At 71.9% G+C, this 57,193-nt stretch carries 51 protein-coding genes and 1 riboswitch (2 of these 52 cut by a window edge); of the genes, 34 read left to right on the top strand and 17 right to left on the bottom strand.

All coding sequences use genetic code 11. The features are described from left to right. The 3 genes from ACH4DX_RS31465 to glgX all read right to left on the bottom strand — a co-directional run. Positions 1-260 carry the start of a carbohydrate-binding protein gene (locus tag ACH4DX_RS31465; RefSeq protein ID WP_398123133.1) on the bottom strand. Its footprint begins 1,171 nt before the window's first position, so 260 of the gene's 1,431 nt are visible here — the first part of the coding sequence; the start codon lies at positions 258-260; its stop codon lies beyond the left edge, outside the window. Positions 261-534: 274 nt separating this feature from the next. Continuing rightward, the gene (locus ACH4DX_RS31460) at positions 535-1,512 is read right to left on the bottom strand and encodes a LysR family transcriptional regulator (protein WP_398123134.1); all 978 of its coding nucleotides are present in this window, start codon (positions 1,510-1,512) and stop codon (positions 535-537) included. A gap of 94 nt (positions 1,513-1,606) precedes the next feature. Next, positions 1,607-3,994: a glycogen debranching protein GlgX gene (glgX, locus tag ACH4DX_RS31455; RefSeq protein WP_398157596.1), complete on the bottom strand. Its 2,388-nt coding sequence runs from the start codon at positions 3,992-3,994 to the stop codon at positions 1,607-1,609. Positions 3,995-4,203: 209 nt separating this feature from the next. On the opposite strand from glgX, the gene ACH4DX_RS31450 reads away from it, so the two are divergent. The 7 genes from ACH4DX_RS31450 to ACH4DX_RS31420 all read left to right on the top strand — a co-directional run bounded on the left by ACH4DX_RS31450 (position 4,204) and on the right by ACH4DX_RS31420 (position 11,333). Next, on the top strand, positions 4,204-5,448 hold the full coding sequence (locus ACH4DX_RS31450) for an Ig-like domain-containing protein (RefSeq protein WP_398157595.1): 1,245 nt from the start codon (positions 4,204-4,206) through the stop codon (positions 5,446-5,448). A gap of 216 nt (positions 5,449-5,664) precedes the next feature. Beyond that, positions 5,665-6,906 (top strand): Ig-like domain-containing protein, encoded by a 1,242-nt coding sequence (locus ACH4DX_RS31445; protein ID WP_398157594.1) that lies wholly within the window; start codon positions 5,665-5,667, stop codon positions 6,904-6,906. Positions 6,907-7,053: 147 nt separating this feature from the next. Beyond that, positions 7,054-7,824, top strand: a complete 771-nt coding sequence (locus ACH4DX_RS31440) for an enoyl-CoA hydratase/isomerase family protein (RefSeq protein ID WP_398157593.1) — start codon at positions 7,054-7,056, stop codon at positions 7,822-7,824. A gap of 264 nt (positions 7,825-8,088) precedes the next feature. After that, on the top strand, positions 8,089-8,592 hold the full coding sequence (locus tag ACH4DX_RS31435; RefSeq protein ID WP_398123139.1) for an ATP-binding protein: 504 nt from the start codon (positions 8,089-8,091) through the stop codon (positions 8,590-8,592). Between the two features lie 408 nt (positions 8,593-9,000). Next, on the top strand, positions 9,001-9,807 hold the full coding sequence (locus tag ACH4DX_RS31430; RefSeq protein ID WP_398157592.1) for a polysaccharide deacetylase family protein: 807 nt from the start codon (positions 9,001-9,003) through the stop codon (positions 9,805-9,807). Then, on the top strand, positions 9,807-11,018 hold the full coding sequence (locus ACH4DX_RS31425; RefSeq protein ID WP_398123141.1) for a YncE family protein: 1,212 nt from the start codon (positions 9,807-9,809) through the stop codon (positions 11,016-11,018). Before ACH4DX_RS31430 ends, ACH4DX_RS31425 begins: the two co-directional genes overlap by 1 nt. A 102-nt stretch (positions 11,019-11,120) precedes the next feature. Beyond that, positions 11,121-11,333 (top strand): EF-hand domain-containing protein, encoded by a 213-nt coding sequence (locus ACH4DX_RS31420; RefSeq protein ID WP_398123142.1) that lies wholly within the window; start codon positions 11,121-11,123, stop codon positions 11,331-11,333. Between the two features lie 124 nt (positions 11,334-11,457). Here the strand turns inward: ACH4DX_RS31420 and ACH4DX_RS31415 are convergent, their stop codons facing one another. After that, positions 11,458-12,012 carry a glycoside hydrolase family 25 protein gene (locus ACH4DX_RS31415; RefSeq protein WP_398123143.1) on the bottom strand — a complete coding sequence of 185 codons (555 nt, stop codon included), beginning with the start codon at positions 12,010-12,012 and terminating at the stop codon, positions 11,458-11,460. 359 nt (positions 12,013-12,371) lie between these two features. Between ACH4DX_RS31415 and ACH4DX_RS31410 the strand changes: the two genes are divergently transcribed. Beyond that, positions 12,372-13,319 (top strand): phosphatidylinositol-specific phospholipase C, encoded by a 948-nt coding sequence (locus tag ACH4DX_RS31410; RefSeq protein ID WP_398157591.1) that lies wholly within the window; start codon positions 12,372-12,374, stop codon positions 13,317-13,319. A 142-nt stretch (positions 13,320-13,461) separates the two neighbouring features. Here the strand turns inward: ACH4DX_RS31410 and ACH4DX_RS31405 are convergent, their stop codons facing one another. The 5 genes from ACH4DX_RS31405 to gcvT all read right to left on the bottom strand — a co-directional run bounded on the left by ACH4DX_RS31405 (position 13,462) and on the right by gcvT (position 18,731). Beyond that, complete coding sequence (locus ACH4DX_RS31405; protein WP_398157590.1) at positions 13,462-14,013, bottom strand: Uma2 family endonuclease; 552 nt, start codon at positions 14,011-14,013, stop codon at positions 13,462-13,464. A 288-nt stretch (positions 14,014-14,301) separates the two neighbouring features. Further along, a complete protein-coding gene (locus tag ACH4DX_RS31400; RefSeq protein ID WP_398157589.1) occupies positions 14,302-15,672 on the bottom strand; it encodes an L-serine ammonia-lyase in 1,371 nt (456 codons plus the stop codon). A gap of 158 nt (positions 15,673-15,830) precedes the next feature. Beyond that, complete coding sequence (gene glyA, locus ACH4DX_RS31395) at positions 15,831-17,093, bottom strand: serine hydroxymethyltransferase (protein ID WP_398123147.1); 1,263 nt, start codon at positions 17,091-17,093, stop codon at positions 15,831-15,833. Positions 17,094-17,114: 21 nt separating this feature from the next. Next, positions 17,115-17,492, bottom strand: a complete 378-nt coding sequence (gene gcvH, locus ACH4DX_RS31390; RefSeq protein WP_398123148.1) for a glycine cleavage system protein GcvH — start codon at positions 17,490-17,492, stop codon at positions 17,115-17,117. A gap of 111 nt (positions 17,493-17,603) precedes the next feature. Next, the gene (gcvT, locus tag ACH4DX_RS31385; protein ID WP_398123149.1) at positions 17,604-18,731 is read right to left on the bottom strand and encodes a glycine cleavage system aminomethyltransferase GcvT; all 1,128 of its coding nucleotides are present in this window, start codon (positions 18,729-18,731) and stop codon (positions 17,604-17,606) included. Positions 18,732-18,887: 156 nt separating this feature from the next. Then, a riboswitch (glycine riboswitch) is annotated at positions 18,888-18,992 on the bottom strand. A gap of 153 nt (positions 18,993-19,145) precedes the next feature. Between gcvT and ACH4DX_RS31380 the strand changes: the two genes are divergently transcribed. The 10 genes from ACH4DX_RS31380 to ACH4DX_RS31335 all read left to right on the top strand — a co-directional run bounded on the left by ACH4DX_RS31380 (position 19,146) and on the right by ACH4DX_RS31335 (position 31,156). Beyond that, complete coding sequence (locus ACH4DX_RS31380) at positions 19,146-19,874, top strand: AAA family ATPase (protein WP_398157588.1); 729 nt, start codon at positions 19,146-19,148, stop codon at positions 19,872-19,874. Positions 19,875-20,430: 556 nt separating this feature from the next. After that, positions 20,431-21,138, top strand: coding sequence for an enhanced serine sensitivity protein SseB (locus tag ACH4DX_RS31375; RefSeq protein ID WP_398157587.1), 708 nt, complete (start codon positions 20,431-20,433; stop codon positions 21,136-21,138). Positions 21,139-21,383: 245 nt separating this feature from the next. After that, positions 21,384-22,199, top strand: a complete 816-nt coding sequence (locus ACH4DX_RS31370) for an enhanced serine sensitivity protein SseB C-terminal domain-containing protein (RefSeq protein ID WP_398123151.1) — start codon at positions 21,384-21,386, stop codon at positions 22,197-22,199. Positions 22,200-22,569: 370 nt separating this feature from the next. Next, entirely contained in the window at positions 22,570-23,574 is a 1,005-nt protein-coding gene (locus ACH4DX_RS31365; protein WP_398123152.1) for an ABC transporter permease, read from the top strand. 101 nt (positions 23,575-23,675) lie between these two features. Then, positions 23,676-25,451, top strand: coding sequence for an ABC transporter substrate-binding protein (locus ACH4DX_RS31360; RefSeq protein WP_398123153.1), 1,776 nt, complete (start codon positions 23,676-23,678; stop codon positions 25,449-25,451). Between the two features lie 169 nt (positions 25,452-25,620). Further along, entirely contained in the window at positions 25,621-26,622 is a 1,002-nt protein-coding gene (locus ACH4DX_RS31355; RefSeq protein ID WP_398123154.1) for an ABC transporter permease, read from the top strand. Beyond that, entirely contained in the window at positions 26,619-27,764 is a 1,146-nt protein-coding gene (locus tag ACH4DX_RS31350) for an ABC transporter ATP-binding protein (RefSeq protein WP_398123155.1), read from the top strand. Before ACH4DX_RS31355 ends, ACH4DX_RS31350 begins: the two co-directional genes overlap by 4 nt. 11 nt (positions 27,765-27,775) lie before the next feature. Further along, positions 27,776-29,071, top strand: coding sequence for an ABC transporter ATP-binding protein (locus tag ACH4DX_RS31345; RefSeq protein WP_398157586.1), 1,296 nt, complete (start codon positions 27,776-27,778; stop codon positions 29,069-29,071). 506 nt (positions 29,072-29,577) lie between these two features. Next, positions 29,578-30,255, top strand: coding sequence for a trimeric intracellular cation channel family protein (locus tag ACH4DX_RS31340; protein ID WP_398123157.1), 678 nt, complete (start codon positions 29,578-29,580; stop codon positions 30,253-30,255). Between the two features lie 25 nt (positions 30,256-30,280). Beyond that, positions 30,281-31,156, top strand: coding sequence for a thioesterase family protein (locus tag ACH4DX_RS31335; RefSeq protein WP_398157585.1), 876 nt, complete (start codon positions 30,281-30,283; stop codon positions 31,154-31,156). Between the two features lie 31 nt (positions 31,157-31,187). Here the strand turns inward: ACH4DX_RS31335 and ACH4DX_RS31330 are convergent, their stop codons facing one another. The 3 genes from ACH4DX_RS31330 to ACH4DX_RS31320 form a co-directional block, all read right to left on the bottom strand. After that, positions 31,188-32,264, bottom strand: coding sequence for a YeiH family protein (locus tag ACH4DX_RS31330; protein ID WP_398157584.1), 1,077 nt, complete (start codon positions 32,262-32,264; stop codon positions 31,188-31,190). Further along, entirely contained in the window at positions 32,264-32,833 is a 570-nt protein-coding gene (locus ACH4DX_RS31325; protein WP_398157583.1) for a cysteine dioxygenase, read from the bottom strand. Before ACH4DX_RS31325 ends, ACH4DX_RS31330 begins: the two co-directional genes overlap by 1 nt. A 119-nt stretch (positions 32,834-32,952) precedes the next feature. Further along, on the bottom strand, positions 32,953-33,858 hold the full coding sequence (locus ACH4DX_RS31320) for a LysR substrate-binding domain-containing protein (RefSeq protein WP_398123161.1): 906 nt from the start codon (positions 33,856-33,858) through the stop codon (positions 32,953-32,955). A gap of 84 nt (positions 33,859-33,942) precedes the next feature. On the opposite strand from ACH4DX_RS31320, the gene ACH4DX_RS31315 reads away from it, so the two are divergent. Further along, positions 33,943-35,034: a helix-turn-helix transcriptional regulator gene (locus tag ACH4DX_RS31315; protein WP_398157603.1), complete on the top strand. Its 1,092-nt coding sequence runs from the start codon at positions 33,943-33,945 to the stop codon at positions 35,032-35,034. On the opposite strand, the gene ACH4DX_RS31310 is transcribed toward ACH4DX_RS31315, so the two are convergent. Next, positions 35,006-35,875 carry an alpha/beta fold hydrolase gene (locus ACH4DX_RS31310; RefSeq protein WP_398157582.1) on the bottom strand — a complete coding sequence of 290 codons (870 nt, stop codon included), beginning with the start codon at positions 35,873-35,875 and terminating at the stop codon, positions 35,006-35,008. The two genes, ACH4DX_RS31315 and ACH4DX_RS31310, sit on opposite strands and share 29 nt — an antisense overlap. 22 nt (positions 35,876-35,897) lie before the next feature. Beyond that, positions 35,898-36,551 (bottom strand): TetR family transcriptional regulator, encoded by a 654-nt coding sequence (locus ACH4DX_RS31305; protein ID WP_398157581.1) that lies wholly within the window; start codon positions 36,549-36,551, stop codon positions 35,898-35,900. Positions 36,552-36,755: 204 nt separating this feature from the next. Between ACH4DX_RS31305 and ACH4DX_RS31300 the strand changes: the two genes are divergently transcribed. The 3 genes from ACH4DX_RS31300 (at position 36,756) to ACH4DX_RS31290 (ending at position 38,520) form a co-directional block, all read left to right on the top strand. Next, positions 36,756-36,908, top strand: coding sequence for a hypothetical protein (locus ACH4DX_RS31300; RefSeq protein ID WP_398123165.1), 153 nt, complete (start codon positions 36,756-36,758; stop codon positions 36,906-36,908). A 65-nt stretch (positions 36,909-36,973) separates the two neighbouring features. Continuing rightward, the gene (locus tag ACH4DX_RS31295) at positions 36,974-37,294 is read left to right on the top strand and encodes a hypothetical protein (protein ID WP_398157580.1); all 321 of its coding nucleotides are present in this window, start codon (positions 36,974-36,976) and stop codon (positions 37,292-37,294) included. Positions 37,295-37,341: 47 nt separating this feature from the next. Beyond that, positions 37,342-38,520, top strand: coding sequence for a cysteine desulfurase family protein (locus tag ACH4DX_RS31290; protein WP_398157579.1), 1,179 nt, complete (start codon positions 37,342-37,344; stop codon positions 38,518-38,520). A gap of 170 nt (positions 38,521-38,690) precedes the next feature. Here the strand turns inward: ACH4DX_RS31290 and ACH4DX_RS31285 are convergent, their stop codons facing one another. Next, positions 38,691-39,413 (bottom strand): N-acetylmuramoyl-L-alanine amidase, encoded by a 723-nt coding sequence (locus ACH4DX_RS31285; RefSeq protein WP_398157578.1) that lies wholly within the window; start codon positions 39,411-39,413, stop codon positions 38,691-38,693. Positions 39,414-39,474: 61 nt separating this feature from the next. On the opposite strand from ACH4DX_RS31285, the gene mnmA reads away from it, so the two are divergent. Then, entirely contained in the window at positions 39,475-40,620 is a 1,146-nt protein-coding gene (gene mnmA / locus ACH4DX_RS31280; RefSeq protein WP_398157577.1) for a tRNA 2-thiouridine(34) synthase MnmA, read from the top strand. 79 nt (positions 40,621-40,699) lie between these two features. Here mnmA and ACH4DX_RS31275 read toward each other — a convergent pair whose 3' ends face one another. Continuing rightward, positions 40,700-41,662, bottom strand: coding sequence for an NADP-dependent oxidoreductase (locus ACH4DX_RS31275; RefSeq protein ID WP_398157576.1), 963 nt, complete (start codon positions 41,660-41,662; stop codon positions 40,700-40,702). 94 nt (positions 41,663-41,756) lie between these two features. Here ACH4DX_RS31275 and ACH4DX_RS31270 point away from each other — a divergent pair, with 94 nt between their 5' ends. Beyond that, entirely contained in the window at positions 41,757-42,797 is a 1,041-nt protein-coding gene (locus ACH4DX_RS31270) for a GlxA family transcriptional regulator (protein ID WP_398123171.1), read from the top strand. Here ACH4DX_RS31270 and ACH4DX_RS31265 read toward each other — a convergent pair. Further along, entirely contained in the window at positions 42,767-43,099 is a 333-nt protein-coding gene (locus ACH4DX_RS31265) for a DUF427 domain-containing protein (RefSeq protein ID WP_398157575.1), read from the bottom strand. The two genes, ACH4DX_RS31270 and ACH4DX_RS31265, sit on opposite strands and share 31 nt — an antisense overlap. A gap of 84 nt (positions 43,100-43,183) precedes the next feature. On the opposite strand from ACH4DX_RS31265, the gene ACH4DX_RS31260 reads away from it, so the two are divergent. From ACH4DX_RS31260 to ACH4DX_RS31215, 10 genes are all read left to right on the top strand, one after another. Beyond that, positions 43,184-43,723, top strand: coding sequence for a TIGR00730 family Rossman fold protein (locus ACH4DX_RS31260; RefSeq protein WP_398123173.1), 540 nt, complete (start codon positions 43,184-43,186; stop codon positions 43,721-43,723). 91 nt (positions 43,724-43,814) lie between these two features. Next, positions 43,815-44,504 (top strand): SDR family oxidoreductase, encoded by a 690-nt coding sequence (locus tag ACH4DX_RS31255; protein ID WP_398157574.1) that lies wholly within the window; start codon positions 43,815-43,817, stop codon positions 44,502-44,504. Between the two features lie 8 nt (positions 44,505-44,512). Next, positions 44,513-45,538, top strand: a complete 1,026-nt coding sequence (locus ACH4DX_RS31250) for a methionine synthase (RefSeq protein WP_398157573.1) — start codon at positions 44,513-44,515, stop codon at positions 45,536-45,538. Positions 45,539-45,568: 30 nt separating this feature from the next. Beyond that, positions 45,569-47,752, top strand: coding sequence for an NAD-dependent DNA ligase LigA (gene ligA / locus ACH4DX_RS31245; RefSeq protein ID WP_398157572.1), 2,184 nt, complete (start codon positions 45,569-45,571; stop codon positions 47,750-47,752). Between the two features lie 1,980 nt (positions 47,753-49,732). Then, the gene (locus tag ACH4DX_RS31240; protein WP_398123219.1) at positions 49,733-51,853 is read left to right on the top strand and encodes a putative bifunctional diguanylate cyclase/phosphodiesterase; all 2,121 of its coding nucleotides are present in this window, start codon (positions 49,733-49,735) and stop codon (positions 51,851-51,853) included. A gap of 131 nt (positions 51,854-51,984) precedes the next feature. Further along, the gene (gene gatC, locus ACH4DX_RS31235; RefSeq protein WP_030568011.1) at positions 51,985-52,281 is read left to right on the top strand and encodes an Asp-tRNA(Asn)/Glu-tRNA(Gln) amidotransferase subunit GatC; all 297 of its coding nucleotides are present in this window, start codon (positions 51,985-51,987) and stop codon (positions 52,279-52,281) included. Positions 52,282-52,287: 6 nt separating this feature from the next. Next, positions 52,288-53,787, top strand: a complete 1,500-nt coding sequence (gatA, locus tag ACH4DX_RS31230; RefSeq protein ID WP_398123177.1) for an Asp-tRNA(Asn)/Glu-tRNA(Gln) amidotransferase subunit GatA — start codon at positions 52,288-52,290, stop codon at positions 53,785-53,787. Next, positions 53,784-54,029 carry a hypothetical protein gene (locus ACH4DX_RS31225; RefSeq protein WP_398123178.1) on the top strand — a complete coding sequence of 82 codons (246 nt, stop codon included), beginning with the start codon at positions 53,784-53,786 and terminating at the stop codon, positions 54,027-54,029. The genes gatA and ACH4DX_RS31225 overlap by 4 nt, the downstream gene beginning before the upstream one ends. Before the next feature lie 18 nt (positions 54,030-54,047). Next, complete coding sequence (gene gatB, locus ACH4DX_RS31220) at positions 54,048-55,565, top strand: Asp-tRNA(Asn)/Glu-tRNA(Gln) amidotransferase subunit GatB (RefSeq protein ID WP_398123179.1); 1,518 nt, start codon at positions 54,048-54,050, stop codon at positions 55,563-55,565. Between the two features lie 238 nt (positions 55,566-55,803). Continuing rightward, on the top strand, positions 55,804-57,193 hold the 5' portion of the coding sequence (locus ACH4DX_RS31215) for a phosphocholine-specific phospholipase C (protein WP_398157602.1). 668 nt of this gene lie beyond the right edge of the window; the window shows 1,390 of its 2,058 coding nt (coding positions 1-1,390); it begins with the start codon at positions 55,804-55,806; the stop codon falls past the right edge of the window.

Here is a 57,193-nt window from a genome sequence, read left to right as displayed (position 1 = left end):
TGCGCCGCGGTCAGGCCGAGGTCGCGCTGCATGGCCTTCAGGACCTCGGGCGACGTCTTGGCCACGGCTGCGGTGGCGGCGGCGTCGCGCGGGGAGGATGTGGGGGAGGTGAGCGACGGAGCGTCGGACTGCGCGGACGCGGAGCCCGGCAGTCCGGCCAGTACGAGCGCGCCGGCGGCCGCGAGGGCGGCACCGGCCGCCTGTACGCGATGGCGAGCGGTACAGCTACGTCGAGTCGGGGAGGGGTGTCTGTGCTGCATGGGGGTCTCTCCTCGGTGTGGACGGGGAGCGGCGGATCCAGGAATGCGGGGAAGCGGGATCCGCTCGTTCTCCGGTCGACCACACCGTAGAAGGGTCAACATGCCCTCAGTAGATGCCAGTTGACCCCCTGCCGTGGTGTTATGGAACCGCGCGCGGACCACCGCACGGCCCCCGGCGCCGGGCCGCCCGGCAACCGGCTCCGGCCAGGGCGGCCGGATCCTAGGGGTGCTGCTCCGCGGCGGATCCCCGGGGGTGCTGCTCCGCGGCGGACCCCTAAGGGTGCTGCTCCGCGGCGGACCCGGGCGCGGCGGTCCCCGGCGTGGCGAGCCAGGCCGAGTAGCTCTCGCTCCGCGCCGCCGCCTCGGCGTGCGCGGCCCTGGCGTGGGCGAACACGGCCGCCGCGGTGTCATGGGCGTACGTCTCCGGATGCCAGCCGAGCAGATGCCGCCAGTACAGCGGCGCCCCGGCGAGCGGCAGCGTCACGACCCCCGCGGTGGGCGGGAACGTGGCCCGGCACAGCCCCACCGCCCGCCCCACCTGCACCAGGTGGACGCACGACGCGGTGTCGGTCTCGTACACCGATGCCGGGGTGAAGCCCGCCCGCGCGCACGCGGCCGTGAAGCAGTCACCGAAGCACCCGTCGCCCGGCACGTCCGTCCACGCCTCGTCGGCCAGCTCGGCCAGCTCGACCTGCGCGGCACCGGCGAGGCGGTGCCCGGTGGTCAGCATGACGAACACCGGGTCCCGCGCGACCTCGCGCCACACGAGCCGCTCGCTCTCCGGCGGCGTGCTCGCCCCGCACGTGCCGATGAGCGCGAAGTCGAGCCTGGCCTCCGCGACCTGCCCGGCGATGTCCCGCTCCGACCAGGTGGTGTACGTCGACACGGGACGGTCCGGGTAAGCGGCGGCGAGCCGGTCCACCAGGCCGCCGAGCAGCGGCCCGTGGGTGGCGCCGAGCCGGAAGCCGCGCTGGTCCTGCCAGACCCGGCTGAACCGCTCGGCCTCCTCCTGGAGCCCGCTGACCGCGGGCAGCACGATGCGGGCGCGCGCGAGCACGAACTCGCCGAGCGGGGTGGGCCGCACCCCGAACCTGCCGCGTTCGAACAGCTCGCCGCCCAGGGCCCGCTCGATCCGTTTCAGCTGCGCGCTGAGCGCGGGCTGTGCGAGCCCGAGCGCGGTGGCGGCCTTGGTGAGGCTGCCCGCGTCGGCGATCGCCCGGATCGTCCTCAGATGCCGCAACTCCAGGTCCATGCGGTGAGCTTCGTCCGCCCCCGCGCCACGGGCAATACTTGGTACGTACCTGAATGAACGTCAAAAGACGCGCGGGGTTTCCGCAGCAGACACCTCACGCTCCGCTCTCCCCCGGCACCACCCGCAGCAGCAGCACCGACCGCGCGGCCAGTGTCACCGGCGCCCCCGCGGCGAGCAGCGTCTGTGGCGCCCGGGCCTGCTCCTCCAGGGAGGTGTCGACGAGCACCGCGTAGGCCGCGGCCCACGGCGGTCCCGGCAGCACGAAGTCCAGCGGACGGTCCGCGGCGTGCAGCACGGCGAGGAAGCTGTCGTCCGTCACCGGCGCCCCGCGCGCGTCCCGCCCGGGAATGTCACGGCCGGACAGATACATGCCGAGCGTGGCCGCGGGCGCGTACCAGTCGGCCTGCGTCATCTCCGTACCCCGCGCCGTGAACCACGCCAGGTCCCGCAGCCCGTCCGCGGAGTGCGCCCGGCCCGAGAAGAAGGCGCGGCGCCGCAGCACCGGATGCCGGTGCCGCAGCGCGATGAGCCGGGACGTCAGATCCAGCAGCGCCCGCCACCCCGGTTCCTCGCGCAGCCCCCAGTCCACCCAGCCGACCTCGTTGTCCTGGCAGTAGGCGTTGTTGCTGCCGCGCTGCGTGCGCCCCATCTCGTCCCCCGCGACGAGCATCGGCACCCCGGTGGACAGCAGCAGCGTGGTCAGCAGGTTCCGCAGCTGCCGCCGCCGCAGCGCGAGCACGTCCGCGTCGTCCGTCTCGCCCTCGACGCCGCAGTTGGATGACCGGTTGTCGTCCGAGCCGTCCCTGTTGCCCTCGCCGTTGGCCTCGTTGTGCTTGCGCTCGTACGAGACCAGGTCGCGCAGGGTGAAGCCGTCGTGGGCCGTCACGAAGTTCACCGACGCGTACGGGCGGCGCCCGCCCCACGCGTACAGGTCGCTGGACCCGGACAGGCGGTAACCGAGGTCCCGCACATCGGGCAGCGCGCCCCGCCAGAAGTCCCGCACCGCGCCCCGGTACTGATCGTTCCACTCCGTCCACAGCGGCGGGAACGCCCCCACCTGGTAGCCTCCGGAGCCCACGTCCCACGGCTCGGCTATCAGCTTCACCCGTCTGAGGACCGGGTCCTGCGCGATGACCGCGAGGAACGGCGAGAGCATGTCGACGTCGTGGAAGGAGCGGGCGAGCGCCGCGGCCAGGTCGAAGCGGAAGCCGTCCACGCCCATCTCCGACACCCAGTACCGCAGCGAGTCGGTGATCAGGCGAAGCACCTGCGGCTGCACGACGTGCAGGGTGTTGCCGCAGCCCGTGTAGTCGGCGTAGCGGCGGGCGTCGTCCTGGAGGCGGTAGTAGCCGCGGTTGTCGATGCCCTTCAGGGACAGCATCGGCCCCAGCTCGCCCGCCTCCGCCGTGTGGTTGTAGACGACGTCGAGGATCACCTCGATGCCGGCCTCGTGCAGCGCCCGCACCATCCGCCGGAACTCGCCGACCTGCTGGCCGCGGGTGCCGGAGGCCGCGTACGCCGCGTGCGGGGCGAAGTAGCCGATCGAGTTGTAGCCCCAGTAGTTGCGAAGGCCCCGCCGCAGCAGATGATCCTCGTGCGCGAACTGGTGCACGGGAAGCAGTTCGACGGCCGTCACGCCGAGCCGCACCAGGTGCTCGACGGCAGCAGGGTGCGCGAGCCCGGCGTAGGTGCCGCGCAGCTCCTCGGGGACCCCGGGGTGCAGCTTGGTGAACCCGCGTACGTGCACTTCGTAGATGACCGAGTCCGCCCACGGGGTCTTCGGGCGCCGGTCGTCGCACCACTCGTCGTCCGGCGCGTCGTCGTGCACCACGACACCCTTGGGCACGTACGGGGCCGAGTCGCGGTCGTCGCGCACGGTGTCGGCGACGTGCTGCTGCGGCCAGTCACGCACATGGCCGTACACCTCAGGCGGCAGCGCGCCGTAGTCGTGGCCCGCGCCCGCGTCGACCGCGCGGGCGTACGGGTCCAGCAGCAGCTTCGCCGGGTTGAAGCGGGCGCCGGTCCACGGGTCCCAGCGGCCGTGCACCCGGAAGCCGTACCGCTGCCCCGGCAGCACACCCGGCACGAAGCCGTGCCAGATCTCGTGGGTGAGTTCGGTCAGCCGACAGCGGGTCTCGACCGTCGCGCCACCGGGGCGGCGGCCGTTCCCCGCGCCACCGTCACCCGCGCCGTCCGCGTGGTCCGCGTGGTCGTCGGGAGTGTCGAACAGGCACAGCTCGACGGCCTCCGCACCCCCCGCCCACAGCGCGAAGTTGGTGCCCGCCACCCCGTCGGGCCCCACCCGGAACCGGGCGCCGAGCGGCGTCGGCGCCCCCGGCCACACCGTCCGCGCGGGGGCCTCGCGACGGCGGGCGGCGCGCCCCCCGTTGCTCGCTCCCGCCGTGGCCGTACCGCCGTCCTGCCGGTCACGGCCAAGGGCACGCGCCCCTTGCACCGCCTTGTGCTCGGCTGCGCTCGACACCGTTCAGCCTCCCGCGGCTCGGGCCTGTGGACGCGCGGGAAGAGGGCGCGCGGCGTCCCGGCCGCGGCTGCCCGCACGGCGTCCTTCTGTCTGTTCTGCCCATCCGGTGCGTCGCACTCACGTTTCCCCGGGCGGGCGCGGTCGTTGGGACCCACGTGAGACAGGCAACGAGGCGCGCTCGGCGCGCAGGGGCCGTACTGGCCGCAGCGGTGGCATGGGCAGGACTGGCACTCGGCGCCGCGGGGTGCACGGGGACGGAGTTCGACGGGCTCCTCGGCAAGCCGCCGAGGCCCGCCGACGCGATCCGGGTCACGCCGGGCGACGGCGACAAGAACGTGCGCGCGCACGAGCGGCTGGAGGTACGGGTGCCGGCCGGGCGCCTGGAGTCGGTGAAGGTGGTGCGGTCCCAGGACGCGCGGGAGACGGAGGTGCCCGGGCGCATCGGCGAGGACGGCACGACCTGGCGCCCGGTGGCCCGCGGGCCGCTCGCGCTCGCCGCGAAGTACACCGTGGACGCGGTCGCGCTCGACGGCCACGGCCGGCGCACGGCACGGCACACGACGTTCACCACGTTCGTCCCCGACGAGCGCCTCATCGCCTACGTCGCGCCGGAGAACCGCGCCACGGTCGGCACCGGCATGATCGTCTCACTGGAGTTCAACCGCGAGGTCGCCGACAGGAAGGCCGTCCAGCGCGCCGTGCGCGTCACCGCGGAACCGGGCGTCGAGATCCGCCCGCACTGGTTCGGCTCCACCCGTCTCGACTTCCGCCCCGAGAAGTACTGGAGGCCGGGCACCGAGGTCACCGTCGACCTCGGCCTGCGGGACGTGCGGGCCGCACCCGGCGTCTACGGCCTCCAGGACAGGACGGTCTCCTTCACCATCGGCCGCAGCCAGGTCAGCGTGGTCGACGCCGCCGAGCACACCATGAAGGTGCGCCGCGACGGCAAGGTGATCTCGACCGTGCCGATCACCGCGGGCGCCCCGAAGACCCCCACGTACAACGGCAGGATGGTCGTCACCGAGATGCTGGAGATGACCCGCATGAACAGCCGCACGGTCGGCTTCGGCGGCGAGTACGACATCCCCGACGTCCCGCACGCGATGCGCCTCACCACCTCGGGCACCTTCCTGCACGGCAACTACTGGGCGCCCGACGCCCCCGGCAAGACCAATGTCAGCCACGGCTGCGTGGGCCTGCGCGACGTGAAGGGCGGCAGCCCGAGGACGCCGGCGGGCTGGTTCTTCGACCGCTCCCTGGTCGGCGACGTCGTCGAGGTCGTCCGCAGCAAGGACAAGAAGGTCGCTCCCGACAACGGCCTCAGCGGCTGGAACATGACCTGGCAGGAGTGGACGACGGGAAAGAAGCCCGAGAAGGCCGGGAAGGCCGGGAAGGCCGGGAAGAAGGAGGGCCGAGAGACAGGAAGGCCCGAAGCAAAGAGGCCAAAGCCGTAGAAGGGGAGAAGGGCGACAAGAACCCCCGTACGAACCGCCCCTGAAGGTCACGGGCCCGCACCATGAACACAGTTGGAACGGAACGGTGACATTGGCGGGGAGTCATCGCTCCGGGCCCTGTGGTTATCTGGCGCAGTGCGCGAGTCGGCTCATTCTCGACCACCGCGCCGGGCACTGGAGTGCGGGCCTCAGCGGGCCGTGCGAGGGGAGAAAATCTTGAACGGGCGACCGATATCGGGGGCGTCGGCCCACGCGCGAAAGCGCGGGCGGCGGCGGGGCGCCAGGACACTGTTCGCGACCGCGTCCGGGGCGACGCTGCTGTTCGTGACCGCGTGCGGCGGTGGCGGATCCAACGGTGACGGCGATGGCGGCAAGGGCGGGGCGGACGCCAACGAGCCCTCGCGGGCCGTCGTCACCATAGCCCCCAAGGACGGCACCAAGGCCGTGGCGACCAGTGGCGCGCTGAGGATATCCGCCGCCGACGGCAAGCTCACCGAAGTGACGGTGAAGGGCCCGAAGGGCAGGGCCGTACCCGGAAAGATCACTTCCGGTGGCGCGAAATGGACGCCCGCGAAGCACCTCGCCTCCGGTACGGAGTACAAGGTCCACGCGATCGCCAAGGACTCCGAGGGCCGCACCGCCGCCAAGGACTCGACGTTCACCACGCTGGTGCCCGAGAACACCTTCACCGGCCAGTTCACACCGGAGGACGGGACGAAGGTCGGCGTCGGCATGCCGTTCTCCGTGCGCTTCACCCGCGGCATCACCGCCCCGCGGGCCGTGGAGAAGGCGATCCGCATCACGACCGAGCCGTCCGTGCCCGTCGAGGGCCACTGGTTCGGCAACGACCGCCTCGACTTCCGCCCGGAGAAGTACTGGAAGCCCGGCACCAAGGTCACCGTGCGGCTCGACCTCGACGGCGTCGAGGGCCGTCCCGGCGTCTACGGCGAGCAGGCCAAGACCATCCGCTTCGAGATCGGCCGCAGCCAGGTCTCCACCGTCGACGTCAAGACCAAGAAGATGACCGTCGTACGCGACGGCAAGGTCCTGAAGAAGATCCCGGTCACCACCGGCAAGCCCGGCTACGAGACGTGGAACGGCCAGATGGTCATCAGCGAGCGTCTTGAGGTGACCCGGATGAACGGCGAGACCGTGGGCTACGGCGGCGAGTACGACATCAAGGACGTGCCGCACGCCCAGCGCCTCTCCACGTCCGGCACGTTCATCCACGGCAACTACTGGGGCGGCGGCGCGTTCGGCAACTACAACGCCTCGCACGGCTGCATAGGCCTCCAGGACGTCCGCGGCGGCTACGACAAGAAGGTGCCCTCCGCCTGGTTCTTCGACCGCTCGATGGTCGGTGACGTCGTCGTGGTCAAGAACTCCGACGACAAGACCATCGCCCCGGACAACGGCTACAGCGGCTGGAACATGTCCTGGGATAAGTGGAAGGCCTGAGCCCTCCACAGAAGTGGAAGGCCCAGGCCCTCCGGTCCGCGGCGGGCCCGCACGGCGGAGTCCGGCGGCCGGATTCCGGAACGGCCCGGCGCACTGTGACGCAGTGCACCGGGCCGTTCCGCGTGAACGCCCGCTAACGTGCCCCGCATGACAACTGTGCATCTCGAAGTCGCCGACGGCGTCGGCACGATCCGCCTCGACCGCCCGCCCATGAACGCCTTGGACATCGAGCTCCAGGACCGCCTCAAGGACCTCGCCGCCGAGGTGACCGACCGCGACGACGTACGCGCCGTCGTCCTCTGGGGCGGTGAGAAGGTGTTCGCGGCCGGGGCGGACATCAAGGAGATGCAGGCCATGGACCACACGGCGATGATCGTGCGGTCGAGGGCGCTCCAGGAATCCTTCACGGCCGTCGCCCGCGTCCCCAAGCCGGTCGTGGCCGCCGTCACCGGCTACGCGCTCGGCGGCGGCTGCGAACTGGCGCTGTGCGCCGACTTCCGCATCGCCGCCGACAACGCCAAGCTCGGCCAGCCAGAGATCCTGCTCGGCCTGATCCCGGGCGCGGGCGGCACCCAGCGCCTGCCGCGCCTGGTGGGCCCGGCCAGGGCCAAGGACCTCATCTTCACCGGCCGGCAGGTCACGGCCGACGAGGCGCTCACCATCGGCCTCGTGGACCGGGTGGTGCCCGCCGCCGAGGTGTACGGGCAGGCGCACGCCTGGGCCGCACGCCTCGCCAAGGGACCGGCGCTCGCGCTGCGGGCCGCCAAGGAGGCGGTGGACGCGGGCCTGGAGGCGGACATCGACACCGGCCTCGCGGTCGAACGCACGTGGTTCGCAGGTCTGTTCGCCACCGAGGACCGCGAGCGGGGCATGCGCAGCTTCGTGGAGGAGGGGCCCGGCAAGGCGAAGTTCCGCTGATTTCAGGTCAGTTGAAAGACCATCAGCCAAAGTTTCCCCCGAAGGGGCGGTTCGCGAAAGCTTGCAGGGAACCCTGCGGCTACCGGGTTGCAACCGCTCCGTGATCATCTGCGGGCGTGCAGTCAGCGCAGGTGGGGGCAGGTGTGGCCGGACCTGAACTGCCATGGGCATATGCCTGCGGAGCCCCCCGGAACGGTAGCTTCCGGGGGGCCCATTCCGTCGGAACGGCCCCGCCGCGGACGCGGTGCGGCCATCATGGGGGGCATGGCGGGGCAGGAGGGTGTCGAACAGCCGCGGAAGCGCACGGGTGCGACCGCGGCGCGCTGGTCTCCGGCGGTGGAGGACGAACACGCCCTGAAGGCCCTGGAGTTGTTCGGCAACCCCGTCGACGCCGAGGTGCCGCTGCCCTCGCGCCCCGAATCCGCCGCCATCGCCCGCCGGCTCGCACAGGTGGTCGTCCTGCGCCACTGGGGCCTCTCGCCCAAGATCACCGAGGATGTCGTGCTCCTGGTGTCCGAACTCGTCGGCAACGCCGTGCGGCACACCGGGGCCCGGGTGTTCGGCCTCAGGACGCTGCGGCGGCGCGGCTGGATCCGGGTCGAGGTGCGCGATCCCTCGCGCGGGCTGCCCTGTCTGATGCCCGTCCACGAGCTCGACGTCAGCGGGCGCGGTCTCTTCCTCGTCGACAAGCTGGCCGACCGCTGGGGCGTGGACCTGCTGCCGCGGGGCAAGACGACCTGGTTCGAGATGCGGATCCACGACCGCTGACACCGGCCCGCCCGCCGCCGCGCGACCCGGGTGGCCGCGGGTACGCGAAAGCCCCCGGGGCCGTGGGTGTGGCGCTGTCGGGGGCCTTCGAGCGGGGCCGTGAACGAATGGGGTGTGGTCCACGGCCGTTCGGACGACCGAGCCCGGGTCAATGGGGGTCGCTCCTTCGACTATGGCAGACAGGGGTCACTGATCCAAAAGTCCCGACTCGGGTATTTCCGGACAAATGCTTACACTTTAGAGGTGAATCCTTGGTGAGATAGAGCACTCACCTTCTAAACGATGGCTGAACGGCAGCTGAGTGGCGCGATAGGCAAGGTGTGGACCCCCTTACTTGGTCCAGTCCAGCCGACCCGTAAACACCAGCGAACCGGTCAATCAGCAGGTTTCCGAGCAAACCGCCATTAAATGGTCCGCGTGACTGAGCGCACCGACGGCACCGACGGCACCGACCGCCGAGCGGCCCTGCGGACGGCGGCCGCCCTCGCCGCCGTCGCGGGCGCGGCGGCCGCGGGCTGCACCCCCGAGCCGGCCTCCCGCCCCGCCCCCGCCCGAGAACCCACCGGCACCCCCACCGGCCGCGGCCCCGCCCCGGGACCCCGCGGCTTCCCCGGCCTGCCCGCGCAGATCACCCACAGCCCCCGGGGCCGCCCCGAGGTCGCGCTCACCTTCCACGGCCAGGGCGACCCCGGCACCGCGCACGCCCTGCTCGCCGAGGCCGAACGCGCGGGCGCCCGGGTCACCGTCCTCGCCGTCGGCAGCTGGCTCGACGCCCATCCGCGCCTGGCCCGCCGGGTCCTCGACGGCGGCCACGACCTCGGCAACCACACCCTGAACCACCGCGACATCAACGCGCTGCCCGAGGCGGCCGCGTACGCGGAGATCACCGGCTGCGCGGACCGGCTGCGCCGGCTCACCGGGGGCATCGGCACCTGGTTCCGGCCCTCGCGGGCCCGCCGGGCGAGCCCGCTCGTCGCCCGCCTCGCACGCCGCGCCGGCTACCCGCACGTCCTGTCGTACGACGTCGACTCCCTGGACTTCACCTCGCCCGGCGCCCCGGCCCTCGCCCGCACCGTCGCCGCCGGGACCCGCCCCGGCTCCGTGGTGAGCCTGCACTTCGGGTACGCGGACACGGTCGCCGCGCTCCCCGCCGTCCTCGATGACCTCCACCGCCGCGGCCTGCGCGCCGTCACGACCACGGAGCTGCTGACCTGATGTCCACCCGCACCCGCACCCGCACCCGTACCCCCCTGAGCGGGCGGAGCGCCGCGCTCCTCGCCGCCGGGGCCGCCGTCGCCGCGCTGCTCGCCGGCTGCGGCACCGAGCAGGGCGACCGGCAGAACAAGGCCCCCGCCACCAAGGTCCCGCCGGAGCCCGCACGGCCGAAGCCGGTCAAGGGCCTGCCCGGCATGCCGCCCGTACTGGACCCCAAGGACGTCTACGCCGCCGACCGCCCGAACAAGCTCTCACCGGTCGTCAAGGACTTCCCCTCCCGCGTCTACGTCCCCAACACCAACTCCAACACGGTGTCGGTGATCGACCCCAAGACGTACGAAGTGATCGACACGATCAAGGTCGGCGTCCAGCCCCAGCACGTCGTGCCCTCCTGGGACCTGAAGACGCTGTGGGTCAACAACAACCGCGGCCACACCCTCACACCCATCGACCCCAGAACCGGCAAGGCGGGCAAGCCCGTCGAGGTGCACGACCCGTACAACCTCTACTTCACCCCCAACGGGAAGCACGCGGTCGTGATGGCCTCGCTCGACCGCGAGCTCGTCTTCCGCGACCCGCACACGATGAAGCGCGTCAAGACCGAGCCGGTGAGCTGCTACGGCGTCAACCACGCCGACTTCTCCCGCGACGGCAGGTACTTCATCGTCTCCTGCGAGTTCTCCGGCGAACTCCTCAAGGTCGACACCGAGAAGATGAAGGTCGTCGGCCAGCAGAAGCTGCCCTTCAAGGGCGCCATGCCCCAGGACGTGAAGATCTCCCCGGACGGCAAGCGGTTCTACGTCGCCGACATGATGGCCGACGGCATGTGGGTCCTGGACGGCGACACCTTCGGCAAGCCGAAGCTGCTGCCCACCGGCAAGGGCTGCCACGGCCTGTACGTCGGCAGGGACTCGCGCGAGATGTACGTCTCCAACCGCGGCGAGGGCACGGTGTCGGTCTTCGACTTCACCAGGAACAAGCTGACCAAGAAATGGCACCTGCCCGACGGCGGCAGCCCCGACATGGGCGGCGTCTCCGCGGACGGCAAGATCCTCTGGCTGTCGGGCCGCTACGACTCCGAGGTGTACGCGATCGACACCCGCACCGGCGTCCAGCTCGCCCGCGTCCCCGTCGGCGGCGGCCCCCACGGCCTGGCCGTCTACCCCCAGCCGGGCCGCTACTCCCTCGGCCACACCGGCATCTTCCGCTGAGCCCACCGGTCCGCGGGCCAAGGCCGTACTCCCCGCGGCCCGCTCCGGGGCGGCCGTTACCCTGACCCCCGTCAGTACTGCACAAACGAAGGGGCGGACCCGGTGGCGGACATAGATGAGGCACGCAAGACGTTCGATCGGTTCGACGCGGACGGTGACGGATTCATCACTGCCGCGGAGTACAAGACGGCCATGGCGCAGATGGGGGACTGGAACGTCACCGAGTCGGTCGCCGAGGCCATCATCAAGTCCAAGGACGCGAACGGCGACAAGCTGCTCTCCTTCGACGAGTTCTGGGCGAGCCTGAACAAGTAGCGCCCACGCGTGGCCCGGCACGACCGCCCACGCAGGACGAAGGGGCCGCCCCCGGCACGCCGGGGGCGGCCCCTTCGCGCGTCGCCGTCCGGGGCCGCGTCCCGTGCGGGGCCGGCGGAGGGTGTCAGTCGATCGTGGCCCAGTCCCGCATCGCTTCCTCGCTCGCGAACCGCGCCACGTTCTTGTCCAGCGGAGTCGACGTGTACTGGTGGATGCGCCACTTCGCCTGGATGCGGGGCTTGCCCGCCGATACGTAGTCGGCGATCCAGAGGCCGTCGCCCGCGTAGGACGTGGTGTCCTTGTTGAGCCAGAAGTCGCGATTGCAGTACAACATGACCCTGTGGCTGGGGCGCAGCCGTTTCACCTCTCTGATGAAGCGGTCCTTCTCGCTGTTGCTCGCCGCCGTGTGGTCGCCCGTCCACTCCCAGTCGACGGCCAGGATGTCGCCCTTCTTCTCCGGGGCCTTGGCGACGAAGTACTCGGCCTGGGCGGTGATGTTGCCGGGCCACAGGAAGTGGTAGTAGCCGACGACACAGCCCCCGTCGCGGGCGAGCTTGGTCTGGGCGGTGAGGCGGGGGTTGACGTACGAGCGGCCCTCCGTGGCCTTTATGAAGACGAAGGAGAGCCCGTCGGTGTCGAACGTCGACTGATAGGAGCTGACGTCGATGCCACGCAGCATGGATGGCCTCCAGGGGCGGGGGGAGTGGCCGGGCGCCGCGGTGGGGGGTGGCCGGAGCCGGCGCGCGGTGGGTGAACGGTGAAAGGTCGACGTGGTGATTCCCGGGAGCGCGCGGTTCCACCCTCGCACTGGCGTCCAGGCTGTTGGGGGCGGGGGAGCGGGGGGCCATCCGGGTGGTGGGGGGTGGATCAAACGCCGCGGGGTGGGGTGGGGGAGGCATTCGGGGCGGGGGGTGCTCAACGCCGTGATGGGTGGGGGGAGTTGTGCGCGGGGGTTGATTTGCCGAGCCGCTCGCTGTACTCGGTAGGAGCGCACTGCTCCCGGCCCCCGCACCCCCGCACACCCCGAGGACCCCCTACATGCCCTTGACCCGCCGCGCCTTCCTCGCCTCCGCCGCCGCAGCGACGGCCTCCGCCACCCTCCTCACGCCGTCCGCCCCGGCCGCGAGCGCCGTCCGCCGGGACCGGGCGCGTGGCGTAAGGGGCGTACATCGCGTACGCGGCACGCAGAACTGGATGGCGGGGATCGAGTCCACGACCCCGATGCAGCGCCTGACGATCCCCGGCACCCACGACTCCGGGGCCCGCTTCGGCGGCTGGTGGGTGGAGTGCCAGAACACGACGATCAGCGCCCAACTCGCCGCGGGGATACGGTTCCTGGACATCCGGTGCCGGGCCTTCGAAGGCTCGTTCACCATCCACCACGGCGCGTTCTACCAGAACCTGAACTTCGACGACGTGCTGCGCGCCTGCCGGGACTTCCTCGGCGGGCAGCCCACGGAGACCGTCCTCATGCGCGTCAAGCAGGAGTACTCGCAGGCGAGCGACGCGGCGTTCCGGGCCGTCTTCGACGACTATCTGGACCGGCGCGGCTGGCGGTCCCTCTTCCACATCGGGACGGCCTGGCCGCGCCTCGGTGACGTACGCGGGAAGGTCGTGCTGATCGCTGACAACGGCGGCCTGCCCGGGGGCCTCCGGTGGGGCGACGGCGCTGTCTTCGACCTCCAGGACGACTGGAACGCGGCACCCGCCGCCAAGTACCCCAAGGTCGAGGCACACTTCAGGAAGGCCGCGAGCAGCCCGGGCAAGCAGTACGTCAACTTCGTCAGCACCGCGGCCGGGCTGCCGCCACGCTGGAACGCCGACGACCTCAACCCGCGGGTGCACACCCTCCTGGAGAGCGCGGAGGGGCGGGCCTGGCGCGGGCTCGGGATCGTACCGATGGACTACCCGAACACCCGCGCCGGGCTGGTGGAGACGCTGATCGCCAGGAATCAGGGGGCGGCGGGGGTGCTCAGCACTCGATGATGTTCACGGCGAGGCCTCGTACTCGCGAGACGCGGCCTCGACCTGCTCGACCGGGGGGTGGGGTCAGAACTGGAGTCCTGCCCGAGGGGGCCCGGCCCAGCCCGCCGCCGGGCCTTCTGCTTCGGGGCGTGTTTTCTCAGACTCAGTGAGTGTCGGGCTCCGGGTCGGGCAGGGGGAGTTCGTCGAGGTCGAGGGTGAAGGTGCGGCCGTCGGCCAGGGGGACGGGAAGCTTGCCCGTGCCGTATGCGCGGGTGTGGGCGGTGCTGTAGCCGCTGGAGGTGGGCTCGGTGTGCAGGACGACTTCCCGGGCGTAGGGATCCACGACGAGGTAGACGGGGATGCCGTACCGGCCGTACTTCGCGGTGCAGTCGTCGTAATCCTTGCGTGCCGAGGACGCGGAGACGACCTCCGAGATCAACAGGACGTCCTCGAAGCTGTACCGCTTGCCCTCCTTGCGCGCGTCCTCGCGCAGGATGGCCAGGTCGGGGGCGGAGTTCTCGTCGGCGGGGAAGTCGATGTAGACGTCCGAGGTGACCTTCGCATGACGGCCGAGGGCGAGAGAGTCGATCTGCATCGACCTGATCGTGCTGGAGTGCTCTTCGCTCTGCGGGGTCATGATGATCTTTCCGTCGGCGCCGAAGAACACCACGTATCCCGCGGGGAACTCGGTGTGCGTGATCACGTCGACACTCATGGACGGTGCTCCTTCCCGTGTGCCGTCATGATACGGCGGACAGAGCCGTCCCACGGGTGGACTTCCGTGGCGTGCGCGCACTATAGGGGGAACCGGTCCGCACGAGCGGTCGCCGTGATGCGGGGCGTGCGTTCGGCCCGTAGTTCTCCGCAGCATTCATGTATCGAATAGCACCCCTTGAGCGGGGGTGAGGGATCGATTTGCCACATCAGCTGGTGGGTGATCCGTGAGCAGAGAAGGCCCTGACAGCGCTGAAAGATGTGAACGCGCTGGTCAGGGCCTATCCGCCTAGCACTCGATGATGTTCACCGCGAGGCCGCCGCGCGCCGTCTCCTTGTACTTCACGGACATGTCGGCGCCGGTCTCCTTCATGGTCTTGATGACCTTGTCGAGGGACACCTTGTGGCTGCCGTCGCCGCGCATGGCCATCTTCGCGGCGGTCACGGCCTTCACCGCGGCCATGCCGTTGCGCTCGATGCAGGGGATCTGGACGAGCCCGCCGACGGGGTCGCAGGTGAGGCCGAGGTTGTGCTCCATGCCGATCTCGGCGGCGTTCTCGACCTTCTCGGGGGAACCGCCGAGCACCTCGGCGAGGGCGCCCGACGCCATGGAGCAGGCGGAGCCGACCTCGCCCTGGCAGCCGACCTCGGCGCCGGAGATGGAGGCGTTCTCCTTGAAGAGCATGCCGATCGCGCCCGCGGCGAGCAGGAAGCGGACCACGCCGTCCTCGTCGGCGCCCGGCACGAAGTTCATGTAGTAGTGCAGGACGGCGGGGATGATCCCGGCGGCGCCGTTGGTGGGCGCGGTGACCACGCGGCCGCCCGCGGCGTTCTCCTCGTTCACGGCCATGGCGTAGAGGGTGATCCACTCCATGGCGCGGGCCCCCGGGTCGCCCTCGGCGCGCAGCTGCCTCGCGGAGTTCGCGGCGCGGCGGCGGACCTTCAGGCCGCCGGGCAGGATGCCCTCGCGGGACATGCCGCGCGAGACGCAGGCCTGCATGACGCGCCAGATGTCCAGGAGGCCCTCGCGGATCTCCTCCTCGGTGCGCCAGGCCTTCTCGTTCTCCAGCATCATGGCGGAGATGGAGAGGCCGGTCTCGGAGGCCATGCGCAGCAGCTCGTCGCCGGTGCGGAAGGGGTACTTCAGGACGGTGTCGTCGGGGACGATCGGGTCCTCGCCCGCCACCGCGTCCTCGTCGACGACGAAGCCGCCGCCCACCGAGTAGTACGTCTTCTCCAGGACGAGCGCGCCGTCGGTGTCGTAGGCGAAGACCGTCATGCCGTTGGCGTGGTACGGCAGCGCCTTGCGGCGGTGCAGGACCAGGTCGTCGTCGAAGGCGAAGGCGATGTCGTGCATGCCGAGGACGTTCAGGCGGCCGGAGGACCTGATCTCCTCGACGCGGTCGTCGGCCTTCTCGACGTCGACCGTGCGCGGCGACTCGCCCTCGAGGCCGAGCAGGACGGCCTTGGGCGTGCCGTGCCCGTGGCCCGTGGCCCCGAGGGAGCCGTACAGCTCGGCGCGTATCGAGGCGGTGTGGGCCAGCAGGCCCTCGTTCTTGAGGCGGCGGGCGAACATCCGCGCCGCGCGCATCGGGCCGACCGTGTGGGAGCTGGACGGGCCGATGCCGATCGAGAACAGGTCGAAGACCGAGATGGCCACGAGAGAACTCCAATGGTGGTTGGTAGACGCCCTTGTCCGCCGGGGTGGTGCGGGGCAGTGCTGTGTGCGGGGCACGTGGTGCGGGGCACCGCGCGCACCGTCCTGGTGTCCAGTGTGCGCGGTGCCCCGGAAGCCCGTACCAAATAAAGCGTACGAAACTACTTCAGGCCGGGGTACAGCGGGTGCTTCGCCGCCAGAGCGGACACCCGGGTCCTGAGGGCGTCGGCGTCGAAGCCCGGCTTGAGCGCCTCGGCGATGACGTCGGCGACCTCGCGGAAGTCCTCTGCGGTGAAGCCGCGGGTGGCGAGGGCCGGGGTGCCGATGCGCAGGCCGGAGGTGACCATCGGGGGCCGCGGGTCGTTCGGGACCGCGTTGCGGTTGACGGTGATGCCGACCTCGTGCAGCCGGTCCTCGGCCTGCTGGCCGTCCAGCTCGCTGTTGCGCAGGTCGACGAGGACCAGGTGCACGTCGGTGCCGCCCGACAGCACGGAGACACCGTGCTCGGTGACGTCGTCCTGGACCAGGCGCTCGGCCAGGATGCGGGCGCCGTCGAGGGTGCGCTGCTGGCGCTCCTTGAAGTCGTCGGAGGCGGCGACCTTGAAGGAGACGGCCTTGGCCGCGATCACGTGCTCCAGCGGGCCACCCTGCTGACCGGGGAAGACCGCGGAGTTGATCTTCTTGGCGAGCTCCTGCGTGGACAGGATGACGCCGCCGCGGGGGCCGCCGAGGGTCTTGTGCGTGGTGGTGGTGACCACGTGCGCGTGCGGGACGGGGGAGGGGTGCAGGCCCGCGGCCACGAGGCCCGCGAAGTGCGCCATGTCCACCATCAGGTACGCGCCGACCTCGTCCGCGACGCGGCGGAAGGCGGCGAAGTCCAGCCGGCGCGGGTACGCCGACCAGCCCGCGACGATCAGCTTCGGCTTGGCCTCCTTGGCCAGGCGCTCGACCTCGGCCATGTCGACCTGACCGGTCTCGTCGTCCACGTGGTAGGCGACCACGTTGTAGAGCTTGCCGGAGAAGTTGATCTTCATGCCGTGGGTCAGGTGCCCGCCGTGCGCGAGGTTCAGACCCATGATCGTGTCGCCCGGCTTGAGCAGCGCGAACATCGCGGCCGCGTTGGCCTGCGCGCCGGAGTGCGGCTGCACGTTGGCGTGCTCGGCGCCGAAGAGCTCCTTGACGCGGTCGATCGCGATCTGCTCGACCACGTCGACGTGCTCGCAGCCGCCGTAGTAGCGGCGGCCGGGGTAGCCCTCGGCGTACTTGTTGGTGAGGACCGAGCCCTGCGCCTCCATGACGGCGACCGGGGCGAAGTTCTCCGAGGCGATCATCTCGAGGGTGGACTGCTGGCGGTTCAGCTCGGCGTCGACGGCGGCGGCGACATCCGGGTCGAGCTCGTGAAGGGGGGTGTTCAGAAGCGACATGGGAGATCCTTGACGGTTGGCTCAGCCGGCGGTGAAGGCGGTGTACTCATCGGCGGACATCAGGTCGTCGGGCTCGTCCGAGATGCGCACCTTGAACAGCCAGCCGCCCTCGAAGGGGGCCGAGTTCACCAGGGACGGGTCGTCCACGACGTCCTGGTTGGCCTCGACGACCTCGCCGGTGACCGGGGCGTACAGATCGCTGACCGACTTGGTCGACTCCAGCTCGCCGCAGGACTCGCCCGCGGTCACGGTGTCGCCGACGGCCGGGAGCTGGGCGAAGACGACGTCACCGAGCGCGTTGGCGGCGTGCTCGGTGATGCCGACGCTCGCCACACCGTCCTCGGTGGCCGACAGCCACTCGTGCTCCTTGCTGTAACGCAGCTGCTGGGGGTTGCTCATGGCCTGAATTCTCCTGTACGCGGACGTGTGCTGGGGAACGTGGGTCTTGCGGACTGGGACGGGCGTACGTCACTTCCGACGCCCGCGCGGGTCACTTCCTGGGCCCGCGTGTCACTTCTGGCGCTTGTAGAACGGCAGCGCGACGACTTCGTACGGCTCGTGCGTGCCGCGGATGTCCACGCCCACGCCCGCCGTGCCGGGAGCGGCGTGCGCCACGTCCACGTAGGCCATCGCGATCGGCTTGCCGAGCGTCGGGGACGGCGCGCCCGAGGTGACCTCGCCGACGACCTCGCCGCCCGCGACCACGCTCATGCCCGCGCGCGGGACCCGGCGGCCCTCGGCGATCAGGCCGACGAGCTTGCGCGGGGGAGCGGCCTCGGCGCGCTCGGCGGCGCCCCGCAGCGCCTCGCCGCCCACGAAGTCATCCGCGTGGCTCGTCTTGTCAAACTTGACGACCCGCCCGAGACCGGCGTCGAACGGCGTCAGGGCCGTCGTCAGCTCGTGCCCGTACAGCGGCATGCCCGCCTCCAGGCGCAGGGTGTCGCGGCAGGACAGTCCGCAGGGGACCAGGCCCGCCGGGGCGCCCGCCTCCGTCAGGGCCCGCCACAGCTGCTCGGCGTGCTCGGGGGCCACGAACAGCTCGAAGCCGTCCTCGCCGGTGTAACCCGTGCGGGCGATCAGGGCCGGGACGCCCGCGACGGTGCCGGGCAGGCCCGCGTAGTACTTCAGTCCATCGAGGTCGGCGTCGGTGACCGACTTCAGGATTCCGGGGGACTCGGGTCCCTGGACGGCGAGCAGGGCGTAGGCCTCGCGGTCGTCGCGGACCCCGGCCTCGAAGCCCGCCGCCCGCTCGGTCAGCGCGTCCAGGACGACCTGGGCGTTCCCGGCGTTGGCGACGACCATGTACTCCTGGTCCCCGAGGCGGTAGACGATCAGGTCGTCGAGGATGCCGCCGTCCGCCCGACAGATCATGGTGTAGCGGGCGCGGCCGGTGCCGACGGAGCCGATGTTGCCGACGAGCGCGTAGTTCAGCAGGTCCACGGCTTCGGGTCCGGTGACGGTGATCTCGCCCATGTGGGAGAGGTCGAAGAGGCCGGCCCGCGTGCGGACGGCGTTGTGCTCGTCGCGCTCGCTGGCGTACCGCAGCGGCATGTCCCAGCCCGCGAAGTCGGTCATGGTCGCACCCAGCGACCGGTGCAGGGTGTCCAGGGCGGTGTGGCGCGGTGGTGTATTGCTCATCAGAACGGGCTCCCGGGGCATGACGGGCGAGGTCCATCCTCCCCATCTGTCATCGGACCTGAGAGGTTCACCACGCCCGTACGTGCGACGGGACATGACTTGCACCTTGGGTGGAGCCGCCCCTGTGACCGGTGGTGGCCCGCTTTTCAGATGTGCCTCGCCCGCGCGGTACGGGGCCTGAGAGATTCAAGGGAGGAACTTGCTCCTTCGGCGTCCCGGGGGGAACGTTCGTGTCCCCGGGAACTCTCCCGCGCGGATTCAAGCGGCCGGTATGGAGTTGGCGCGCACATCATTGCACGCGCCCCCTCTTCGCAACAGCCGCAACCTGAGTGCGCTGGTTTCGGGGGCTTCAGGGCCCTTGGCGCTCTTGTGTGGCATTACCTTCTCTTTACACTCGACGGAGAAGTACTGGGGATGAGTGACGTGACCAGCATGGGGAGGCGGATCACGGTGCGCAGGAGCAGTGCTTGTGAGGCGGCCACGGGTGTGGCGCTACCGGGCGGCGTCGGCGTGCTGCCGCCGCAGGCCGCGGTGCCGGTGCGCGAGAGCCTCGGGTACTTCCCGCGGCCGGTCGTGCGCGACCTCAGGGGCCGCGGCGCCGCCGCGGGGCCCCGGCGGCTCGTCTTCGGCGCGGCGGACGTCGTGGTGGTCTCCGGGCTCCCGGGCAGCGGCAAGTCCACGCTGATGCGGCGCACGGTGGCGGGGCCGCGCGTGGACTCCCAGGACACGCGGGACCGCTGGGCGGCCCGCATGCCGCGGCTGCTGCCCTACGCCCTCTACCGCCCCTTCGTGCGCGTCGCGCACTACGCCGGTCTGCGCCGGGCCCTGCGCGCGGGCGAGGGCGTCGTCGTGCACGACTGCGGCACCCAGCCCTGGGTGCGGCGCTGGCTGGCCCGGGCGGCGGCCCGGCGCGGGACGACCCTGCGTCTGCTCCTGCTCGACGTGCCCGTCGAGACCGCCGTCGCGGGGCAGCGGGCGCGCGGCCGCGGGGTGTCGCGGTACGCCTTCGCGCGACACCGCAGAACGGTCGGCCGCCTCGTACGGGCCGTGGAGCGCGGCGAGCTGCCGCGGGGCTGCGGGTCGGCGGTGCTGCTCGACCGGGAGGCGGCCGGGGCGCTGGGGGAGATCGGGTTCGGGGCTTGAGTGGGTTCGGGGTGAGCGTTTTGGGGCGTGAGTGACTTTGGCGTGAGCGGTTTCGGGACGTGAGTGGCTTCGCCGTGAGCCGTTTCGGGGCGTGAGCGGCTTGGGGCGTGCGCGGCTTCGGGGTGCCCGGCTTCGTACGTGCGCGGCTTCGTGGCGTGTGCGGCTTCGTGCGTGAGCGGCTGCGGGGTCGAAGGACCCGGCGCCACCGGCCCCCGCCCCGGCGTTAGGGTCGGGCACCGGCAGCAGGAGCACGGCAGAGCAGGGGTCGAGGCACATGAACCATCCGGACTTTCCGGGCCACCCGGGTCACCCGGACCACTCGGACCATCCGGGTCACACGGATCACCCGGGTCACCCGGGTCACCCGGGTCAAACGGGCCACCCGGTTCACCCAGGCCACCCGGGCCACCCGGGCCACCCGGGCCACGCGGCGGACCTCCAGGGCCACATCCCGGCACAGGTACAGGCACAGGCGCAGGCGCACACGTACCCGCCCCCGTACGGGCAGGCGCACGCGCACCCGTACGGGGGGTGGCCGGCCAACGAGCTCGAGGAGGTGCTCGCCGCCTCGCTCGGCGCGCCGCCGTCCGACGCGGTGGGGGCCCGCATCGTCGAGACCCTGGGCCGCAGCCGGGTCTGGATCCCGCTGCCGAGCGGCGGCGGCCCGGACAGCGGGACCCTGGACCTGCCCACCCTCGACGTCGAAGGCCAGGCCTACGTCCCCGTCTTCACCTCCGAGCAGCAGTTCCAGCAGGCCACGGGCGGCCGGATGCCCTGCACCGTGGCGCCCGCCGTGGAGTTCGCCCGCGGTCTGCCGCCGCAGCTCGGCATCGCCCTGAACCCGGAGGGGACCGTCACCGTGCCGCTGCCGCCGCCCGCCGTCGCGGCCCTGTGCAGGGTGGGGCGCACGGAGCTCGACGGACCGGCGAGCGGGGGCCGCGTGCGCCTGTTCGAGCCGGACTGGAAGGAGGACCCGGTCGACTTCCTGGCCGCCGCGGCCGACGAGTTCCGGACCGCCGGCGTGGTGCGCACCGCCCGCCGCTGCCTCGCCGCCGTCGAGACCGAGGACCCGACCCTCTTCGTGGGCGTCGAACTGGCCTCCTGGGACGGCGACGCCCGCGACCTCCCCATGCGGGCCCTCGGCCGAGCCCTCGGCCGCTTCCCCCTCCCCTGGCCGGTCAACCTCGTCCTGCTGGACGCGGCCCAGGACCCGGTGGCGGACTGGCTGCGGGAACGCGTACGCCCGTTCTACACGTCCCACTGACGGCGGGGCGGAGGGCGGCGGACGCGCGGGCGTTCACTGCCCGGCGCGGCGGGGCGGGCGTCCACGGCGCGCGGGGTTCCCGGCCCGGCGCGCCGAAGCAGGCGGTGGCGGGCGGGTGGGTGGAAGACGTCCCCGAGGAGCGGCGGCACGACACCCACCAGCACAAGCCCCGATCAAGGCGCCCCCGCCAGAAGTAAGCTGGGGCGGTCGAGTACGTAGGGCACGTCGCGAAGGGGCGGTTACGGGTGAGTGCGTCGGGCACGGCCGCGGGCGATGGGACCACCCAGGGTCGAGCGCAGTCGACACCGTGGGAGCGGGTCGAGCACATGCTGCGCCAGGTCGCCCCGGGGCGCTACGACACCTACGAGGCGCTCCTGCACGCCCTCGCCGAGGGCCAGGTCTGGATGCTGCTCTGGCACGGCCAGGCCGGCTCCCCCGACGCCCAGTACGGCAACATGGAGATCGAGGGCCTCGGCTACGCACCGTGCGTGACCTCCGCCCAGGAGCTCGCGGCCAGCGGCTGGAACCGCGGGTACGAAGTGATCGGCGGCCTCGACGCGGCCCGTGCCCTCTTCCCCGACCACTACGGCCTGTGGCTGAATCCGCACGCGCCGGGCGGCGGCGTGGGCATCCCCTGGCTCGATCTGCGCCGTCTCACCAGTGGCCTCGACCAGCAGCCCGCGGGCCCGCTCAGGCTGACGGAACCGGCCATCGAACTGCCACAGTTCTACGCATTGTTGACGCAGAACGCCCACCGCACACAGGCGGTCCGCTCGCTGCGCCGCGCCTGGGTGCAGCCCGCGCTCGGCGCCCCGTACCTGGCCATCGGCCTCGACGTCTACGACACCTCGCCCGCCTCCGTGGACGCGGTCCGCGCGATGATGCGGCAGTCCATCGGCGCCGTCCCCGAGGGCCTGCCGGTGTCCACCGTGGCGATGTCCGACGTCCACGACCCGGTCGCGATGTGGCTGCGCGCCAACGCCCGGCCGTTCTACGACCGCGACGCCCAGGCGGCCCCCGCCCCCGCGGCGGGCGGATACGGGTATCCCGCACCGTACTGACCAGAACACCGCAAACCCCGTCGCAGTGTTCCGGACACCCGTCCGGAACTCGACGGCCGGTATCGGGCTGATCAGCGCCGACCGGCGGGATGTCCCCTTACGGTGTCGCCGTACTGGTATAGACCTCTTCGAGCCCTTGCTCACCAACTGCCCCGTGTTCGCCCGTCGTTCAGCCCCGTCCGGATAACGGAACACCTCGAACAGCATCACGGTTGCGCATCCATTCCCCGACAAGTCTGGTAACAGATCACGACCCCGTTGAAGACTCCCGCAGCAAGGGGCCTTCGCCCCTGTGTACGACGGACTGATCACGTCGCTACAGCGGCAAGTGCGGGCCGGTCACCGCCGGTTGAGAGGGGTCCCTGCCACGATGACGGCGCCATTGCATGACACACCTGCGGACGCGAAACCCACCGAGGACGTCGCTCCCGCAGCTGGTGCAGGGGTGAAGAAGGTCGAGGGGCGCTCCCTCAAGCAGATCGCCTGGAACCGGTTGAAGCGTGACAAGGTCGCCCTCGCGGGCGGCATCACGGTGCTGCTCCTGGTCCTGGTGGCCGTCTTCGCACCTCTGATCGTGAATCTCCTCGGCCATCCGCCGAACGACTTCCACCAGGACGAGCTCGACCCGCTGACCAACCTGCCCACAGGCGCCTTCGGCGGTGTGAGCAGCGACTTCCTGTTCGGTGTCGAGCCCAACAAGGGCCGCGACGTCTTCAGCCGCATCGTCTACGGCGCGCGGATCTCGCTCCTGGTGGCGTTCCTCGCCGCCATCGTCGCCGTGGTCCTCGGCACCCTCTTCGGGATCATCGCGGGCTACTTCGGCGGCTGGGTCGACGCGCTCATCAGCCGCGTGATGGACGTGCTGCTCTCGTTCCCGCAGCTGCTCTTCATCATCTCCCTGATCTCGGTCCTCCCGGACGACCTGATGGGCCTGGAAGGGACGAGCGTGCGCGTCGCGATCCTCGTCCTGGTGATCGGCTTCTTCGGCTGGCCCTACGTCGGCCGCATCGTCCGCGGCCAGACGCTGTCGCTGCGCGAGCGCGAGTACGTGGAGGCGGCCAAGAGCCTCGGCGGCGGCCGGCGCCACATCCTCTTCCGCGAGCTGCTTCCGAACCTGGTCGCCCCGATCACGGTCTACGCGACCCTGATGATCCCGACCAACATCCTCACGGAAGCCGCCCTCAGCTTCCTCGGCGCGGGCGTCAAGCCGCCGACCGCCTCCTGGGGCGGCATGCTGCGGGACGCACTCGAAACGTATGAGCACGACCCGATGTTCATGGTCTTCCCAGGCGTGACGATCTTCATCACGGTGCTCGCCTTCAACCTCTTCGGGGACGGTCTGCGCGACGCGCTCGACCCCAAGGGAACCCGCTAGCAGGCCCAACCGACTTGCCCCTGCCGCTGGTCAGGTGGCTCTTTCCATGGTTCTTCGGCAGCGATACGCCAGGGACCGCGAATCTCGGAGGTTGCGAGAAAATGCCCAGAGTTACCCCGAAACGACGGCTCACCGCCGGTGCGGCCCTCGTCGTCGCGGCGCTGGTGACCACCACGGCGTGCGGCGGCGGCGACGATGACGACAGCGGCGGCGGGAAGGGCGCGGGCTACAACGCCGCCCTGAACAAGGTCGCCAACGCGTCCACCAAGGCCGGCGGCACCCTGCGCATGGTCGGCAAGCAGGACCTGGACTCCGCAGACCCGCAGCGTGCCTACTACGGCATGTCCTGGGACTTCATGCGCTTCTACACCCGGCAGCTGGTGTCGTACGACACCAAGCCCGGCAAGGAGGGCACGAAGCTGGTCCCGGACCTCGCCGAGTCCACCGCGAAGATCTCCAAGGACGGCAAGACCTACACGTACAAGCTGCGTGACGGGCTCACCTGGGAGGACGGCTCGGCGCTGACCTCCAAGGACGTCAAGTACGGCATCGAGCGCCTGTGGGCGACGGACACCATCACCGGTGGCCCCGGCTACATCCGCCAGACGCTCGACCCCAAGGGCGCGTACAAGGGCCCGTACAAGGACACGTCCAAGGACAAGCTCGGTCTGAAGGCCATCGAGACGCCCGACGACAAGACCATCATCTTCAAGCTGCCCAAGCGCAACGGTGACTTCGAGCAGTTCCTGGCCATGCCCGCGGGCTCCGCGGTGAAGGCGGCCAAGGACACCAAGGCCAAGTACACCCAGCGTCCGTTCTCGTCGGGCCCGTACAAGTTCGCCGAGTACAAGGCCGGCAAGAAGATCGTCCTGGTCCGCAACGACAAGTGGAAGAAGGACGCGGACCCGATCCGTCCGGCGCTGCCCGACAAGATCGACGTGACGATCTCCGCCAACCTGGAGGAGAACGACAAGCGCCTGATGAGCGGCGACTACGACGTCGACCTCAACGGCACCGGCATGACCCAGTCCGGCCGCGTCACCGCCGTGCAGAAGCACAAGGGCAACGTCGACAACATGCACACGTCCTTCGTGCGCTACGTCGCGCTGAACCACACGGCGAAGCCGTTCGACAACGTCCACTGCCGCAAGGCCGTCTTCTACGGCACCGACTTCGCGGGCCTCCAGCAGACCCGCGGCGGCGAGCTGGCCGCCGGTGAGATCGCCAACAGCACCTTCCCGAAGGCCATCCCCGGCTACAGCGACTACGACCCGTACGGCATCCTGGCGCGCAAGGGCAAGCCCGACGTCGCCAAGGCCAAGGAAGAGCTCAAGCAGTGCGACAAGCCGAACGGCTTCAGCGCCAAGCTCACCGCGCGCAACAACAACCCCGGTGAGGTCGACACCGCCGAGGCCCTCCAGGCCCAGCTGAAGAAGGTCGGCATCAACATCTCCGTCGAGCAGCTCGACGGCGCCGACTCGGCCGCCATCACCGGTTCGCCCTCCGTGGTGAAGAAGCGCGGCTACAGCATGCAGATGAGCGGCTGGGGCCCGGACTTCCCGACCGGCCAGGGCTACGCCCAGCCGCTGTTCGACAGCCGCTTCCTCGTCGAGAACGGCAACTACAACGAGTCCCAGATCAAGGACAAGAAGATCGACGCCCTGTTCGACAAGGCGATCGCCGAGACCGACCCGGTCAAGGGCGGCGAGATCTACAAGCAGCTCGACAAGCGGATCCTCGACCAGGCCGACTGGATGCCCTTCCTCTACGAGAAGAACATCACCTGGCGCGGCTCGCGGCTGACGAACGCGTACATGTCCGACGCGTACAACGGCCGTTACGACTACGTCTCGCTCGGCGTCAACCAGAAGAAGTAGCAGACGGCACGCCGCGGCGGGCACGAGCCCGCCGCGGCGACCGCACCCGATTTCCTGATCTCCCGTCACACCGCCGCCGCATCCCGCCAGTCCGAAGGGCAGGTGATGGCCCCGGGCGGTGACCGGAGCCCCTCACGAGGGGGCGCCTGCCACCGCCGGGCCGCGCACAGTGCTTGCTTATCTCATCCGGCGCCTGATCGCCGTCGTCATCATGGTGCTGGTCGTACTGCTCGCGACCTTCACCGTCTTCTACATGCTGCCCAAGTGGGCGGGACAGGACATCGCCGTCCTCTTCGCCGGCAAGCAGGCCGGAGCCGAGCAGCTCGAAGGCATCCGGACCAAACTCGGCCTCGGCGACCCCCTGATCGTCCAGTTCTGGGACTTCATCAAGGGCATCCCGATGGGCCGGGACTACACCAACGGCAGTGACGTCACGCACTGCCCCGCGCCCTGCTTCGGGTACTCCTTCCGTACCGAGGCGCCCGTCTGGGAGACCCTCAAGGACGCCCTGCCCGTCACCGGCGCGCTCGCCGCCGGCGCCTGTGTGCTGTGGCTCGGAGCCGGTGTCCTCACCGGTGTCGTCTCCGCCCTCAAGCGCGGCACCGTCTGGGACCGCGCCGCGATGACCACCGCCCTCGGCGGCGTCTCGCTCCCCGTCTTCTTCACCGGCATGATCGCGATGGGCATCTTCGTCCACAACCTGGGCTGGGTGGAGATCGCCGACAGCCTCAGTACGGACGACTCGATCGACGTCTGGCTCCAGACGCTGATCCTGCCGTGGATCGTGCTCGCCTTCCTCAACGCCGCGATGTACGCCCGCCTCACCCGCGCCACCATGCTGGAAGTGCTCGGCGAGGACTACATCCGCACGGCGCGCGCCAAGGGCCTCGGAGAGGTCGTGGTCATCCGCAGACACGCCCTGCGCTCGGCGATGACGCCCATCCTCACCGTCTTCGGACTCGACCTCGGCGTGCTCATGGGCGGCGCCGTGCTCACCGAGTCCACCTTCAACCTTCCGGGCCTCGGCCTCGAAGCGGTCAGGGCCATCAGCAGCAAGGACCTGCCCGTGATCCTCGGCGTCACCCTCTGCGCGGCCCTCGCGATCGCCGTCGCCAACCTCGTCGTGGACCTTCTGTACGCCGTCATCGACCCGCGAGTGAGGCTGGGATGACCGAACTGTCCAAGAGCGGAGCGACGCCCGAGGGCGCCGCGACGGCCGCCGCCGTGTCGAAGTCCGGCGCGGCCGTCGGCGAAGTGGTCTCCGGCTCGCCCGCTCCCTCCGCCTTCCTCGAGGTGCGCGACCTCAAGGTGCACTTCCCGACCGACGACGGCGTGGTCAAGTCCGTCGACGGGCTCAGCTTCACGCTGGAGAAGGGCCGCACCCTCGGCATCGTCGGCGAGTCCGGGTCCGGCAAGTCCGTCACCTCGCTCGGCATCCTCGGCCTACACACCGCGGGCCAGTACGGCCGCCGCAAGGCGCAGCTCTCCGGTGAGATCTGGCTGAACGGCACCGAGCTGCTCAGCGCCCCCGCGGACGAGGTGCGCAAGCTGCGCGGCCGCGAGATGGCGATGATCTTCCAGGACCCGCTGTCCGCGCTGCACCCGTACTACTCGATCGGCAAGCAGATCGTCGAGGCGTACCGGGTGCACCACGACGTCGACAAGAAGGTCGCGCGCAAGCGCGCCATCGACATGCTCGACCGCGTGGGCATCCCGGAGCCGAACAAGCGCGTGGACGCCTACCCGCACGAGTTCTCCGGCGGCATGCGCCAGCGCGCGATGATCGCCATGGCCCTGGTGAACAACCCCGAGCTGCTCATCGCCGACGAGCCGACCACCGCCCTGGACGTGACCGTCCAGGCGCAGATCCTGGACCTCATCCGGGACCTCCAGAAGGAGTTCGGCTCCGCGGTCATCATGATCACCCACGATCTCGGCGTGGTGGCCGAGATGGCGGACGACCTGCTCGTGATGTACGGCGGCCGCTGTGTCGAGCGCGGCACCGCGCAGCAGGTGTTCTACGAGCCCCAGCACCCCTACACCTGGGGCCTGCTCGGCTCGATGCCCCGCATCGACCGCGAGCAGACCGAGCGTCTCGTGCCGGTCAAGGGCTCCCCGCCCAGCCTCATCAACCTGCCGAGCGGCTGCGCGTTCAACCCGCGCTGCCCCTACGCCGACGTGCCCAAGGACCAGATCACGCGCACCGAGCGCCCCGACCTGCGCGAGGTCGGCTCCGGCCACTACACGGCCTGCCACATGTCGCGCGAGGAGCGCACCAAGATCTGGACCGAAGAGATTGCGCCGAAGCTGTGAAGGACCAGGACATGACCATCCCCTCGCAGGCGGAATCCGCCCCTGGCGCCGAGCGGGAGGTGCTGCTCAAGGTCGAAGGCCTGGTGAAGCACTTCCCCATCAAGAAGGGGCTGCTCCAGCGCCAGGTCGCGGCCGTGCAGGCCGTCGACGGTCTGAGCTTCGACGTGCGCTCCGGGGAGACGCTCGGCGTCGTCGGCGAGTCCGGCTGCGGCAAGTCGACCATGGGGCGGCTCATCACGCGGCTCCTTGAGCCCACGAGCGGGCGCGTGGAGTTCGAGGGCGTGGACATCACGCACCTGAACACGGCACGGATGCGGCCGCTGCGCCGCGACGTCCAGATGATCTTCCAGGACCCGTACTCGTCGCTGAACCCCCGGCACACCATCGGTACGATCGTCGGCGCGCCCTTCAAGCTCCAGGGCGTCAAGCCCGAGGGGGGCCTGCGCAAGACCGTGCAGGAGATGCTGGAGCGCGTCGGCCTCAGCCCCGAGCACTACAACCGCTACCCGCACGAGTTCTCCGGCGGTCAGCGCCAGCGCATCGGCATCGCGCGGGCCCTCGCCCTGAAGCCGAAGCTCGTGGTGGCGGACGAGCCGGTCTCCGCCCTGGACGTCTCCATCCAGGCCCAGGTGGTCAACCTGCTCGACGACCTCCAGGACGAGCTCGGGCTCACCTATGTGATCATCGCGCACGACCTGTCGGTCATCCGGCACGTCTCCGACCGCATCGCCGTCATGTACCTCGGCAAGATGGTGGAGCTCGCGGACCGCCAGGACCTGTACACCAAGCCCATGCACCCGTACACCAAGGCGCTGCTCTCCGCCGTGCCCGTGCCCGATCCCAAGCGGCGCGGGGTCAAGAGCGAGCGGATCCTGCTGCGCGGTGACGTGCCCTCGCCGATCGATCCGCCGAGCGGGTGCCGGTTCCACACGCGGTGCTGGAAGGCGACGCAGATCTGCGCCGTCAAGGAGCCTCCGTTCCTCACCCTGGAGACCGCCCACCAGGTGGCCTGCCACCACCCGGAGAACGCGCCCGACCAGGCGCCCGAGGACACTCAGCTCCTGTCGGTCGCCAAGGAGGCGATCGATGTGGTGTCGGTGACCACCGCGGCGGATGCCGCTGCCGCGGAGGCCGAGGAGGGGGGCACCGCTGCCGGTGCCGCCCCCGAGGCCGCGGGGGGCTCGAACCCTGCGGAGGGTTCCACGGCGTCCAAGGCTCCCGAGGCTCCGGAGGGGGCCGAGGCCGGGGAGGCTGCGGTTCCCTCGGCGTCCGCCGAGCCGACGAAGGGGTCCGGCAAGGCCGAGTGACCTCGGGTCGATCGGCCTACGGCCTCGTCCTCAATCGCCGGACGGGCTTTTTTCCCCACCCACCCGCCCTTTTCGCCTGCGGCGGGCTGCTCCCCCCAGGGGATGAAGCGGACGGGGGAAGAAGCCCGTCCGGCGTTTGAGGACGAGCGCGCGAGCGCGATGAAGGGCGGGTGGGTGGGGAAGAAGCCTGTCCGGCGTTTGAGGACGAGTGCGCGAGTGCGATGAAGGGTGGACGGGGGGAGAAGCCCGTCCGGCGTTTGAGGACGAGCGCGTCAGCGCGATGAAGGGTGGACGGGGGAAAGAAGCCCGTCCGGCGATTGAGGACGAGCGCGTCAGCGCGATGAAGGGCGGGTGGGTGGGGGAAAAAGCCTGTCCGGCGATTGAGGGCGAGCGCGTCAGCGCGGTGTGAGGGCGGGTGGGTGGGGAAGGGCAAGCCCTCCGGTGGGGCGAGCGGCGGGCCCCGGAGGCGCTGAAGGGGGACGGCCCCCGGCGGGGGACAATGGTGCGTGCTTCTGGAACTGTTCAACCCGTCCGTCCAGCACGCCCTGGACATCGTCGGCATCTTCGTCTTCGCGATCTCCGGCGCCCTCCTGGCCGTACGCAAGAACTTCGACGTCTTCGGCATCGCCGTACTCGCGGAGGTCACGGCCCTGGGCGGTGGCCTCTTCCGCGACCTGGTGATCGGCGCGGTACCCCCGGCCGCCTTCACGGACCTCGGCTACTTCCTCACCCCGCTGCTCGCCGCCCTCCTCGTCTTCTTCCTGCACCCGCAGGTCGAACGCACCCAGTTCGCGGTGAACGTCTTCGACGCGGCGGGCCTCGGCCTGTTCTGCGTGACGGGCACCACGAAGGCGTACGACTACGGACTCGGCCTCACCGCGTCCGCCACCCTCGGCCTCGCCACGGCGGTCGGCGGCGGCGTGCTGCGCGACATCATCGCCAACGAGGTGCCGTCCCTGGTGCGCTGGGACCGCGACCTGTACGCGGTGCCCGCCGTCGTCGGCGCCGCGATCGTCGCCCTGTCCATCCGCTTCGAGGTCCTGAACGGCCTCACCACGGTGCTCGCCGTCGTGACCGCGTTCGTCCTGCGGCTGCTCGCCCTGCACTACCATTGGCGGGCCCCGCGCGCCTGGAACCGGCGCTCGTCGGCGGAGGAACCGACCGAAGAAAAAGCTACCGCTTAGTAGTTTTGTGTTGTACGTTGCTGCCATGGCGGACACGGAGACAGTCACGGCGCCGACGGCGCGCGCGACGGTGGGGGACAGCGAGTTCGACCGCGACACGGCGGTCACCGAGCGGGAGCCCGGTGTCCACGACGCCGACCTCTCCGCGGGCTGGACCATCGTCAACGCCGTCAACGGCGGCTACCTCCTCGCGGTCGTCGGCCGCGCCCTCGCGCACGCGCTGCCGCACCCCGACCCGTTCACGATCACCGCGCACTACCTGACCGCGTCCGAACCGGGACCGGCACGCGTACGCACCGAGACCGTGCGCACCGGGCGCGGCCTGTCCACCGGGCAGGCCTCGCTCGTGCAGTTCGACGCCGACGGCGGCGAGGTCGAGCGGCTGCGGGTGCTCGCCTCGTACGGAGACCTCGACGCGCTGCCCGACGACGTACGCACATCGGCGAAGCCCCCGGCGATGCCCCCGCCCGAGGAGTGCTTCGGCGCCGACGACGCGCCTGCCGACCAGCGGGCCGTGCCGGGATCGTCCGCGATCGCCGACCGGCTGTGGCTGAAGCTGGACCCGGCGACGCTCGGCTGGGCACTCGGGCAGCCCTCCGGCAGGGGCGAGATGCGGGCGTGGTTCGGGCTCGCCGACGGGCGCCCCGCTGATCCGCTGTCGCTGCTGCTCGCCGTGGACGCGCTGCCGCCGACGGCGTTCGAGATGGGGCTCACCGGGTGGGTGCCGACCGTGGAACTCACCGTCCACGTCCGCGCGCGACCCGCGCCGGGGCCGCTGCGTGTCGCCATCACCACCCGCAACCTCGCCGGCGGCTTCCTGGAGGAGGACGCCGAGGTCTGGGACTCCACCGACCGCCTGGTGGCCCAGTCCCGCCAGTTGGCCCGGGCCCGCCTCACCTGACGCGCACCGCCCCGGACACGGCCCCCGCCCCTCAGCCGGTCAGGCACACCCCCGCATAGGACACCCCGCCCACCACGATCCACGCACACAGCCCCACGAGCCCCATCCGCCCCCCGGTACGCACCAGGGACCGGAGGTCCACCGCGCTGCCGAGCCCGAACAGGGCCGCGGCGAGCAGCAGTTCCTGAGCCACCGCGGCCCCGTCGAGGACGGCGCCCGGCAGCCACCCGGTGCTGCGGACGGCGACCATCGCCACGAAGCCGGCCACGAACAGCGGCACCAGCGGCGGCCGCCGCTCACCCGGCGCCCCCGCGCCCCCTGCTCCCCGCGCGCCGCGGGCCCGCACGGCTAGCGCCAACCCCGCCACCAGCGGCGCGAGCATCGCCACCCGCATCAGCTTGACGAGCACGCCCTCCCCGAGGGCGTCACCCCCGGCGGTCTGCGCGGTGGCGACCACCTGCCCCACGTCGTGCACGCTCGCCCCGACCAAGCGCCCGAACTCCGCGTCGCTGAGCCCCAGAGGACCCTGGAGCAGCGGAAGGACGGCGATCGCCAGCGTCCCGCAGAGCGTCACCACGGCCACCGACGCGGCCGTGTCCCGCTCCTCGCTGCGGGAGACGTCGCTGACCGCGCCGATCGCGGACGCCCCGCAGATCGAGTAGCCGGTCGCGATGAGCAGCGGCTGGTCGCCGGGGAGCCCGAGCTTCCGGCCGAGCCACCACGTACCGAAGAACGTCGCAGCGACCACCACGAGGACCATCGCGACGGTCCCCCAGCCCACCCCGAGCACATCGCGCAGGCTGAGCTTCAGGCCGAGCAGCACCACACCCACCCGCATCAGCCGCTTCGCCGCGAAGGTGAGCCCGGGCCGCGCCCGGCCGCCCGCCCACACCCGGGCCCCGGGCAGCTGCGCGGCGGCCAGCCCGAGGACGACGGCGACCGTCAGCATCGGCACACCGGGTACCAGCCGGTGGATCCCCGCGGCGACGGCGACACCAGCGGCGGCCAGCGCGAGACCGGGCCAGGGCCCCGCGGCCCGTACGCGTACACGCGCGATCCGCGCCGGCGCCGGCGCCGGCTTCTGCGGGCGCTGGCCGAGCAGGGCCATCAGCGGTCGGCCGGCAGGTCGTACACGCGGCGTACGCTGCTGCCGAGCCGCGCGATGTCCGCGCCGTAGACATGCAGCGATATCGCGCGCCCCGCGCCCGCGTTCCAGACCCGGTGGATGTCCCCGGGCGGCGCGAAACCGCACACCGCGCCCTGCGGGTTCACCACGTCCTCGGTGGCGACGAGGTGCGCGGCGGTGCCGGGCCCCGCCGCGGGGACGAGGCGGTAGCGCCGCTCGTGCTCCTCGCCCTCGTGCACGCCGGTCACACACCACGACACGTGGTCGTGCACCGAGGTGCGCTGACCAGGCAGCCAGACCAGGCCGACCAGGGAGAAGCTGCCGTCGCTCTCGGCGTGCAGCAGGTGCTGGCGGTAGCGCTCCGGGTCGCCCTCGCGCTGCTCGGGGGTGAGCAGGTCGGCGGCGCCGAGGTGCGGCGCGAGGCGTTCGCCCACCAGGTACGCGGTCAGGTCCGGCGGCAGGCCGCGGCCGACGGCCGCGCGGATGTCGGTGACGAGCGCGTCGAGGCGCTCCGTGGTGCGGGTCCTGGTGTGCGCGGTGGGGGTGGTCATACGGGCAGCGTCGGCCCGGATCATCCATCACGTCCAACGACAGTTTCTTCGCGGAACCCGAAAAAGTGCTTATGGCTGGACGGGTGGGCCCTGGGCGGCCCTCGGGCGGCGGGTCGTGGTCAGCAGCCGACCCGGTTCGCCGCGACCGCCTTCAACTCGTCGAGCACCAGCGCGGTGGCCGGGATGCGCAGGTGCTCCCGCAGCACGTACGCGGACACCTGCCGCCGGGACGCCGGGTCGAGCGGGCGGCCGGTGACGGAGCGGTGGCACAGGAAGTTCAGGACCAGTCCGGGCATCATCGCGATGCCGAGCCCCTCCGAGACGAGGCTCTGGATGACGAGGTTGTCGTCGGTGGTGAAGGCGATGTCCGGGGCGAAGCCCTGCTCGGCGCACTCGTGCAGGAAGTTGGCGCGGCAGCGCAGACAGCCCGCTATCCAGCGCTCGTCGGAGAGATCGGCGAGCCGCACCGAGCGGCGGCGCGCCATCGGGTGCCGGGTGGGCATCAGGACCGTCAGCTGGTCCTCCATCAGCGGCACCTCGACGACCTCGTCCGGCACCTCCTCGCGCAGGCCGGGGTAGGTGAAGGCGAGCGTCACGTCCGCGTCGCCGTGCACCAGGCGTTGCAGGGACTCCGGCGGCTCGTACTCCTGGAGCTCGACGCGGATGCCGCGGTGGGCGCGGGCGAGGCGCGCCAGGGCCTCCGGTATCAGCGTGGCGGTGGCGCTCGGGAAGGCGCAGAGCCGCACCCGGCCGGTGCGCAGCCGCGTGATCGCGTTCATCTGCTGCTGGGCCGCGTCGATGTTGCCGAGGATCACCCCGGCGTGCCGGGACAGCGCCTCGCCAGCCTCGGTGAGCCGCATGCGCCGACCGACCCGGGTGAACAGGACCGTGCCCACGGACCGTTCGAGCGCCTTCATCTGCTGGGTGATCGCGGGCTGCGTATAGCCGAGCGAGCGGGCCGCCGCGGAGTACGAACCGGTGCGGACCACTTCGTGGAAGGACCTGATGTGCCGGGAGTCGAACACGTCCGAATCATAAGCAGAATTTGGGAACAGCTGACCGGCCTTTTCCGTCGCTTCTGGATGCGGACGCGGGCGATCCTGTTCCTCGTGAAGTCCGACCGGTTGCTCTCCGTCCTGCTGCTGCTCCAGACCCGCGGCCGCGTGCCCGCGCACGAGCTAGCCGAGCGTCTCGAAGTGTCCGTGCGGACCATCTACCGCGACGTCGACGCGCTGTCCACGGCCGGTGTCCCAGTGTACGCCGAGCGCGGCAGGCACGGCGGCATCGCGCTCCTGGACGGCTACCGCACGGACGTCACGGGTCTGACCGCCGACGAGTCCCGCGCCCTGTTCGTGCTCGCCGCGCAGGGCGCCCACGCGGCCCTCGGCCTGGACGCGGCGATCGGCTCCGCCCTGCGCAAGGTGATGGCGGCGCTGCCCGCGCCGCACCGGCCGGCCGCCGAGCTGACCAGGCGGCGGATCCTCGTCGACGCCACGCGGTGGGAGCGCGGGCCCGGCGCGGGACTGCCCGTGGACCACCTGGAGACGCTCCAGGACGCGGTCTTCGCCGACCGGCGGCTGCGCGTGCGCTATGTGCACAGCGGCGCGGACGCCGAGCGGGAGTACACCCTCGATGCCTACGGCCTCGTGTCCAAGGCCGGTGTCTGGTACCTCGTGGCGGACAGGGACGGGCAGCCGCGGCTCTTCCGCGCCGACCGGGTGCGCGCGGCGCGGCTCACGGACGAGCCCGTGCGCCGCCGCCCCGGTGTCGAACTCGCCGACATCTGGCAGCTCCTGAAGCGGCAGGTGGAGCGGCGCACCGGCGGGATCGAGGTCACGGCCCGGGTGCGCCGCGACCGCTTCGGCCGCTTTCTGCGGCTGCACGCGGGCACGTTGACGGAACTGGTCGACGAGGGAGCCGAGGGAGCCGAGGGCGGCGGGGGCGTCCAGGGCGGCGGGGGCGGTGCGGGCGGCGGGGGCCGCGCGGGCGTCCAGGGCGGCTGGGGCCGCGCGGGCGGCGTCGGGGACGGCGGTGGCGCGGGGGAGTGGGTCACCGTGCGCCTCGTCTGTGAGGAGGTGCGTGCCGCCCGCGTCCTGCTCGCCTTCTCCGACGCCGTCGAGGTCCTCTCGCCGCCCGAGGTGCGCGAAGAGCTGGCGCGGGCCGCCGCGGCCGTCAGTGACCTGTACGAGGGCCCGCAGTGAGGAAACGGCCGAGCTCCGCCGTGAGTTCCGCGGGCGCGTCCTCCTGTACGAGATGCCCCGCGCCCTCGATCAGGCGCAGTTCGGCGCCGGGGACCAGACCGGCGAGCTCGTGGCCGCGCGCGACCGGGATCCAGGTGTCCTCGGTGCCCCAGCAGACGAGGACCGGCAGCGCCAACTCGCCGTACCTGTTCTGGATCTCGTCCGTGAAGCGCTGGTCGTTCTGCGCGATCTGCCGGTAGAAAGTGGATTGCCCCGCAGGTGTGCACCAGGGCGCCACGAGCCGGTCGAGGACGGCGGGGTGCAGCCCGCGGTGGCTCGCGGAGCCGACGTACTCCCGCACCATCGCCTCGTGCAGCCCCCGCGGCAGCTGGGCGAAGACGTCCGCGTGCGCGCCGAGCAGCCGGTACGCGGGTGAGCCCCAGGGCGCGAGGGCCACCGGGTCGACGAGGGCGAGCCGGGTGTAGCGCGCGCCGTGCAGCAGATGGGCCCGCAGCGCCACGCAGCCGCCGAAGTCGTGGGCGACGACGGCCGGGGGCTCGGTCCCTCCGGCCGGGCCCCAGTGCGCGAGGAGTTCGGTGAGGACCCGCGCCTGCGCGGCCAGTGAGACGTCCTGGCCGGCCCGCATCTCCGAGGCGCCGTACCCGGGCAGGTCCCACACGTACACGCGGTGGTCGCGGGCCAGGGCCCTGGCGACGCCGCGCCAGACGTACGACGAGAAGGGCGTGCCGTGCACCAGGACGACCGGCGGCGCGCCCGCAGGACCGAGCGCGGCCCAGCGAACGGCGCCCGACGAGGAGTCGAACGTTTCGGGGAGCCGCCAGTCGGACGGGAGGTTCGTCATGACCGTAGAGGCTAGTTGCCCCTTACGGGTTCGTCGAGGGCGGTGTGTCGAGCCAGTGGCGGCGTCCCAGGCCCACCAGGCGGAGCTGTCTGCGGGCGGTGTCCGCCACCGGTTCCGTGTCGGCGGTCTCCAGGAGCGCGGACGCCGTCATCACCATGTGGTCCACGTACAGCCGGGCGAGCATCAGCAGATCGTCCTCGCTCCAGCCCGCCGCCTCCGGCTCCCTGGCGAACTGGGCGGCGACCTCCCGCGCGAACAGCGCCAGTTGCGCGCCTATGGCCTCGCGCACCCGGCGTACGCCGCCGTGCCGCTCCCGCGCGATGAAACGGGCGTGTGCGGGGTACGCGCGTACGTAGGCAACGATCAGCTCGACGGCCGCCGCGATGCGCTCCTCGCCGTCACCGGTCGCCGCGAGCGTGGCGACGAGTGTCGTGTGCAGGCTGCCGAGGGCCTCGTCGACCAGGGCCGCGCCCAGGTCGGCGGTGTCGCGGAAGTGCCGGTAGAAGGCCGTCGGTGCCACTCCCACGGCGCGGGTCACCTCGCGGAGCCCGAGGCTGGACAGGCTCTGCTCCGCGAGCAGCCGCAGGGCCCCGTCGAGGAGTGCCTGCCGGGTCCTGAGCTTCTGGGCCTGCCGGGCGCCCGGGGCCGGGGCCGGATCGTCGAGGGTGTGACTCATGCCATGAGTCAACAACTGTTCTCCGAGTTTCGGAAGCCGCGGAACGAGTAGACTGCATAGTCAGTGAACAGTTGTAACCACAGTCGTTCACCGACTTGGCACCGCAATCGTTCACCGACTTAGCACCGCAATCGTTCACCGACTTAGCACCGCAATCGTTCACCGAAATGTCGTGCACTGTGACCCACGGGAGGCATCCGCACCATGCTGTTCCTCGTCGCCGCACTGCTGCTCCTGGGCGTCGCCATGGGGACCGTGGCGCACGCACCGCTGCCCGTCACGCTCGTCATGGCCGCCGTCATCGGCGCCTGGCTGCTGATCTTCACGGTGCGGGAGCGCCACGCACGCCACCGCTGACACGTCCGTCCCGTATGACACATCCGTTGCGTACGACGCCCGATCCACCCCTGAGGAGTCGCACCATGGAACTCACCGCTCCGGCAACCGACCGGGACACGGACGAACGGCCCGCCGCCACGCGGCCCACCGCCACACGGCCCACCGGGCGCCGGGACACCGACGGCATGGCCGTGGCCGCCTTCGTCCTCGGTCTCGTCGGACTGCTCGTCCTGAACATCGTCCTCGGCCCGATCGCCATCGTCCTGGCCTCGATCGCGCTGTGGCGCGGCACGGCCCGCCGCGGCCGCGCGCTCCTCGGTCTCGGCCTCGGCGTGGCCGACCTCGTCGTCCTGGTCACGCTGATGTCCATGGACGACACGGTGTCCTGGAGTCTCACGCTCTGACCGCGAGGTCGGGCCCGCCGTCCACGGCTCGTAGAATCGTGGCCACCATGGCCTACCTCGACCACGCCGCGACCACTCCGATGCTCCCGGACGCGATCTCGGCGATGACCGCCAAGCTCGCCGTCACCGGCAACGCCTCCTCGCTGCACGCGGCGGGCCGCCGGGCGCGACGCACCGTCGAGGAGGCCCGCGAGACGCTGGCCGAATCGCTCGGCGCCCGCCCCAGCGAGGTGGTCCTCACCTCCGGCGGCACCGAGGCCGACAACCTCGCCGTGAAGGGCCTGTACTGGGCGCGGCGCGCGGGCAGGGACGGCGGGCCGCCCCGCACCCGGGTCCTCGCCAGCCCCGTCGAGCACCACGCCGTGCTCGACGCCGTGGACTGGCTCGGCGAGCATGAGGGCGCCACCGTCGAGTACCTCCCCGTCGACGCGCACGGCCGGGTGCACCCCGAAGCGCTGCGCGAGGCCATCGCCCGCAACCCCGACGACGTGGCGCTCGCCACCGTCATGTGGGCCAACAACGAGATCGGCACGCTCCAGCCGGTACGCGAACTGGCTGACGTCTGCGCCGAGTTCGACGTGCCGCTGCACGCCGACGCCGTACAGGCCTTCGGGCAGGTCCCTGTCGACTTCGCCGCCTCCGGGCTCGCCGCCATGACCGTGTCCGGGCACAAGATCGGCGGCCCCTACGGCATCGGCGCGCTGCTCCTCGGCCGCGCCCACAGCCCCGTACCCGTGCTGCACGGCGGCGGTCAGGAGCGCCACGTGCGCTCCGGCACCCTGGACGTGCCCGCGATCGCCGCGTTCGCCGTCGCCGGGCGGGTCGCCGCCGAGCAGCGGGAGTGGTTCGCGCGGGAGATCGGCGCGCTGCGCGACGAACTGGTCGCCGCCGTGCGCGCCGCCGTCCCCGACGCGCTCCTCGGCGGCGACCCGGACCCGGCAGGGCGCCTCCCCGCCAACGCCCACTTCACCTTCCCCGGCTGCGAGGGCGACTCGCTGCTGCTCCTCCTCGACGCCCAGGGCATCGAGTGCTCCACGGGCTCCGCGTGCACCGCGGGCGTCGCCCAGCCGAGCCACGTCCTGCTCGCCACCGGCACCGCCCCCGACCTGGCCCGCGGCACCCTGCGCTTCTCGCTCGGCCACACGTCGACGCGGGCGGACGTGGACGCGGTGGCGAAGGCGATCGGCCCGGCGGTGGACAGGGCCCGCACGGCGGGCTTGAGCTAGCCGCCTGTGTCCAGCCCCGCCGGCATGTCCGGCCCCTTTGGCATGTCCAGCCCCTCCGGCGTTCGAGGAGCGGGGTCCGGGGCGGAGCCCCAGGATCGGGAAGGGCGGGCACGGGGGCTCCCGGCCGGGCCCCCACCCGCACCCACGCGCTCACGCGCCCCGGTAAGGGGCTACGCGGGCGTACCCGTGGCCCGAGCGGGCCTCCGGTCCCGCTCCCGCCGCACAAGCCGCATGTACCGCTCCCAGTCCCAGTGCGGTCCCGGGTCCGTGTGATCCGTCCCCTCCACCTCCACGTGCCCGATGATGTGCTCCCGGTCCACCGGTATGTCGTACCGCCGGCAGATCCCGGCGGTGAGCCGTGCCGAAGAGGCGTACATCGCGGCTGTGAACGACGACTTCTCGTCGACGAACCCCTCGTGCTCGATGCCCACGCTGCGCTCGTTCATCGAGCGGTTCCCCGCGTGGAAGGCCACGTCGAGCTCGCGGATCATCTGGGCGACGTGCCCGTCCTTGCGGACGACGTAGTGCGTGGCCGCGCCGTGCCCGGGGTCCTTGAAGACGCGCAGCGCCGTGCGGTACCCGCCCTGGACGACGTGGATGACGACGCGGTCGATGTCGTAGTCGGCGGGGCGGTCCGCCCGGCGCCAGTTCGCCCCCGAGGCCGCCGTCCACTGGGCGCCGCGGGCGTCGACCACGCCGTCCTCGCGCGGCCTGGAGACCCGCGGCCTGCGGCCCCACAGGTCGCCGAGCTCGTCGTGGACGAGCACGACGGCTCCGACGCCGGCGGCCACGGTGCCGAGCAGCAGGGCGCGCCTGGCCGGGCCGGGGCCCGCGCTCCCGGAGCCCGGCGCGCTCCCGGCGCCTGCCGTGTTCGAGGTGTCCTCTTCCCCCATGTAATCCTCAACGCTCACGCACGCGCGTCCGGTTCCCGCGGACCCGTACCCTGGTAGGGCTATGACTTCGCAGACCCCGTCGGCACCGCCGCGCACCAGCCGCCCGCTCCGTGTCCTCGCCGCCATGTCCGGCGGCGTGGACTCCGCCGTCGCCGCCGCCCGGGCCGCCGAGGCCGGGCACGACGTGACCGGGGTGCATCTGGCGCTCTCGGCGAACCCGCAGTCGTTCCGCACGGGCGCGCGCGGCTGCTGCACCATCGAGGACTCGCGCGACGCCCGCCGCGCGGCGGACGTGATCGGCATCCCGTTCTACGTGTGGGACCTCGCCGAGCGCTTCCGCGAGGACGTCGTCGAGGACTTCGTCGCCGAGTACGAGGCGGGGCGCACCCCGAACCCGTGCCTGCGCTGCAACGAGAAGATCAAGTTCGCGGCGCTCCTGGACAAGGCCCTGGCCCTCGGCTTCGACGCCGTCTGCACCGGCCACTACGCCCAGGTGATCGTGGACGAGGACGGCACGCGCGAGCTGCACCGCGCCTCGGACATGGCCAAGGACCAGAGCTATGTCCTCGGGGTCCTGGACGACCGGCAGCTCGCGCACGCGATGTTCCCGCTCGGCGACACGCTCACCACGAAGGACGAGATCCGCGCGGAGGCCGAGCGCCGCGGGCTCGCCGTCGCCAAGAAGCCCGACAGCCACGACATCTGCTTCATCGCGGACGGCGACACCCAGGGCTTCCTCGCCGCGCGCCTCGGCAAGGCGGAGGGCGACATCGTCGACGCCGACGGCAACAGGCTCGGCACGCACGACGGCGCGTACGGCTTCACGATCGGCCAGCGCAAGGGCCTGCGCATCGGCACGCCCGCGCCCGACGGCAAGCCGCGCTACGTCCTGGACATCTCCCCGGTGGACAACACCGTCACCGTCGGCCCCGCCGCGGGCCTCGACGTGACCGCCCTGACGGCCGTCAGGCCCCGCTGGTGCGGCGCCGCCCCCACCGGAGCGGGCACCTACACCGCCCAGCTGCGCGCCCACGGCGGCGAGACCGAGGTGACCGCCGAACCGGTCGACGGCGGCCTGCACGTCACGTTCGCCGAGCCGGTGCGCGGGGTGGCTCCCGGCCAGGCGATCGTCCTGTACGACGGCACGCGCGTGGTGGGCTCGGCGACGATCGCCACCACCCGGCGGGCCGCGACGGCGCCGGCGTAGGCACCTTCCGGCGGGACGGCTGCGGGCAGTTGCTTACGGGCGGGATGCCTGCGGGCCGTTGCCTGCGGGCGGGCGCCCGCTACTCGGAGAGCGTGAGCACGATCTTGCCCCGGGTGCGGCCCAGCTCGCCGAGCTCGTGCGCCTTCGCGGCCTGGGCGAGCGGCAGCGTCGCGGCGATCTCCGGGCGCAGACGGCCCTCGGTGACCAGGCGGGCGATCTCCAGCATGCCGTGGCGGTCCGGCTCCACGACGGTCCAGCCGGTGTGGACGCCGAGTTCCCGCGCCCGGTCGGGGTCCGGCAGGCCGCCGGGGTCGGGGAGCGTGACCAGGTGGCCGCCGCGGCGGAGCACGGGCAGCGAACGGTCGCCGTACGCGCCGCCGACGCCGTCCAGGACCACGTCCACGTCGCGTACGGCCGCCGCGAAGTCCGTCGCGGTGTAGTCGACCAGCTCGTCGACACCGAGCGCGCGCAGGAAGTCGTGCTTGTCGGCGCGCGCCGTCCCGATGACGTACGCGCCCTGCGCCTTGGCGATCTGCACGGCGAGGTGCCCGACGCCGCCCGCGGCCGCGTGGATCAGCACACGCTGACCGGCGCGCAGGCCCGCCGTCTCGATCAGGCCCTGCCAGGCCGTGAGCGCGGCCAGGGGCAGCGCGGCGGCGCCCACGTGGTCGATGTTCCGCGGCTTGCGCGCGAAGCGCCGCGCGGGAGCGGTGACGTACTCGGCGTAGCCGCCCGCCTGCTCGGGGAAGCGCGGCATGCCGAACACCTCGTCGCCGGGCTCGAAGAGCGTCACACCGGGTCCGACGGCCGCCACCGTGCCGGACACGTCGTACCCGAGGACCGGGGTGTCGCCCCACGTACCGAACTCGCCCGCGGCACGGGTCTTCCAGTCGACCGGGTTCACACCGGCGGCGCGCACCTCGACCAGGATCTCGGTGAGACCCGGCTCGGGGCGGTCCACCTCCACCGGGACCAGGACGTCGGGGGCACCCCACGCGCGCGGGCTGACGGCACGCATGGTCGTGGTCGTGGGCAGGCTCATTGATCTTGTCCTCTCTGCTGAGCGGCCTTCAGCGTGCGCCCACGGGCGTGCCCGCGGTGCTGGCAGTTTGGCCATGATGTGACAGGATCTGGCCATGGCATCCCGCAGCGCGCACCGCGTCGTCGTCCTCGCCCTGGACGACGTGTACGCCTTCGAGCTGGGCATCCCCTCGCGCGTCTTCGGCGCGGCGCACGACGGTGCGGGACACCCGCTCTACGACGTCGTCGTGTGCACGGTGGACGGCCGCCCCGCGCGCACCGACGCGGGCTTCTCCCTCACCGGCGGTGCGGGCCCGGAGGCACTGGAGGGCGCGGACACCGTCGTGATCCCGCCCACCCGCGTCCTCGACCAGGGGCTGACCGGCGGCGCGCTCCCGGAGGCGGTGGCCCTCGCGCTCGGCCGGATCAAGCCCGGGGCGCGCCTGGTGTCGTTCTGTAGTGCCTCGTACGTCCTGGCTGCCGCGGGGCTGCTCGACGGGCGCCCCGCGACGACCCACTGGCACCTGGCCCCGCACTTCCAGCGCGCCTACCCGCGCGTGCGCGTCGACGAGGACGTGCTGTTCGTGGACGACGGCGACGTGCTCACATCGGCAGGTGTCGCCGCGGGCATCGACCTGTGCCTGCACCTCGTACGCCGCGACCACGGCAGCGCCGTCGCCAACCAGGTCGCCCGCGCCTGCGTGGTGCCGCCCTGGCGGGACGGCGGGCAGGCCCAGTACATCGAACGCCCCGTCCCCGAGCCCACGCTCGCCACGACCGCGGCCACGCGCGCGTGGGCCCTGGAACGGCTCCAGGAACCGCTGACCCTCGGGGAACTCGCCGGGCACGCCCGCATGAGCCTGCGCACGTTCACGCGCCGCTTCCGCGACGAGGTGGGCACCACACCGGGCCGCTGGCTCACCGCCCAGCGCCTCGAACTGGCCCGCAACCTCCTGGAGAGCAGCGACCTGCCCATCGACCTGGTCGCCCACCGCGCGGGCTTCGGCACCGCCAATTCGCTGCGGCAGCACATGCGTTCCGTCATCGGCGTGTCGCCCGCCGCCTACCGCAGGACGTTCGCCGCCACGGCCGCGAAGGGCCTGCCCGCCCCGCCGGAGGAGCTGCCCTATGCCGCCGGGATCTCCCGCGCCTCGTAGAAGCAGAAGTGGTCCTTGATCGAGGCGACGGCGGGCTTCGGATCGGGGTACCCCCACACGGTGTCCGCGGCGTCCGGCAGCGACCAGTAGGACGCGGTGCCCTTGAAGGGGCAGTACGTGTGCGTGTCGGAGGGGGTGAGGAGGTCCGTGCGCACGTCCTCCGCAGGGAGGTAGTAGCGCACCGGGCAGCCGGTCTCGCGCAGCAGCAGCGGACGCGTGGACTCGGCGACCGCCTGGCCGCCGTGCTCCACGCGCACGTGCTGGGTGCCCTGCTCGACCGTGATGCGGTGTCCCTGGACCATGACGCTGCCCCTTCCGGAGGTCCTGTCGCGGCTGCTGCCGCTCTGCCTTCCTCCAGTGTCGGTGGTGGAACGTACCGTGGGGCCATGAACATCTGCGTCTTCCTCTCCGCCGCCGACCTGCCCGAGACCTACACGCGTCCTGCCAGGGAGTTCGCCGAGCTGCTCGGCAAAGGGGGGCACACGCTGGTATGGGGCGGCTCGGACGTGGGCCTGATGAAGGTCGTGGCGGACGGCGTGCAGGAGGCGGGCGGCTGCCTCGTGGGAGTGACGGTCGACTTCCTCGCCGCCAAGGCCAGGCCGGGCGTGGACGACATGGTGATCGCGGGGGACCTCGCCGAGCGCAAGGCTCTGCTCCTGGAGAAGGCCGACGCCGTCGTGATCATGGTCGGCGGCACCGGCACCCTCGACGAGGCCACCGAGATCCTGGAGCTGAAGAAGCACGGCAGGACCACCAAGCCGGTGGTGCTCCTCAACTCGGCCGGGTTCTACGACGGGTTGAAGGAGCAGTTCCGCCGCATGGAGGACGAGGGCTTCCTGCCGGTGCCCCTGACCGATCTGGTCTTCTTCGCGGAGGAGCCGGTGGGCGCCCTGGCCTACCTGGAAGAGGCCATGGGCACGCGCTGACCGCCGGCGGCCCGCGCGTGCCACCGCCCGCCGGGCCCGCCCGCGCGGCCCGAGGCGCCCGCGTCACCTGCCGGAATGCGACCATGGGCGCATGGCAACTCATGTGATCACCGGGGCGGGCTCCGGCATCGGCGCGGCCCTCACCCGCCGCCTCCACGCGCGCGGCGACGCGCTCGTGCTGCACGCGCGCGACGCAGGCCGCGCCAAGGAGCTCGCCGCCGAGTACCCCGGCGCGAGCACCCTCGTCGGCGACCTCGCGGACCCGGACAAGCTCTCCTGGGCGTTCTCGCACCAGACGCTTCCCGACCGCGTCGACTCGCTGCTGCACATCGCGGGCGTCGTCGACCTCGGGCCCGTCGGCGAACTCACCCCCAAGACCTGGCGCCATCAGCTGAACGTCAACCTGATCGCGCCCGCCGAGCTGACCCGGCACTTCCTGCCCCAACTCCGCGCCGCGCAAGGCCACGTGATCTTCGTGAACTCCGGCGCCGGGCTGCGCGCGAGCGCCGACTGGTCCGCGTACGCCGCCTCCAAGCACGGCCTGAAGGCCCTCGCGGACTCCCTGCGCAACGAGGAGCACGGCAACGGCGTACGCGTCACCTCCGTGTACCCCGGCCGCACGGCGAGCCCCATGCAGGTCAAGGTGCACCAGCAGGAGGGCAGGGAGTACGACGCGGGACAGTGGATCGACCCCGAGTCGGTGGCCACGACGATCCTGATGGCCCTCGACCTGCCGCGCGACGCGGAGGTCAACGACCTGTCGGTGCGGCCGGGGCGGTGAGCGAGGCAGTGAGCACGTTTGCGCGGGGCGGCGCCACCGGCGTCGGTTCGATGCCCGGCGGCGACGCGCGCGAGACCGCGAGGACCGTCACCGGCACCTTCGAGGGACCGGCGGGCTCAGCGGGCGCCGGGCACGGCATGCCGTACCTGGCGGAGCTGCCCGCGCGCGGACCCGGCGCCGACATGATCGGCCGCACCGCGGGGCTGCTCGTCGAGGTGTACGCGCGCGTGGAGCCGAGCGGCTGGCGCATCGGCGACCGCCCTGGCCGCGACACGCGCCGCGCGGCGTCCTGGCTCGGCGAGGACCTCGACGCCCTGGAGGAGTTCACCCAGGGGTACGAGGGCCCGCTCAAGGTCCAGGCCGTCGGCCCCTGGACGCTCGCGGCCGCCCTCGAACTGCGCAACGGCGAGGCCGCGCTCTCGGACCCCGGCGCCTGCCGCGACCTGGCCGGATCGCTCGCCGAAGGGCTGCGCGCCCACCTCGCCGACGTCGCTCGGCGGGTACCGGGCGCCCAGCTCGTCCTCCAGCTCGACGAGCCCTCGCTCACCGCCGTGCTGCGCGGACGGATCAGGACCGCGAGCCAGTACCGCACGCACCGCGCCGTGGACCGCCAGCTGGTCGAGAGCGCGCTGCGGGACGTCCTGGCCGTCCACGAAGGACCGGTCGCCGTCCACTCCTGCGCACCCGACGTCCCCTTCGCGCTGCTGCGCCGGGCAGGCGCGGACGCCGTGTCGTTCGACTTCGCGCTACTCACAGAGCGTGACGACGAGGTGATCGGTGAGGCCGTCGAGGCGGGCACGAAGCTGTTCGCCGGTGTCGTGCCGGGCACGGCGGGCCCATTGTCAGACCCTGCCGGTAGCGTCATGGGTGTCAGGACGTTGTGGCGCAGGTTGGGGCTGGATCCGGGGACACTCGCGGAGTCGGTCACGATCACCCCGTCGTGCGGTCTCGCGGGCGCGTCGCCGGTGTACGCCCGCGCGGCGCTCGCCCACTGCGTCCGGGCGGCGAGATCACTCGCGGACAACCCTGAGTAACGGGTCTGAAGGCAACGGGAGGACGAGACGGTGGCTGTCGAACAGGAAGGCACGGTGCCCGCCGAGGCACGCGACGAGCACGCCCGGCTGGCCGAGCAGATCGAGGAGCACCGCTTCCGGTACTACGTGAAGGACCAGCCGGTCGTCAGCGACGCCGAGTTCGACAAGCTGCTGCGCTCGCTGGAGGCCCTGGAGGAGCGGTATGCGGAGCTGCGCACACCGGACTCCCCGACCCAGAAGGTGGCGGGGGCGTACGAGACGGAATTCACCTCCGTCGAGCACCGCGAGCGGATGCTCTCCCTCGACAACGCCTTCGACGACGAGGAGCTAGCCGCCTGGGCCGAGCGCGTGGCCAAGGAGGTCGGCACCGGCGAGCACCACTTCCTGTGCGAGCTGAAGATCGACGGCCTCGCGGTCAACCTGACGTACGAGAACGGCAGGCTGACCCGCGCGGCGACCCGCGGCGACGGCCGCACGGGCGAGGACATCACGCCCAACGTCCGGACGATCGCGGACATCCCCGAGCGCCTGCGCGGCGACCGCGTCCCGGAGCTCGTGGAGATCCGCGGCGAGGTCTTCTTCCCGATGGAGAAGTTCGAGGGGCTCAACGCCCGCCTGGTGGAGGCGGGCGACAAGCCCTTCGCCAACCCGCGCAACGCCGCGGCGGGCTCCCTGCGCCAGAAGGACCCGCGGATCACGGCCACCCGCCCCCTGCACATGGTGGTGCACGGCATCGGCGCCCGCAGGGGCCTCGACATCGACTGCCTGTCGCACGCGTACGACCTGCTGCGCGAGTGGGGCCTACCCACCGCCAAGCACAACAAGGTGGTCGACGGCCTCGACGGCGTCCGCGCGTTCATCACCCACTACGGCGAGAACCGCCACTCCGTGGAGCACGAGATCGACGGCGTCGTCGTCAAGCTCGACGAGATCCCCCTCCAGGGCCGCCTCGGCTCCACCTCACGCGCCCCCCGCTGGGCCATCGCGTGGAAGTACGCGCCGGAGGAGGTCAACACCAAGCTCGTCGACATCAGGGTCGGCGTCGGCCGCACCGGCCGCGTCACTCCGTACGCCGTGGTGGAGCCCGTCACCGTCGCCGGCTCGGAGGTCGAGTTCGCCACGCTGCACAACCAGGAGGTGGTCAAGGCCAAGGGCGTCCTCATCGGTGACACGGTCGTGCTGCGCAAGGCGGGCGACGTCATCCCCGAGATCCTCGGCCCCGTCGTCGACCTGCGCGACGGCAGCGAGCGCGACTTCGAGATGCCCACCGAGTGCCCCGAGTGCGGCACGGCGCTGCGGGCCATGAAGGAGGGCGACATCGACCTCCGCTGCCCGAACGGACAGACCTGCCCCGCACAGCTGCGCGAGCGCCTGTTCTATCTGGCGGGCCGTAAATGCCTGGACATCGAGAACTTCGGCTATGTGGCCGCCGCCGCCCTCACCGCGCCGCTGGAGCCCGCCACGCCGCCCATCGCCGACGAGGGCGACATCTTCGACCTGAAGGTGGAGGACCTCCTCCCCATCAAGTCCTACGTCCTCGACCAGAACTCGGGCCTGCCCAAGCGCGATCCGAAGACCGGCGAGGAAAAGGTGGTCTTCTTCTTCGCCAACCAGAAGGGCGAGCCGAAGAAGAACACCCTCGCCATGCTGGAGAACATCGCCGCGGCCAAGGAGCGCCCGCTCGCCCGCGTCCTCACCGGTCTGTCCATCCGCCATGTGGGTCCCGTCGCGGCCGAGGCGCTCGCCCGCGAATTCCGCTCCCTCGACCGCATCGAACAGGCCACGGAGAAGGAGCTGTCGAACACCGACGGCGTCGGTGAGATCGTCGCGAAGTCCCTCAAGGAGTGGTTCGCCGAGGACTGGCACCAGGAGATCATCCGCAAGTGGCGTGCCGCCGGTGTGCGGATGGAGGAGGCCGGAGGGGGAGAGGACGAGGGTCCCCGTCCCCTGGAGGGCCTCACCGTCGTCGTCACGGGCACGCTCCAGAACCACACGCGGGACGGCGCCAAAGAGGCGTTGCAGAGCCGCGGAGCGAAAGTCACCGGTTCCGTCTCGAAGAAGACGGGATTCGTCGTAGTGGGTGACAACCCCGGTTCGAAATACGACAAGGCCGTGCAAGTGAAGGTTCCCGTGCTCGATGAGGACGGCTTCGCGGTCCTGCTCGAACAAGGGGCTGAAGCCGCTCGGGAGGTCGCACTTACGACCGAAGAATAGCGGTTGAAGGCCACCCGTTCAGCGCATATCAGATGCATACGGGTGGCCGGGGCGCATTCGGGCAACCGTCGGCGACCGCTGCCCGTGGAAGCCCTCTGCGGCCTACTGTTGAGGTGTGCGCCTGCCGTGCCCCGCTGCGGATGGGGTAGCCCCTGCTTGCCGAGAGCCGGGGAAGGCTGCGGACGTGGCTGTCCAAGGATCTTCAAGTCCGCGTGCCGCCGCGTGGCGTGGGCATCGCCGGCTGTGAGAGGGACGGGAATGGAACCGACCGAGAGCGTCGCCCCGGACTCATGGCTGCGGTCGCGCCTGCGTCGCCTGCTCGGCGGACGGCGGGGCCGCGCGGGCGGCACGGTGCGCGACCCCGGGGACGCGCGGGTCGCACCGGCCGGTGGGACGCCCGAGCTCCGGCCCCGTGAGCGCGCTTGGACCTCGGGCGTTGGCCTGAACGAGGGCCTCTGGGCGGGTGGGGCGGCCGTTTCCGGCCCCGATGACGTCGTACAGGGGGAAGCAACGGCTCCGCGGGGTAAGGCTCTTGGTGAGGGACCGGAGCCGGGCGGACGACGCGTGCCCGTGCGGGGAACCGGATGTCGCGAAACGGTGGTCCCGGCGGAGGCTGGCGTGACGGCGAGTGCCGAAGAGGAACGACGGGGCCCGGGCGGGCGCGGTGCGCCGTGGCCGGGCAAGGACGAGACGGACAGCGCCGCGCGGCCGGTCGCCGCATCGGCCTTACCGAACGGGACAGTTGACACGACGGCGACCGTGCGACCCGCGAACGCGGACACCGCGCCGTGCCCCGCGCCCGGCGAAGCCCCCGACGCGGGCGGTGCGGGACCTGTGGGTGCGGCGTCCGTGAGCAATGCGGCACCTCTGGTGGGTACGGCGTCCGCAGGCGGCACGGCGTCTGCGACCGGTGCGGCAGCTTTAGTGGGTGCGGTGACCGGGGCGGTCACGTCGTCGGCCGGGACGGCCGGGGGAACGGTGGCCGGTGCGCCCGCCGAATCGGCCACCGCCGTGGTGACGGGAACAGTGAACGGGATGGCGGTCGGCACGGCCACCGGGACGACGACGGGCGCGGTCGTCGGCGCGGTCAACGGTGCGGCGGCCGCAGGCGGGCCAGGTTCGTCCGGCACGGGCGGCGTCCGGCACGGCGCGGCTGACGGCGGGACGGGCCCCGCCGCTGCCCGGACCGTCACGTCCGGTGGCGGGGACGCGGTGCCCGGCCGGGGCGCGGTGCAGGGCGACGGCGGCTTCGCCGGAGGTGAGGACGCCACAGGCGTGCGGGGTGTGGTGACCGGCGCTGGGGACGGCGCGGTGGACTGGGGCGCGGCACAGACGGGCGCCGGGGACGGCGTGGCGGCCGGAGGTACGGCGCGGACGGGTGTCGGGGACAGCGCGGTGGACCGGGGTGCAGCGCGGACCGGTGCCGGGGACGGCGTGGCGGCCCGGGGTATGGCGCAGACGGGTGCCGGGGGCGGTGCGGTGGGCCGGGGCGCGGCACAGACGGGTGTCGGGGACGGCGCGGTGGACTGGGGCGCGGCACAGGCGGGCGCCGGGGACGGCGTGACGGCCCGCAATACGGCAAGGACCGGTGCCGGGGACGGCGTGGCGGCCGGAGGTACGGCGCGTACGGGTGTCGGGGACAGCGCGGTGGACCGGGGTGCAGCGCGGACCGGTGCCGGGGACGGCGTGGCGGCGCGAGGCACGGCGCAGACGGGTGCCGGGGGCGGTGCGGTGGGCCGGGGCACAGCACAGACGGGTGTCGGGGACGGCGCGGTGGACTGGGGCGTGGCGCAGACAGGCGCCGGGGACGGCCTGGCGGCCCGAGGCGTGGCGCAGACGGGTGCCGGGGGCGGTGCGGTGGGCCGGGGTGCGGCGCGCGACGGTGTGGCGGCGGAGGTCTCGGGCGGCGGAGCGCGCCGCGGGCTGTGGCGTGGGGCCAGGGCGGCGGACGCTCGGGGCGCGGACCCGCGGGCCCCGGGCCTGGACGGCGGCGGCCTGGACGGCGGGGACGACGAGGGCGGCCGCGGAAGCTGGCAGCTGCTGCCGACGGCCGTCGTCGCGGCGGCCGCGGTCGTCCTCGGCACGGGCTTCTTCCACGCCTTCACCGGCGGCCACGCGCTCTTCCCCTCCGGCACGGTCGGCTGGTCCCTGGCCATCCTGACGGGCCTCATCGTCGGCCACCTCGTCGCGCTCGGCCGCGACCGCTGGTGGGGCGGCACCGGCTCCGGCGGCGCGCTGACCGTGGCGGTCCTGCTCCTGTACGGCTGGATGCCCGCGGGCATGGTCAGCCTCACCGTCGTCGTCCTGGTGGGCGTCGCCCGCCGCCACCGCTGGCGACAGGGAGTGCTGCACGGTGCCGTGGACATCCTCGGCATCGGCGCGGGCGCCCTCACGATGGCCGCGTTCGGCACCGCGCCGTCCGCCGACTCCCCCTGGAACCCGGAGAGCTGGGACCTCTACACGGCGCCCGAGGTCGCCCTGGTCGCGGTCGCGTACCTCGCCGTCACCCGGGTCCTGCTCTGGTACGTGCACGCCCCGCGCACCGGCGCCCTGCCCACGGTCACCAGGACCGCCCTGGTCCGGCAGAGCCTGCTCGGCGTGGCCCTGCTCGGCATCGCCCCGCTGATCTGCGTGGTCGCGATGTCGCTGCCGCTGCTCCTGCCGCTGTTCACCATCCCGCTCGTCGCCCTCGACTCCACGCTGTGGATCGCACGGGCCCGAGCCGAGGAGCAGCTGCGCGACCCGCTGACCGGACTGCCCAACCGGCAGTGGCTCCTTGAGCGCACCTGGGCGGCCCTCGACGACGCGGAACGCATCGGTGCGCGCTCGGCCCTGATGCTGATCGACATGGACCGTTTCCGTTCGGTCAACGACACCCTCGGCCACCTCGCGGGTGACAGGCTGCTCCTTCAGATCGCCGACCGGCTGCGGCTCGCGCTGCCGCGCGGCGCGGAGGCGGCCCGGCTCGGCGGCGACGAGTTCGCGGTGCTGCTCCCGGTCGCGGACTCCACGACGTCGGCCACGCGCGTCGCCCGCTCCCTGGTCGCCGCCCTCGGCTCGCCCCTCGACCTGGACGGCCTCACCCTCGTCCTGGAGGCCAGCGCCGGACTCGCCGTCTTCCCCGACCACGCCCTGGACGCCGAAGGGCTGCTGCGCCGCGCGGACGTGGCGATGTACCAGGCCAAGCGGGACCGTACGGGCGTCGAGGTGTACGAGTCCAAGCGGGACTCCAACACCCCCGACCGGCTCGGCCTCCTCGGCGATCTGCGCCGCGCCCTGGACGCCGGCGACGTGGAGCTGCACTACCAGCCGAAGGTCCGCTTCGACGGGCACGTGGCCGGCCTGGAGGCGCTCGTGCGCTGGGTGCACCCCGAGCGCGGCAAGGTGCCGCCGGACGAGTTCATCGCCATCGCCGAGTCGTCCGGGCTCATGCCGCACCTCACGGAGTACGTCCTGGAGTCCGCCCTCGCCCAGGTCGCGAGGTGGCGTGCGCAGGGCCTGTACGTGCCGGTCGCGGTGAACGTGTCGCCGCGCGACGTGCACACCCCCGGTTTCGCGGGATCCGTCGCCGCGCGGCTCGCCCGCCACGGGGTGCCCCCGGGCGCGCTCCAGCTGGAGATAACGGAGCACGTCCTCCTGGAGGACCCGCAGCGCGCCGCCGACACCCTCGCCGGACTGACCGGGCACGGCGTGAAGATGTCCCTCGACGACTTCGGCACCGGCTACTCCTCGCTGGTCCACCTGCGCCGTCTGCCCGTCAGCGAGCTGAAGATCGACCGGTCGTTCGTGGCCCGGCTCGCCGTCGACAACGAGGACGCCGAGATCGTGCGCTGTACGGTCGACCTCGCGCACTCCCTCGGCCTGCTCGTGGTCGCCGAGGGCGTCGAGGACGACGAGACCTGGGAGCGCCTGCGGGACATGGGCTGCGACGCGGTCCAGGGCTGGCTGGTCGCCGCCGCGATGCCGCCGAACGAGATGACGGCGTGGCTGCGCACGCGCGGTGAACGCGGCTGGCACAGGACCGTGAACCCGCCCGAGGACGCCTCCGGTCCGCAGCCCCCCGACCCGGCCCCCTCCTCCCCGAGCCGCGCGATCCCGTAGCCCGCGGGCACCGTCCCGCGCGGTCACGGACCGCCCCCGCCCCGCCCCGCGAGGAAGTCGGGCGCGGGCAGTGCGGACCGCCCCATAGGATTGGGGGTGAACCCATCACACTCACCCCTGAGGATCGCTGCATGCCTGGCATCACGCGCGAGGAGGTCGCACACCTCGCCCGCCTTGCACGTCTGGAGCTGAAGGAGGAGGAGCTCGATCACTTCTCCGGTCAGCTCGACGACATCATCGGCGCGGTCGCCCGCGTCTCCGAGGTCGCCGACCAAGACGTACCGCCGACCTCCCACCCGCTGCCGCTGACGAACGTCATGCGCGCGGACGAGGTCCGTCCGTCGCTCACCCCCGAGCAGGCGCTCTCCGGAGCCCCGGCCCAGGAGCAGCAGCGTTTCAAGGTGCCGCAGATCCTGGGGGAGGACTAACAAGTCATGACGGACAGCAACATCATCAAGCTGGGCGCGGCCGAGATCGCCGCGAGGATCGCCGCCGGCGAGCTGACGGCCGTGGAGGTCACCGAGGCCCATCTGGCCCGGATCGACGCCGTCGACGAGAAGGTGCACGCCTTCCTGCACGTCGACCGTGAGGGCGCGCTCGCGCAGGCCCGCGCCGTCGACGACAAGCGCGCGCGGGGCGAGAAGCTCGGCCCGCTCGCGGGTGTCCCGCTCGCCCTGAAGGACATCTTCACCACCGAGGGCGTCCCGACCACGGTCGGGTCCAAGATCCTCGAGGGCTGGATCCCGCCCTACGACGCGACGGTCACCAAGCGCCTGAAGGCCGCCGACGTGGTCATCCTCGGCAAGACCAACATGGACGAGTTCGCCATGGGGTCGAGCACCGAGAACAGCGCCTACGGACCCACGGGCAACCCCTGGGACCTGACCCGGATCCCCGGCGGCTCCGGCGGCGGTTCGTCCGCCGCGCTCGCCGCGTACGAGGCCCCGCTCGCCATCGGCACGGACACCGGCGGCTCCATCCGCCAGCCCGCGGCCGTCACCGGCACGGTCGGCGTCAAGCCGACGTACGGCGGCGTCTCGCGCTACGGCATGGTGGCGTTCTCCTCCTCCCTGGACCAGGGCGGGCCCTGCGCCCGCAGCGTCCTCGACGCGGCCCTGCTGCACGAGGTCATCGCCGGGCACGACCCGCTGGACTCGACGTCCGTGGACGCCCCGGTGCCGCCGGTCGTGGAGGCCGCCCGCAACGGCTCGGTCGCCGGGATGCGCGTCGGTGTCGTCAAGCAGTTCCGCGGCGAGGGCTACCAGGCCGGTGTCGTGCAGCGCTTCGACGAGTCGGTGGAGCTCCTGAAGGGCCTCGGCGCGGAGATCGTCGAGCTGGACTGCCCCTCCTTCGACCTGGCCCTCTCGGCGTACTACCTGATCGCGCCCTCCGAGTGCTCCTCGAACCTCGCCCGGTTCGACGCCATGCGCTACGGCCTGCGCGTCGGTGACGACGGCACGAAGTCCGCCGAGGACGTCACCGCGCTCACCCGCGAGGCCGGTTTCGGCGACGAGGTCAAGCGGCGCGTCATGCTCGGTACGTACGCACTCAGCTCCGGCTACTACGACGCGTACTACGGCAGTGCCCAGAAGGTCCGCACCCTCATCACCCGGGACTTCGAGAAGGCCTTCGAGCAGGTCGACGTGATCGTCTCGCCGACGACGCCCACCACCGCCTTCCCGATCGGCGAGCGCGCCGACGACCCGATGGCGATGTACCTGGCGGACCTGTGCACCATCCCGACCAACCTCGCGGGCAACGCCGCCATGTCGCTGCCCTGCGGCCTCGCGCCGGAGGACGGTCTGCCCGTCGGGCTCCAGATCATCGCCCCCGCCATGAAGGACGAGCGCCTCTACCGGGTGGGTGCGGCCGTCGAGGCCGCCTTCGTGGAAAAGTGGGGCCACCCGCTGCATGAGGAGGCACCGTCGCTGTGAGCAACAAGGCACTGTCCAAGGCCAAGGGCTTCAGGAAGTCCAGGACCGGCACGTATCTGTCCATCGGCACCACCGCGTTCGGCGCGCTCAGCACGCTCAAGCAGGTCAGGAAGGCCCGCTCCGAGCGCGACACGCTCCAGCTCGTCGACGCGGTCGTCTCCGCCGCCGCCATCGTCACCGGCATCGCCATCCTGGTGCGTGAGCTGAAGCGCATCGGCGACGACGACGTTCTGCTCGGCTGAGAGGGAAGTTCCAACACCGTGACTGTCACGACCACCCCCGATCTGGTGCCGTACGAGGACGCGCTCGCGACGTACGACCCGGTCATGGGCCTCGAGGTCCATGTCGAGCTCGGCACCAAGACGAAGATGTTCTGCGGCTGCTCGACCGCGCTCGGCGCGGACGCCAACACGCAGACCTGCCCCACCTGCCTCGGCCTGCCCGGCGCCCTGCCGGTCGTCAACGAGGTCGGCGTGGAATCCGCCATCAAGATCGGTCTCGCGCTGCACTGCGAGATCGCCGAGTGGTGCCGTTTCGCCCGGAAGAACTACTTCTATCCGGACATGCCGAAGAACTTCCAGACCTCCCAGTACGACGAGCCGATCGCCTTCAACGGCTATCTGGACGTCCAGCTGGAGGACGGCGAGGTCTTCCGCGTGGAGATCGAGCGCGCCCACATGGAGGAGGACACCGGCAAGTCGACGCACGTCGGCGGCGCCACCGGACGTATCCACGGCGCCTCGCACTCCCTGCTCGACTACAACCGCGCGGGCATCCCGCTCATCGAGATCGTCACCAAGCCGATCGTCGGTGCCGGTGCGCGCGCCCCCGAGGTCGCCAAGGCCTACGTCGCCGAGCTGCGCGAGCTCATCAGGGCGCTCGGCGTGTCCGAGGCCCGCATGGAGCAGGGCCAGATGCGCTGCGACGTGAACCTGTCGCTGCGCCCGCACGGCCGGGAGAAGTTCGGCACGCGCTCCGAGACGAAGAACGTCAACTCGCTGCGTTCGGTGGAGCGCGCCGCCCGCTTCGAGATCCAGCGGCACGCCGCGGTTCTCGACGCCGGCGGCACGATCGTGCAGGAGACCAGGCACTTCCACGAGGACGACGGCTCCACCACCTCGGGCCGGGTCAAGGAGGAGGCGGAGGACTACCGCTACTTCCCCGAGCCCGACCTGGTCCCGGTCGCCCCGTCCCGCGAGTGGGTCGAGGCCCTGCGCGCAGAGCTGCCCGAGCTGCCGCTGACCCAGCGCAACCGGCTGCGCGAGGAGTGGGGCGTCTCCGCCCACGACATGCAGTCGATCCTCAACGCCGGTGCGATCGGCCCGATCGTCGCCACCATCAACGCGGGCGCGGACGCCGTGTCCGCCCGCAAGTGGTGGATGGGCGAGCTGGCCCGCAACGCCAACGAGCAGGGCGTGGACCTCGGTTCGCTGCCGATCACGCCGGAGCACGTGGCGCGCGTCTCGGCGCTCGTCGCCGCCGGTGAGCTGAACGACAAGCTGGCCCGCCAGGTCATCGACGGCGTCCTCAAGGGCGAGGGCACGCCCGACGAGGTCGTCGAGAAGCGCGGCCTGAAGGTCGTCTCCGACGAGGGTGCGCTGACCACCGCCGTCGAGGAGGCCATCGCGGGCAACCCGGCCATCGCGGACAAGATCCGCGGCGGCAAGGTGGCGGCGGTCGGCGCGCTGGTGGGCGCCGTCATGAAGGCCACCCGCGGCCAGGCCGACGCGGCCCGCGTCAAGGAGCTGATCCTTCAGCAGCTGGGCGTCGAGGGCTGACGTCCGCAGCCGCACCGGAGCTTCTCCGTAGCGACGGCGCACCCGAGAGGGGCCCCGCGACCTCCGTGTCGCGGGGCCCCTCTCGCGCAAGCGGAAGGCGTTCACCGCGACTTCGGTCCTTGGCCTTCCCCGTGCCATCGGAAGTCACTACCGTCCCAGCTCAAGAAGCCAATGGGTCAATGGACAACCATTGGGTGTCGACTGGAGGTTGGGCGTGGCGGAGATATCGCGCAGGCGGATGATGGCGGTGGGCGGTGGCGCTCTCGGGACCGCCGCGGTGGGGTCCTTCCTGCCCCCCTCCCTCCAGGAGGCGCTCGCGAAGACACCGCCGAAGGGCGGGCTCGGCGCGATCGAGCACGTGGTGATCCTGATGCAGGAGAACCGGTCCTTCGACCACTACTTCGGGTCCCTGCGCGGCGTGCGCGGCTTCTCCGACCGCAACGCCCTGCGACTGCCCGGCGGCAGGAGCGTCTTCGAGCAGCCCGCCGGGCCGAGCACCGTGCTGCCCTTCCCGATCCGCGAGGCCGCCGCCGCCCAGCAGAAGGACCTCCAGTACATCGGCGACCTCGACCACTCCTGGAGCGGCGGCGCCAAAGCCTGGCGCGACGGCTGGATGGACGGCTGGGTCACCGCCAAGACCGCCGCCACGATGGCGTACTACACGCGCAAGGACATCCCGCTGCACTACGAGCTCGCCGACACCTTCACCGTCTGCGACGCCTACCACTCCTCCATCCACACCTCCACCAGCCCCAACCGCAACCACCTGTGGAGCGGTAAGACCGGCTTCGAGGCGAACGGCAAGCGGGCCGTCGGCAACGACGCGTACGACGAGGGCAGACACCCCGGGTACGGCTGGAGCACCTACGCGGAGCGCCTGGAGAAGGCCGGGGTGAGCTGGCAGACGTACACCGAGTGGGAGAACTTCACCGACAACCAGATCGAGTTCTTCACCACCTTCAAGGCGATCGCGCGCAAGGCCCTCGCGGGGACCGGCCACACCTACATGGAGGCCTTCTACGCCAAGGTCCGCGACGCCAAGGACGAGGCGGAGCGGGGCAGGCTGCTCGCCGCCCTCGACAACGGCGTCAAGACGCTGAGCAGGCGCGAGCGGTCCCTGTTCGAGCGGGGCCTTCGCCGGGTGCCCACCGGCAGGCTGGCCGAGACCTTCGCCGCCGACGTCGCGGACGGAAAGCTCCCCCGGGTCAGCTACCTGGTGCCCTCCGCCCTGGACTCCGAGCACCCCTCGGTGTCCTCGCCCATCCACAGCGCCACCATCGTGTACAAGATCCTCGACGCGCTCGCCTCGCACCCCGAGGTGTGGCGGCGTACCGCCGTCTTCATCAACTACGACGAGAACGACGGCTTCTTCGACCACGTGCCGCCGCCCGTGCCCGCGGCGGGCAACCAGGAGGAGTACTGGGAGGGCCGGCCGACCGGACTCGGCGCCCGGGTGCCGATGCTCGTCGTGTCGCCGTGGACCGTCGGCGGCTATGTGTGCTCCGAGGTCTTCGACCACACCTCCGTCGTGCGCTTCCTGGAGAAGTGGACGGGCGTGCGCGAGCCCAACATCGGTGACTGGCGGCGCACCGTCGCCGGCGACCTCACCAGCGCCTTCGACTTCCACC

The sequence above is a fragment of the Streptomyces sp. NPDC017940 genome (assembly GCF_044328435.1).
Taxonomy (GTDB): domain Bacteria; phylum Actinomycetota; class Actinomycetes; order Streptomycetales; family Streptomycetaceae; genus Streptomyces.
This window is presented reverse-complemented; position numbering and strand designations above follow the sequence as displayed.

Excerpts from the sequence above, each read along its gene's own strand:
- ACH4DX_RS31460 (WP_398123134.1), bottom strand. The coding sequence starts at position 1,512 with ATGGACCTGGAGTTGCGGCATCTGAGGACGATCCGGGCGATCGCCGAC.
- ACH4DX_RS31440 (WP_398157593.1), top strand. The coding sequence starts at position 7,054 with ATGACAACTGTGCATCTCGAAGTCGCCGACGGCGTCGGCACGATCCGC.
- ACH4DX_RS31435 (WP_398123139.1), top strand. The coding sequence starts at position 8,089 with ATGGCGGGGCAGGAGGGTGTCGAACAGCCGCGGAAGCGCACGGGTGCG.
- ACH4DX_RS31430 (WP_398157592.1), top strand. The coding sequence starts at position 9,001 with ATGGTCCGCGTGACTGAGCGCACCGACGGCACCGACGGCACCGACCGC.
- ACH4DX_RS31425 (WP_398123141.1), top strand. The coding sequence starts at position 9,807 with ATGTCCACCCGCACCCGCACCCGCACCCGTACCCCCCTGAGCGGGCGG.
- ACH4DX_RS31415 (WP_398123143.1), bottom strand. The coding sequence starts at position 12,012 with ATGCTGCGTGGCATCGACGTCAGCTCCTATCAGTCGACGTTCGACACC.
- ACH4DX_RS31410 (WP_398157591.1), top strand. The coding sequence starts at position 12,372 with ATGCCCTTGACCCGCCGCGCCTTCCTCGCCTCCGCCGCCGCAGCGACG.
- ACH4DX_RS31405 (WP_398157590.1), bottom strand. The coding sequence starts at position 14,013 with ATGAGTGTCGACGTGATCACGCACACCGAGTTCCCCGCGGGATACGTG.
- glyA (WP_398123147.1), bottom strand. The coding sequence starts at position 17,093 with ATGTCGCTTCTGAACACCCCCCTTCACGAGCTCGACCCGGATGTCGCC.
- gcvH (WP_398123148.1), bottom strand. The coding sequence starts at position 17,492 with ATGAGCAACCCCCAGCAGCTGCGTTACAGCAAGGAGCACGAGTGGCTG.
- gcvT (WP_398123149.1), bottom strand. The coding sequence starts at position 18,731 with ATGAGCAATACACCACCGCGCCACACCGCCCTGGACACCCTGCACCGG.
- ACH4DX_RS31380 (WP_398157588.1), top strand. The coding sequence starts at position 19,146 with ATGAGTGACGTGACCAGCATGGGGAGGCGGATCACGGTGCGCAGGAGC.
- ACH4DX_RS31365 (WP_398123152.1), top strand. The coding sequence starts at position 22,570 with ATGACGGCGCCATTGCATGACACACCTGCGGACGCGAAACCCACCGAG.
- ACH4DX_RS31360 (WP_398123153.1), top strand. The coding sequence starts at position 23,676 with ATGCCCAGAGTTACCCCGAAACGACGGCTCACCGCCGGTGCGGCCCTC.
- ACH4DX_RS31350 (WP_398123155.1), top strand. The coding sequence starts at position 26,619 with ATGACCGAACTGTCCAAGAGCGGAGCGACGCCCGAGGGCGCCGCGACG.
- ACH4DX_RS31345 (WP_398157586.1), top strand. The coding sequence starts at position 27,776 with ATGACCATCCCCTCGCAGGCGGAATCCGCCCCTGGCGCCGAGCGGGAG.
- ACH4DX_RS31335 (WP_398157585.1), top strand. The coding sequence starts at position 30,281 with ATGGCGGACACGGAGACAGTCACGGCGCCGACGGCGCGCGCGACGGTG.
- ACH4DX_RS31330 (WP_398157584.1), bottom strand. The coding sequence starts at position 32,264 with ATGGCCCTGCTCGGCCAGCGCCCGCAGAAGCCGGCGCCGGCGCCGGCG.
- ACH4DX_RS31325 (WP_398157583.1), bottom strand. The coding sequence starts at position 32,833 with ATGACCACCCCCACCGCGCACACCAGGACCCGCACCACGGAGCGCCTC.
- ACH4DX_RS31310 (WP_398157582.1), bottom strand. The coding sequence starts at position 35,875 with ATGACGAACCTCCCGTCCGACTGGCGGCTCCCCGAAACGTTCGACTCC.
- ACH4DX_RS31305 (WP_398157581.1), bottom strand. The coding sequence starts at position 36,551 with ATGAGTCACACCCTCGACGATCCGGCCCCGGCCCCGGGCGCCCGGCAG.
- ACH4DX_RS31300 (WP_398123165.1), top strand. The coding sequence starts at position 36,756 with ATGCTGTTCCTCGTCGCCGCACTGCTGCTCCTGGGCGTCGCCATGGGG.
- ACH4DX_RS31295 (WP_398157580.1), top strand. The coding sequence starts at position 36,974 with ATGGAACTCACCGCTCCGGCAACCGACCGGGACACGGACGAACGGCCC.
- ACH4DX_RS31290 (WP_398157579.1), top strand. The coding sequence starts at position 37,342 with ATGGCCTACCTCGACCACGCCGCGACCACTCCGATGCTCCCGGACGCG.
- ACH4DX_RS31285 (WP_398157578.1), bottom strand. The coding sequence starts at position 39,413 with ATGGGGGAAGAGGACACCTCGAACACGGCAGGCGCCGGGAGCGCGCCG.
- mnmA (WP_398157577.1), top strand. The coding sequence starts at position 39,475 with ATGACTTCGCAGACCCCGTCGGCACCGCCGCGCACCAGCCGCCCGCTC.
- ACH4DX_RS31275 (WP_398157576.1), bottom strand. The coding sequence starts at position 41,662 with ATGAGCCTGCCCACGACCACGACCATGCGTGCCGTCAGCCCGCGCGCG.
- ACH4DX_RS31270 (WP_398123171.1), top strand. The coding sequence starts at position 41,757 with ATGGCATCCCGCAGCGCGCACCGCGTCGTCGTCCTCGCCCTGGACGAC.
- ACH4DX_RS31265 (WP_398157575.1), bottom strand. The coding sequence starts at position 43,099 with ATGGTCCAGGGACACCGCATCACGGTCGAGCAGGGCACCCAGCACGTG.
- ACH4DX_RS31260 (WP_398123173.1), top strand. The coding sequence starts at position 43,184 with ATGAACATCTGCGTCTTCCTCTCCGCCGCCGACCTGCCCGAGACCTAC.
- ACH4DX_RS31255 (WP_398157574.1), top strand. The coding sequence starts at position 43,815 with ATGGCAACTCATGTGATCACCGGGGCGGGCTCCGGCATCGGCGCGGCC.
- gatC (WP_030568011.1), top strand. The coding sequence starts at position 51,985 with ATGCCTGGCATCACGCGCGAGGAGGTCGCACACCTCGCCCGCCTTGCA.
- gatA (WP_398123177.1), top strand. The coding sequence starts at position 52,288 with ATGACGGACAGCAACATCATCAAGCTGGGCGCGGCCGAGATCGCCGCG.